This is a genomic window from Candidatus Nitrotoga sp. 1052 (genome assembly GCF_927312905.1).
Classification (GTDB): Bacteria; Pseudomonadota; Gammaproteobacteria; order Burkholderiales; family Gallionellaceae; genus Nitrotoga.
Window position 1 is genome coordinate 1 of sequence record NZ_CAKMHQ010000051.1, and the last position, 57,671, is coordinate 57,671.

Annotated in this window: 50 protein-coding genes, 3 tRNA genes and 1 pseudogene (1 of these 54 running past the window's edge); 44 read left to right on the forward strand and 10 right to left on the reverse strand. The window is 49.9% G+C overall.

Annotated features, from left to right (window positions below; translation table 11 throughout):
• Positions 1–851: 851 nt before the first annotated feature.
• From rmuC to cysM, 17 genes are all read left to right on the forward strand, one after another.
• Entirely contained in the window at positions 852–2,489 is a 1,638-nt protein-coding gene (gene rmuC, locus MJ768_RS10470; protein ID WP_239291600.1) for a DNA recombination protein RmuC, read from the forward strand.
• A gap of 2 nt (positions 2,490–2,491) precedes the next feature.
• Positions 2,492–4,015: a class I SAM-dependent DNA methyltransferase gene (locus MJ768_RS10475; protein WP_239291602.1), complete on the forward strand. Its 1,524-nt coding sequence runs from the start codon at positions 2,492–2,494 to the stop codon at positions 4,013–4,015.
• On the forward strand, positions 4,012–4,749 hold the full coding sequence (locus tag MJ768_RS10480) for a restriction endonuclease subunit S (protein WP_256449853.1): 738 nt from the start codon (positions 4,012–4,014) through the stop codon (positions 4,747–4,749). Before MJ768_RS10475 ends, MJ768_RS10480 begins: the two co-directional genes overlap by 4 nt.
• Before the next feature lie 20 nt (positions 4,750–4,769).
• Complete coding sequence (locus MJ768_RS10485) at positions 4,770–6,470, forward strand: DUF3696 domain-containing protein (protein WP_239291606.1); 1,701 nt, start codon at positions 4,770–4,772, stop codon at positions 6,468–6,470.
• The gene (locus MJ768_RS10490) at positions 6,470–7,330 is read left to right on the forward strand and encodes a hypothetical protein (protein ID WP_239291616.1); all 861 of its coding nucleotides are present in this window, start codon (positions 6,470–6,472) and stop codon (positions 7,328–7,330) included. Before MJ768_RS10485 ends, MJ768_RS10490 begins: the two co-directional genes overlap by 1 nt.
• Before the next feature lie 119 nt (positions 7,331–7,449).
• A complete protein-coding gene (locus MJ768_RS10495) occupies positions 7,450–9,411 on the forward strand; it encodes a bifunctional 3-phosphoshikimate 1-carboxyvinyltransferase/cytidylate kinase (RefSeq protein WP_256449854.1) in 1,962 nt (653 codons plus the stop codon).
• 131 nt (positions 9,412–9,542) lie between these two features.
• Positions 9,543–11,273, forward strand: coding sequence for a 30S ribosomal protein S1 (gene rpsA / locus MJ768_RS10500; protein WP_239291620.1), 1,731 nt, complete (start codon positions 9,543–9,545; stop codon positions 11,271–11,273).
• 12 nt (positions 11,274–11,285) lie between these two features.
• Positions 11,286–11,573: an integration host factor subunit beta gene (locus MJ768_RS10505; protein ID WP_239291622.1), complete on the forward strand. Its 288-nt coding sequence runs from the start codon at positions 11,286–11,288 to the stop codon at positions 11,571–11,573.
• Positions 11,574–11,724: 151 nt separating this feature from the next.
• A complete protein-coding gene (locus MJ768_RS10510) occupies positions 11,725–12,012 on the forward strand; it encodes a LapA family protein (RefSeq protein WP_239291624.1) in 288 nt (95 codons plus the stop codon).
• A 235-nt stretch (positions 12,013–12,247) separates the two neighbouring features.
• A complete protein-coding gene (gene lapB / locus MJ768_RS10515) occupies positions 12,248–13,423 on the forward strand; it encodes a lipopolysaccharide assembly protein LapB (RefSeq protein WP_239291626.1) in 1,176 nt (391 codons plus the stop codon).
• Positions 13,420–14,130 carry an orotidine-5'-phosphate decarboxylase gene (gene pyrF / locus MJ768_RS10520; RefSeq protein ID WP_239291628.1) on the forward strand — a complete coding sequence of 237 codons (711 nt, stop codon included), beginning with the start codon at positions 13,420–13,422 and terminating at the stop codon, positions 14,128–14,130. The genes lapB and pyrF overlap by 4 nt, the downstream gene beginning before the upstream one ends.
• Positions 14,111–15,334 (forward strand): O-antigen ligase family protein, encoded by a 1,224-nt coding sequence (locus MJ768_RS10525; protein WP_239291630.1) that lies wholly within the window; start codon positions 14,111–14,113, stop codon positions 15,332–15,334. The genes pyrF and MJ768_RS10525 overlap by 20 nt, the downstream gene beginning before the upstream one ends.
• The gene (locus MJ768_RS10530) at positions 15,331–16,104 is read left to right on the forward strand and encodes a hypothetical protein (RefSeq protein ID WP_239291632.1); all 774 of its coding nucleotides are present in this window, start codon (positions 15,331–15,333) and stop codon (positions 16,102–16,104) included. The genes MJ768_RS10525 and MJ768_RS10530 overlap by 4 nt, the downstream gene beginning before the upstream one ends.
• A 115-nt stretch (positions 16,105–16,219) precedes the next feature.
• Positions 16,220–17,167 carry a glycosyltransferase gene (locus MJ768_RS10535; protein ID WP_239291634.1) on the forward strand — a complete coding sequence of 316 codons (948 nt, stop codon included), beginning with the start codon at positions 16,220–16,222 and terminating at the stop codon, positions 17,165–17,167.
• A complete protein-coding gene (locus tag MJ768_RS10540) occupies positions 17,164–18,180 on the forward strand; it encodes a glycosyltransferase family 10 domain-containing protein (RefSeq protein WP_239291644.1) in 1,017 nt (338 codons plus the stop codon). The genes MJ768_RS10535 and MJ768_RS10540 overlap by 4 nt, the downstream gene beginning before the upstream one ends.
• Before the next feature lie 170 nt (positions 18,181–18,350).
• Positions 18,351–18,665: a ComEA family DNA-binding protein gene (locus tag MJ768_RS10545; RefSeq protein WP_239291646.1), complete on the forward strand. Its 315-nt coding sequence runs from the start codon at positions 18,351–18,353 to the stop codon at positions 18,663–18,665.
• 134 nt (positions 18,666–18,799) lie between these two features.
• Positions 18,800–19,687: a cysteine synthase CysM gene (gene cysM / locus MJ768_RS10550; protein WP_239291648.1), complete on the forward strand. Its 888-nt coding sequence runs from the start codon at positions 18,800–18,802 to the stop codon at positions 19,685–19,687.
• 163 nt (positions 19,688–19,850) lie between these two features.
• Here cysM and abc-f read toward each other — a convergent pair whose 3' ends face one another.
• The gene (gene abc-f / locus MJ768_RS10555) at positions 19,851–21,704 is read right to left on the reverse strand and encodes a ribosomal protection-like ABC-F family protein (protein ID WP_239291658.1); all 1,854 of its coding nucleotides are present in this window, start codon (positions 21,702–21,704) and stop codon (positions 19,851–19,853) included.
• A gap of 446 nt (positions 21,705–22,150) precedes the next feature.
• On the opposite strand from abc-f, the gene MJ768_RS10560 reads away from it, so the two are divergent.
• The 3 genes from MJ768_RS10560 to MJ768_RS10570 are packed head-to-tail and all read left to right on the forward strand — an operon-like array spanning position 22,151 to position 25,195.
• Positions 22,151–23,281, forward strand: a complete 1,131-nt coding sequence (locus tag MJ768_RS10560) for an efflux RND transporter periplasmic adaptor subunit (protein ID WP_239291660.1) — start codon at positions 22,151–22,153, stop codon at positions 23,279–23,281.
• A 5-nt stretch (positions 23,282–23,286) separates the two neighbouring features.
• Positions 23,287–24,489 carry an ABC transporter permease gene (locus tag MJ768_RS10565; RefSeq protein ID WP_239291662.1) on the forward strand — a complete coding sequence of 401 codons (1,203 nt, stop codon included), beginning with the start codon at positions 23,287–23,289 and terminating at the stop codon, positions 24,487–24,489.
• The gene (locus MJ768_RS10570; protein WP_239291664.1) at positions 24,482–25,195 is read left to right on the forward strand and encodes an ABC transporter ATP-binding protein; all 714 of its coding nucleotides are present in this window, start codon (positions 24,482–24,484) and stop codon (positions 25,193–25,195) included. The genes MJ768_RS10565 and MJ768_RS10570 overlap by 8 nt, the downstream gene beginning before the upstream one ends.
• A gap of 291 nt (positions 25,196–25,486) precedes the next feature.
• Here the strand turns inward: MJ768_RS10570 and MJ768_RS10575 are convergent, their stop codons facing one another.
• The 3 genes from MJ768_RS10575 to MJ768_RS10585 form a co-directional block, all read right to left on the reverse strand.
• A complete protein-coding gene (locus MJ768_RS10575) occupies positions 25,487–25,690 on the reverse strand; it encodes an ATP-binding cassette domain-containing protein (protein ID WP_239291674.1) in 204 nt (67 codons plus the stop codon).
• 372 nt (positions 25,691–26,062) lie between these two features.
• Complete coding sequence (locus tag MJ768_RS10580) at positions 26,063–26,359, reverse strand: type II toxin-antitoxin system RelE/ParE family toxin (RefSeq protein WP_239291754.1); 297 nt, start codon at positions 26,357–26,359, stop codon at positions 26,063–26,065.
• Complete coding sequence (locus tag MJ768_RS10585; RefSeq protein ID WP_239291676.1) at positions 26,359–26,634, reverse strand: type II toxin-antitoxin system ParD family antitoxin; 276 nt, start codon at positions 26,632–26,634, stop codon at positions 26,359–26,361. The genes MJ768_RS10580 and MJ768_RS10585 overlap by 1 nt, the downstream gene beginning before the upstream one ends.
• A gap of 482 nt (positions 26,635–27,116) precedes the next feature.
• Here MJ768_RS10585 and egtB point away from each other — a divergent pair, with 482 nt between their 5' ends.
• The 4 genes from egtB to MJ768_RS10605 all read left to right on the forward strand — a co-directional run bounded on the left by egtB (position 27,117) and on the right by MJ768_RS10605 (position 30,819).
• On the forward strand, positions 27,117–28,397 hold the full coding sequence (egtB, locus tag MJ768_RS10590; protein ID WP_239291678.1) for an ergothioneine biosynthesis protein EgtB: 1,281 nt from the start codon (positions 27,117–27,119) through the stop codon (positions 28,395–28,397).
• Positions 28,397–29,362, forward strand: coding sequence for an L-histidine N(alpha)-methyltransferase (gene egtD / locus MJ768_RS10595; RefSeq protein ID WP_239291680.1), 966 nt, complete (start codon positions 28,397–28,399; stop codon positions 29,360–29,362). Before egtB ends, egtD begins: the two co-directional genes overlap by 1 nt.
• Positions 29,363–29,401: 39 nt before the next feature.
• Entirely contained in the window at positions 29,402–29,659 is a 258-nt protein-coding gene (locus MJ768_RS10600) for a hypothetical protein (protein ID WP_239291682.1), read from the forward strand.
• 263 nt (positions 29,660–29,922) lie between these two features.
• On the forward strand, positions 29,923–30,819 hold the full coding sequence (locus MJ768_RS10605; RefSeq protein WP_239291684.1) for a recombination-associated protein RdgC: 897 nt from the start codon (positions 29,923–29,925) through the stop codon (positions 30,817–30,819).
• A gap of 249 nt (positions 30,820–31,068) precedes the next feature.
• Here MJ768_RS10605 and MJ768_RS10610 read toward each other — a convergent pair whose 3' ends face one another.
• A complete protein-coding gene (locus tag MJ768_RS10610) occupies positions 31,069–31,533 on the reverse strand; it encodes a hypothetical protein (RefSeq protein WP_239291686.1) in 465 nt (154 codons plus the stop codon).
• Positions 31,534–31,617: 84 nt separating this feature from the next.
• Positions 31,618–31,833 (reverse strand): hypothetical protein, encoded by a 216-nt coding sequence (locus tag MJ768_RS10615; protein WP_239291688.1) that lies wholly within the window; start codon positions 31,831–31,833, stop codon positions 31,618–31,620.
• Between the two features lie 20 nt (positions 31,834–31,853).
• Here MJ768_RS10615 and MJ768_RS10620 point away from each other — a divergent pair, with 20 nt between their 5' ends.
• Entirely contained in the window at positions 31,854–33,431 is a 1,578-nt protein-coding gene (locus tag MJ768_RS10620; protein ID WP_239291690.1) for an HDOD domain-containing protein, read from the forward strand.
• On the opposite strand, the gene MJ768_RS10625 is transcribed toward MJ768_RS10620, so the two are convergent.
• Positions 33,418–33,702, reverse strand: coding sequence for a hypothetical protein (locus tag MJ768_RS10625; RefSeq protein WP_239291692.1), 285 nt, complete (start codon positions 33,700–33,702; stop codon positions 33,418–33,420). The two genes, MJ768_RS10620 and MJ768_RS10625, sit on opposite strands and share 14 nt — an antisense overlap.
• A gap of 375 nt (positions 33,703–34,077) precedes the next feature.
• Between MJ768_RS10625 and MJ768_RS10630 the strand changes: the two genes are divergently transcribed.
• Positions 34,078–34,581, forward strand: coding sequence for a DUF4188 domain-containing protein (locus MJ768_RS10630; RefSeq protein ID WP_239291694.1), 504 nt, complete (start codon positions 34,078–34,080; stop codon positions 34,579–34,581).
• A 16-nt stretch (positions 34,582–34,597) separates the two neighbouring features.
• Here MJ768_RS10630 and MJ768_RS10635 read toward each other — a convergent pair whose 3' ends face one another.
• The gene (locus MJ768_RS10635) at positions 34,598–35,023 is read right to left on the reverse strand and encodes a transposase (RefSeq protein ID WP_256449855.1); all 426 of its coding nucleotides are present in this window, start codon (positions 35,021–35,023) and stop codon (positions 34,598–34,600) included.
• A 558-nt stretch (positions 35,024–35,581) separates the two neighbouring features.
• Here MJ768_RS10635 and sdhC point away from each other — a divergent pair.
• The 18 genes from sdhC (at position 35,582) to MJ768_RS10725 (ending at position 56,356) form a co-directional block, all read left to right on the forward strand.
• Positions 35,582–35,956 carry a succinate dehydrogenase, cytochrome b556 subunit gene (sdhC, locus tag MJ768_RS10640; RefSeq protein ID WP_239291698.1) on the forward strand — a complete coding sequence of 125 codons (375 nt, stop codon included), beginning with the start codon at positions 35,582–35,584 and terminating at the stop codon, positions 35,954–35,956.
• Positions 35,950–36,321 (forward strand): succinate dehydrogenase, hydrophobic membrane anchor protein, encoded by a 372-nt coding sequence (gene sdhD, locus MJ768_RS10645; protein WP_239291707.1) that lies wholly within the window; start codon positions 35,950–35,952, stop codon positions 36,319–36,321. The genes sdhC and sdhD overlap by 7 nt, the downstream gene beginning before the upstream one ends.
• Entirely contained in the window at positions 36,321–38,084 is a 1,764-nt protein-coding gene (gene sdhA / locus MJ768_RS10650) for a succinate dehydrogenase flavoprotein subunit (protein ID WP_239291709.1), read from the forward strand. Before sdhD ends, sdhA begins: the two co-directional genes overlap by 1 nt.
• A gap of 15 nt (positions 38,085–38,099) precedes the next feature.
• Positions 38,100–39,497 carry a DUF262 domain-containing protein gene (locus MJ768_RS10655; RefSeq protein ID WP_239291711.1) on the forward strand — a complete coding sequence of 466 codons (1,398 nt, stop codon included), beginning with the start codon at positions 38,100–38,102 and terminating at the stop codon, positions 39,495–39,497.
• Between the two features lie 344 nt (positions 39,498–39,841).
• Entirely contained in the window at positions 39,842–40,537 is a 696-nt protein-coding gene (locus MJ768_RS10660) for a succinate dehydrogenase iron-sulfur subunit (protein ID WP_239291713.1), read from the forward strand.
• Positions 40,534–40,770: an FAD assembly factor SdhE gene (locus tag MJ768_RS10665; protein WP_239291715.1), complete on the forward strand. Its 237-nt coding sequence runs from the start codon at positions 40,534–40,536 to the stop codon at positions 40,768–40,770. Before MJ768_RS10660 ends, MJ768_RS10665 begins: the two co-directional genes overlap by 4 nt.
• A 52-nt stretch (positions 40,771–40,822) precedes the next feature.
• On the forward strand, positions 40,823–42,109 hold the full coding sequence (gene gltA / locus MJ768_RS10670) for a citrate synthase (protein ID WP_239291717.1): 1,287 nt from the start codon (positions 40,823–40,825) through the stop codon (positions 42,107–42,109).
• Between the two features lie 171 nt (positions 42,110–42,280).
• Positions 42,281–45,157, forward strand: a complete 2,877-nt coding sequence (locus tag MJ768_RS10675; protein WP_239291719.1) for a 2-oxoglutarate dehydrogenase E1 component — start codon at positions 42,281–42,283, stop codon at positions 45,155–45,157.
• The gene (gene odhB / locus MJ768_RS10680) at positions 45,147–46,307 is read left to right on the forward strand and encodes a 2-oxoglutarate dehydrogenase complex dihydrolipoyllysine-residue succinyltransferase (protein WP_239291721.1); all 1,161 of its coding nucleotides are present in this window, start codon (positions 45,147–45,149) and stop codon (positions 46,305–46,307) included. The genes MJ768_RS10675 and odhB overlap by 11 nt, the downstream gene beginning before the upstream one ends.
• A gap of 72 nt (positions 46,308–46,379) precedes the next feature.
• The gene (gene lpdA, locus MJ768_RS10685; protein ID WP_239291723.1) at positions 46,380–47,801 is read left to right on the forward strand and encodes a dihydrolipoyl dehydrogenase; all 1,422 of its coding nucleotides are present in this window, start codon (positions 46,380–46,382) and stop codon (positions 47,799–47,801) included.
• 358 nt (positions 47,802–48,159) lie between these two features.
• Positions 48,160–48,244: transfer RNA gene (locus tag MJ768_RS10690), tRNA-Leu, on the forward strand.
• Positions 48,245–48,281: 37 nt separating this feature from the next.
• The gene (tig, locus tag MJ768_RS10695) at positions 48,282–49,592 is read left to right on the forward strand and encodes a trigger factor (RefSeq protein ID WP_239291733.1); all 1,311 of its coding nucleotides are present in this window, start codon (positions 48,282–48,284) and stop codon (positions 49,590–49,592) included.
• A complete protein-coding gene (clpP, locus tag MJ768_RS10700; protein WP_256449856.1) occupies positions 49,592–50,218 on the forward strand; it encodes an ATP-dependent Clp endopeptidase proteolytic subunit ClpP in 627 nt (208 codons plus the stop codon). Before tig ends, clpP begins: the two co-directional genes overlap by 1 nt.
• A 63-nt stretch (positions 50,219–50,281) precedes the next feature.
• Positions 50,282–51,538, forward strand: a complete 1,257-nt coding sequence (gene clpX, locus MJ768_RS10705) for an ATP-dependent Clp protease ATP-binding subunit ClpX (protein ID WP_239291735.1) — start codon at positions 50,282–50,284, stop codon at positions 51,536–51,538.
• 116 nt (positions 51,539–51,654) lie between these two features.
• Positions 51,655–54,066 (forward strand): endopeptidase La, encoded by a 2,412-nt coding sequence (lon, locus tag MJ768_RS10710; protein ID WP_239291737.1) that lies wholly within the window; start codon positions 51,655–51,657, stop codon positions 54,064–54,066.
• 167 nt (positions 54,067–54,233) lie between these two features.
• Positions 54,234–54,309 (forward strand) — tRNA-Val (locus MJ768_RS10715).
• A 14-nt stretch (positions 54,310–54,323) separates the two neighbouring features.
• Positions 54,324–54,400 (forward strand) — tRNA-Asp (locus MJ768_RS10720).
• Positions 54,401–54,466: 66 nt separating this feature from the next.
• Positions 54,467–56,356, forward strand: coding sequence for a SurA N-terminal domain-containing protein (locus MJ768_RS10725; protein ID WP_239291746.1), 1,890 nt, complete (start codon positions 54,467–54,469; stop codon positions 56,354–56,356).
• A gap of 50 nt (positions 56,357–56,406) precedes the next feature.
• Here MJ768_RS10725 and fabI read toward each other — a convergent pair whose 3' ends face one another.
• Both fabI and MJ768_RS10735 read right to left on the reverse strand, forming a co-directional pair.
• Complete coding sequence (gene fabI, locus MJ768_RS10730; RefSeq protein WP_239291747.1) at positions 56,407–57,195, reverse strand: enoyl-ACP reductase FabI; 789 nt, start codon at positions 57,193–57,195, stop codon at positions 56,407–56,409.
• Between the two features lie 341 nt (positions 57,196–57,536).
• A pseudogene (locus MJ768_RS10735) lies at positions 57,537–57,671 on the reverse strand (transposase); its annotated part runs 254 nt beyond the window's last position; the annotation flags it as partial.

Below are 57,671 nucleotides of genomic sequence, written 5' to 3' on the forward strand. Positions count from 1 at the left end.
TTTTACACTTGCAATTTGTTATTTTTAATGGGGGGAAGTCCGACAGGCTGCTAGATAGGCTGTCGAACCTCGAGTTTTGTGGCTGCGTAGCGTATTGATTTTTATATTTTTGCTCATTTTGTAAATATTTCTATGCCTTGAATCGCCATTTTGTTTCTGCAGCAATAACCATTTTTTTGACACTGAATGTCTAAAGTTGAGCTATTTTTATTAAACTCAGCTTATGCCTTTAGATTGTGTAAAACATCCTTCAAATGAGGGATAAATTGAGATTATTTGATTTTTAGATCGGAAAGAGGATAGGTCGTCACAATTGTGCTCAAGATAGGCAACGGCGATCATGTGCAGCTTGATTTATTGCGGCTAGTTGAAGAGCTACGTATCAAATGTGGCAAGTGGCACTTCAAAATCTTTGATGAAGTTCCGTCCAAGGTGGTTATTATAGTTCACTGATTGAGTTGGTGGGGTGATGAATGCTGATTCAAAATATGAGTTGTATGCTCGTTCTGCTAGTTACGCGGAGTTACCTTTCTCAGGTCAGAAAATATCTCCCCGCCCGTAAAGTTGGCTTGGGCCTTGGATAGCCAGTAGCGGAAGAAATTGGGGTTGTTCTGGGGTAAAATTGATAGCAGGGTGAATACAAATAGTCATTTTTACGAATTTATTTTAGATAAATAGAGTGTTATCAAAATGGTTGCTTGGTTATTCGCCATTTTATGAAAAATGCAGGTTAGTCGGGTGTGCAATATTCCGTTGATGCATCGAGCGTAATCCCGAATGGCCATGATTGAAAAACTTCGCCCATAGGGTCATGGTATTTAATACTTGTAAGAATAAGGAAATCAGTATTCATGGATCTACCAAGTTATGGTTTAGTTTCATTGTCCATTGGATTATTAGTCGGCGCAGGTGTTGTTTGGTTGATTCTGCGTGCCCGCATTTCTGCTACCGAATTGCGAGCTAAAAGCGAAAGCCAGGTTGAAATTACCAGGCTCAATGAGCGTCTGATTGCCTCACAGGAAGATGCAAAGCGTCTTGCCACTCAGCTTGCTGATCTGCAAAAGCAAGCAATGCTCTGGCGCGATCAGCTTGATGCAGCGGGAGATGAACGTGCGCAATTGGCCGAACGTGCGGATCGTGTTCCTAAACTTGTGGCTAATCTTGAAGCGGCAAATCAAGAGATAAGCACGCTTAAGCAATCCATCGCGGATATTCGTGAAAAGGTGGGCATGGTTAACTCGACCATTGAGTCACAGGCTGAGCATATTGTGCAACTTCAGCAGGAACGCGTCACTCTGATAGAGCGAAGCGATTTACTGACTCGAGATATTAATCTTTTGAATATGCAGGTATCCGAGCTCACTATGAGCCTGGATGCTGAGCGTAAGCAGTCACAAGAAAAATTGCAATTGTTGATTGACGCTCGCGAGCAGCTTTCAAATCAGTTCAAGTCCCTGGCCGGTGAAATTCTGGAAGACAAAAGTAAGCGATTTACTGAACAGAATCAAACGAACATCGGCGCGCTGCTTGGGCCATTGAAGACTCAAATTCATGAATTCAAAGCCAAGGTTGAAGATATTCATCTTAAGGATACTGAGCAACAAGCAACCCTAAAGGCCGAGCTAAATCAGTTGAAAGATTTAAACCGGCAGATTACCGAGGAGGCTCATGGTCTGGCAACAGCACTTAAAGGCCAATCCAAGATGCAGGGGAACTGGGGGGAAATGGTATTGGAAAATATCCTGGATCGTTCAGGATTGAGATCCGGTAAGGAATATCGTCGCGAAGTCAGCTTCAATACCGAGACGGGCAGGAGCCGCCCAGACGTAATTATTTATCTTCCGCAAGTGAAACATCTAGTCATCGATTCCAAGGTATCCCTCAATGCCTATACCCGGTATGTTAATGCAGAAGGAGAAATTGAGCGGCAATTGGCGCTGAAAGAGCACGTTGCAGCAATATCCAGCCGAATTAAGGAGCTGTCAGATCGCAACTATTTCGAGCTGCCCGGCCTAAACTCCCCTGAGATGGTCTTCATGTTCATTCCCATTGAATCCGCTTTTGTGGAAGCGCTGCGCGCAGACGAAACGTTATTCCAAAAAGCTATTGAACAGAATGTGCTGGTTGCGACGCCGACTACTTTGCTTACCAGCCTTAATATCGTGCGCCAACTCTGGAGATTTGAAGAACAAAACGCTCATACCGCGGAACTCGCGGATCGTGCCGCCAAGGTATACAAAAAACTTAATACTTTCCTGTGCTCTATGGAAGGAGTCGGCAAGCAGCTCGACAAGGCCAAGGATTCATTTAATATGGCAATGAGTCAACTCTATTCCGGGAAAGATAATCTGATTAAGCAAGCAAACGATTTCAAAAAACTTGGCGTCGCAGTGCAAGGAACTTTCCCTGAGAATCTGCTGGCCAAGGCTGAACTCGAATTAGAGCACCTGCCTGAATTACCCGCACACGAAAATGTACCATTGGAATAAGCATGATTGATAACCAAGTCAAAAGTGACATAGACCGACTTTGGCTGGATTTTTCTACGGGAGGGATTTCCAACTCGCTCGTAATAATCGAACAGATATCCTTACTGATGTTCGCCCGCCTGCTGGATATGGAAGAAGCACAGCATGAGAAAAATGCCTTGTGCCCCGGCGAATCCCCACATCATCTTTTTCGGGTTGACCAGCAAACACTGCGCTGGAAAAACTGGAGCCGGATGAGCGATGGTGAGGCCATGCTTAAGTTCGTGCGCGACGAGGTTCTTCCCCATCTGCGCATTCTTGGCGGCAAAAAATTCACATTTGGTGAGTACATGAAAAACGTCTCGCTCCAAATCTCAAAGGCCAGTCTGCTGGTCTCGGTGGTGGAGCAGATCGAAAAGTTGCCGCTGGACAATAGCGACACCCAGGGCGACTTATATGAGTATTTGCTGAGCAAGCTCACCACGGCAGGCATACATGGCCAGTTTCGCACGCCGCACCACATCATCAAGCTCATGGTGGAGCTTATAGACCCCAAGCCGTCTGAAACAATTGGTGATCCAGCTTGCGGCACGGCTGGTTTTTTGGTGGCAGTAATGGAATACCTGCGCAAGTCTTACCCTGCACGGGAGTCCATCGAAACACTGGAAAGTGGCAGCAAAAGCCACTCTGGTGATCAGCTTGAACTTAATCAGGAGCACATTCAGCATGGCATGTTCCACGGTTTTGATTTCGATGCCACTATGCTGCGCTTGGCTGCCATGAATCTGATGCTGCATGGGGTGGAAAATCCGGACCTTCACTACATGGATACGCTTTCAAAAGAATTCCCGGAAAAATTCCCGGCCATTGCCGATGGCGACAAAGGTGGACTGGATATCATCCTCTCCAACCCGCCGTTTAAGGGCACGCTGGCGGAGGATGTGCATCCTTCGTTACTCAAAATTGTCCAAACTAGAAAATCCGAGTTGCTTTTCGTTGTCCTTATTCTGCGCATGCTCAAGAGTGGTGGCCGTTCCGCTACCATTGTGCCCGATGGGGTTCTGTTTGGCTCAAGTAAAGCCCATTTGGCCGTGCGTGAGTATTTGCTTGATCATAACCAGCTGGAGGGGGTGATCTCACTGCCATCCGGTGTATTCAGATCTTTTGCAGGACTTTCTACCGCTATTTTGGTGTTCACCAAGGGGGGGCGCTCGCAGGATGTATTTTTTTACGACGCGCAAGCCGATGGACTCTCGCAGCAAGAAATGGGTCAAGAAAATGCCGACAATGATCTGTCCGACGTGTTGATCCAATATCGTCGCTGGCGTAATGGCGAGAGTGACTTTACTGATCGAACTGCAAAAGCTTTCAAGGTGTCCGCCGCAGACATTCGAGCCCATAATTTCGAGCTTTCAATAAACCGCTACAGGGAAACCATGCATCAGGAAGTGAAGTGCGAGGAACCCAAGGTGATTCTGGCGCGCATGCGAACGCTTGAGGCCGAGATTCAACGAGACATGGCCGAGTTGGAGGCTATGCTTCGATGAGGTTCGTTAGGCTGGGAGATGTGGCACGAATCGTTTGTGGAGGGTCGCTTGACCGATCAATCTCTTCCTGTTGGAATGGTACGATTCCTTGGGTTACTGCGAAGGACATTCTCGGCGCACGCATCAATGATTCATTGGAAAGGATTACAGAATTTGGCCTGAAAGAGTCAGCATCCAATTTAGTGCCAGTCGGAAGCATACTAGTGCCAGCGAGCATGACTCTCGAAAATGTTGTCATTAATGACGTGCCGGTTGCCATCAATAAAGACTTAAAGGCAATTATCGTCGAATCCCCTGATATTGACAGGAATTACATTCAGCAGTTCTTGCTCTCAAAGGCAAGTAATCTAGAGTTGAGCGGCAAAGAAGGGATGAATAATGGGGGGCATGCAACTGAAATTCTGGCTGATATTGATATCCCGCTTCTACCCCTTGAAGAGCAACGGCGTATCGCCATAATCCTCGACAAAGCTGATGCTATCTGTAAAAAACGTCGTGTCACACTAAACCTGGCAGACAATTTTTTGCATTCGATTTTTTTGGATATGTTTGGCGATTCGGCGACGAATCCGAATGAATGGCCAACTCCCCCAATTGCTGTTCAGAAACGCTATACGCAAATTCATAACAAGATGATTTCAATTAAAGAAAAGCTTGCAACCGAGCTGGTTCAATCAAATTTTCTTTTCAACAGTCTTGCCGCATCTGTCTTTACCTCGTCTGAGGCAGCCTGAGCAATGAGGATAAATAAAATATGAGTGCACCGACCGCTATTAGTCAGACGGGCCTGACCAAAATTTATATTGAGAATTTTAAAGGGATCGGTTCCGAAGTTCGGATTGACCTAAAACCGATTACTCTGCTTTTTGGTGCAAACAGCGTTGGCAAAAGCACCATCATGCAAGCGCTGCAGTATGTGCGTGAAGTACTGGAGCGCAACAACGCCAACCCCGACCGCACTCTACAGGGTGGAAATTTTGTTGATCTGGGAGGGTTTCGCAATCTCGTTCATCTGCGTGACACAACCCGCCATATTGCCATTCAGATCGAGTTGTCTTTAGGTGGCAAAGGGCTGCCCGATTTGGTGCCGGAAGCCTTTGACGATTGGCAAACAGATGATTCCAAGGTGTGGGCTTTTTACAACCTGTTGCATGAAACACGGAATCGCGTTGAGTCGGTAAGCGTGAAGTTGGTGATTGCCTGGAGTCATCTGCGCGATAAAGCTGTGGTGGTCGGCTATCAAGTGGGTGCCAATGGCGAATGGCTGGCCGAAATAAATGCTACAGATGATGGTCGGGACGTCAGCATCAGTATTAACGAGATCAACCCCATTTTTATGCGCCCGTTCACGCAGGAAGATCTGAGCAATAATCTTGAATATTATTTGCGATCGAATGCGAATTCGACCGCATCCAGCGACTCTGTAGCCCCCAAAATTGAAACTCACTATACGATATGGCCGCACATTATCGAGACGGTAACGGATGCGGGCATGGAAAAGACCGGCGAGGGGTTGCGCGAGTGGCTTTCCGGTTTTGATAGCGCGTTGCCTCGATTGGGCGAACTGCTGCATATCCCGGCGCCAGATGTAATCGGGGCGGAGAATGTTTATATCGCCCGAGAGTTCACCGCCTTTATTTCATCTCTGATTGTCGGCCCCGGTTTGCTGGTGCGCGATGAATTGCGCAAAATGCGCTATGTCGGGCCCATTCGCCATGTGCCCGCTCGCGATTTCGATGCCAGCCTGACCAAGGACGAAGCAGGCTGGGCAGACGGTTTGGCTGGGTGGGAAGCTTTGCTGACTGGACAGCAAAGCCTGATCGATGATGTCAGTCGCTGGATGGCGGACGAAGACAAGCTCAATACCGGTTATGCAATTGAGCGCCGCTGGGTGCGCGAAGTGCGCTCGGAGTGGCTGGATCTGATTGGCTCTGAAGAATTGAATCCGCAGCGTAAGTGGATGCTGAATAAAGCAATCGAAGCCTTGCTGACCAAGCCTCGCATCGGTTTGATCGATACTAAATCGGGTCTGGAAATGCAGTCACGAGATGTCGGAATCGGCATCTCGCAAGTGCTGCCAGTGGTGGTGGCTGCGCTGGAGCCTTCTGCAAGCCTGGTGACTATCGAGCAGCCGGAGCTTCATATTCACCCTTCGGTGCAGGTGGGTCTGGGTGACTTGCTAATTTACAGTGTACTCCGCCACGATATGAGCTTTTTGATTGAAACGCACAGCGAGCATCTGATTCTGCGCTTGCTGCGCCGGATTCGCGAAACATCGGAAGGTAATTTACCGCCGGGCTTTCCGTCTGTTTCTCCAGAAATGATCGGGGTTTATTATGTGGGTCGCGGAGAGAGTGGGGTTCAGATTAAATCCTTGCCGGTTGATGAAGCAGGTGAATTCACGGAAAGCTGGCCTAAAGGATTTTTTGATGAACGAGCCGGAGAGCTGTTCTGATGATCAAAGAATTTGCATTAGATCCGGATGCCATTACTTCGTCTTATCGCGAGTTCTGCTACTTCACAGAGAAGTTCGGCGTGAGCCAGGGGCGAGTTATTTCCGCATTTCCAAAGAAGTGGAGAAAGCTGGTTTGTGATTCAGCTTTGCGCGAGCATAAGGGTAAAGTCGAGTTTTCTAAAATTGTGGAACGTCTGAATAAATTTGGTAGTGATATCGTTTTTGATACGGGTCGACCGAGTGGCGAAGGTTCTCAGACTTGGATTGATCGGGCATTAGTGGAGCATGCACGCAAACCCTTTGCTGCGATTATCTCAGCTACTGCTGTAGATCACCCGGATGTGCTGCTGAAAGATGAAGTTGATGAAGAAAACCCGCGCTTCAAAGCCGCTCGACAGTGTGCTATTCCTCGAACAGCTCAAGCCCTGATAGGCTGTGCTGAGTTTTTGATTCGGCACGCTAAAATAATTAAGCTGGTTGATCCGCATTTTGACCCTACCAAGCCTCGCTACCAGCGACCGCTAGAGCAGATATGTTCGCTATTGTCCGGCAGAAAAGCCATTGTGGAAATACATCGCAGCGATGAGATCGCGAACGACGAACTGATTCGCCGCTTCCAGCAGAGCGTTTCCATGTTGCCTTCAGGAGTGAGGATGCAATTGCATATTTACGAGAAAGCACAAATGCACAACCGCTTTATCATTACCGAGAGTGGCGGACTGATTTACGGGGTGGGCCTTAGTGACAATGAGGACGGTGGTGGTGCGCCGGATGAAGAGGTCACCTTGATGGAAACAGCCGTTAAAAATACTCGCTGGAATGACTACAGCAAAACTTCGCCTGTAGCTATATGGCCATGATAAAAATATTTATGCAGGTAAGTTCAGTTGGAAAAAAAAGAACATGCGCAGCCTATTGATTAACACTACTAACACCATCCAATGGTTTACTTTGCAATGACTGCATTATTTACTTTGAAATGACATATCAAAAATTTATTGATCTTCCTCCCATGCTGAGCGCCCAAGGTACTGTGCGTCTTCCCGGTTCCAAAAGTATTTCCAACCGCATGCTGTTGCTCGCTGCATTGTCTTATGGGGTAACTGAAATCCGTGATCTTTTGCATTCGGACGATACAGAGCACATGCTGAAAGGATTGCGCACTTTGGGCGTATCAGTTGAGGCATTGGGAGACCACGCTTATCGTGTGCAAGGGTGTGCTGGTGATTTTCCGGTTAAGGATGCCCAGCTGTTTCTCGGCAATGCGGGTACAGCTTTTCGGCCTTTGACAGCTGCACTGGCATTAGCGGGAGGGCATTATCAATTGTCTGGCGTGCCGCGTATGCACGAGCGCCCAATCGCTGATTTGGTAGATGCATTGCGTGGGTTGGGTGCGGATATTCGTTATATGGGTACGGAAGGTTTTCCGCCGCTCGAAATACATCCTGCTACGCTATCTAGCGGCAGCCGCATCTCGGTGCGCGGTGATGTTTCCAGTCAGTTTCTCAGCGCGTTACTGATGGCGCTGCCTTTGATGCGTTGGGCAACCACGGTGGAGGTGAAAGGCGAGCTGATTTCCAAGCCCTATGTCGAAATCACATTGGCGATGATGGCGCGTTTTGGTGTGCAGGTTGTACGAGACGGCTGGAGTTCGTTTACGGTTTCTGCCGGTAGCCGCTATGTCGCGCCGGGTTTGATTCATGTCGAGGGAGATGCCTCATCCGCTTCGTATTTTTTAGCTGCGGGTGCCATCGGTGACGGCCCAGTGCGAGTTGAGGGTGTAGGTCACGATAGTATTCAGGGCGATGTGCGCTTTGCCGAAGCATTACAGCTGATGGGTGCGCGCATCGCAATGGGGCCGAACTGGATGGAAGCGCGTGCACCGGAAAACGGCAGAATGAAAGGCATAGACTTGGATTGCAATCATATCCCCGATGCGGCGATGACGCTGGCGGTGTGTGCATTGTTTGCCGACGGTGTAACCACGCTGCGGAATATCGCCAGCTGGCGTGTTAAGGAAACCGATCGCATCGCTGCGATGGCCGCTGAATTGCGTAAACTTGGCGCAACGGTGGAAGAGGGCGCGGATTTCATTCGCATCATGCCTCCTCAATCCTCGATCTTGGCTCCTCAATGCTCGATCGATACCTACGATGACCATCGCATGGCAATGTGTTTCTCGCTTGCCGCATTTAGTCAGACGGGCGTGCGTATCAACGATCCTCAATGCGTCGCCAAGACCTTTCCGGATTACTTTGAATGTTTTGCCAGAGTGGTTAAGGCTGTACCAGTCATTGCCATTGATGGCCCTTCTGCTTCCGGTAAAGGTACCGTGGCGCAACTGGTTGCAGCACAGCTTGGATTTCATTATCTTGATAGCGGTGCCTTGTATCGCCTATTGGCGCTAGCTGCACAACAGAATGGAGTAGCGTTGGATGCGGAAGATCAATTGGCTGATCTGGCGGCGCGCATGGATATTCGCTTCGAGGGAATGGATTCCTGGCTGGATGGCGTGCAGGTGAATGATGAGTTGCGTTCTGAGCAATCAGCAGTTGCGGCATCCAGAGTGGCGACATTGCCAGCGGTGCGTACCGCATTATTGGGCAAGCAACATGCTTTCCGTCGGGCACCGGGGTTGGTTGCAGATGGTCGTGATATGGCGTCAGTGGTGTTTCCTGATGCGGCTTTGAAAATATTTCTGACTGCCAGTGCAGAGGTCCGCGCTGAACGGCGTTATAAACAGTTGATGGAAAAAGGAATGAGTGCTAGTATTCCAGACCTTTTAGAAAATATTCGCGTGCGCGATGAGAGAGATAGTCAGCGTAGCGTGGCTCCATTGCAACAGATGCCCGGAGCCAGTTTGCTCGACACTACCAACTTGACTATCGAGCAGGCAGTGCAGGAAGTGGTAGCACGTTACCATTCCATGTCCATGCATTGAGCTCCGCGCATGAGTTCGATATGAAAATGAAAGTTGTATTGATGTACGTTTGATAGCCCCGCAACGAACCTATCGTTCGGGTTTTTTAACCAGCCCCGCCAAAAGCGGGTTTGTCTTGGATATCTTTATAAATGAATGCTAACGCTGCTGTAGTTGAAAACGATCTGGAAAGTTTTGCCTCCCTGTTTGAAGAAAGTCTGACGCGCAAGGAAATGCGCGCGGGCGAGTTGGTCACTGCGCATGTTGTGCGCATCGATCATAATGTGGTGGTGGTGAATGCCGGTCTGAAGTCCGAAAGCTTTATCCCCGTCGAGGAATTCTTCAACGCCGCAGGCGAGATTGAAGTAAAGGCTGGCGATTTCGTCACTGTGGCGATTGAATCGCTGGAAAATGGTTACGGTGAAACCAAGCTCTCGCGCGAAAAGGCCAAGCGCCTCGCCGCATGGATCGAGTTGGAAGAGGCGATGAAAGAAGGCAGAATCGTTGAGGGTTATGTCAGTGGTAAAGTTAAAGGTGGCTTGACCGCTATGGTTAATGGCATACGCGCATTCTTGCCCGGTTCGCTGGTTGATATCCGACCAGTCAAGGACACCGCTCCTTACGAAAACAAGACCATGGAACTCAAGATTATCAAGCTGGATCGTAAACGTAACAATGTGGTTGTTTCGCGCCGTGCGGTGCTCGAAGCAAGTCATGGAGCAGACCGTCAGGCCATGATGGAAAACCTGAAGGAAGGCGCAATCGTAAAAGGTATTGTAAAGAACATTACCGACTATGGCGCATTTGTGGACCTGGGCGGTATTGATGGCCTGCTTCATATTACCGACTTGGCCTGGCGTCGTGTCAAACATCCATCTGAAGTGCTGGCGGTTGGCGATGAAGTGGAAGCCAAGATACTTAAGTTCGACCAAGAGAAAAACCGTGTTTCTCTCGGTATCAAGCAGATGGGCGATGATCCTTGGACCGGTTTGGAACGCCGTTATCCACAAGGTACCCGACTGTTTGGCAAGGTGACCAACCTGACTGACTATGGCGCGTTCGTTGAAATCGAACAGGGCATTGAAGGTTTGGTGCACGTGTCCGAAATGGATTGGACTAACAAGAACGTGCATCCTTCCAAGGTGGTGCAACTGGGTGATGAAGTTGAGGTCATCATTCTGGAAATTGATGAGCAGCGCCGACGTATCTCTCTTGGTATGAAACAATGCAAATCCAACCCATGGGACGATTTTGCCTTGAATCATAAAAAAGGCGATAAGGTAAAAGGCCAGATCAAGTCGATTACAGATTTTGGCATTTTCATCGGCTTGGAAGGTGGAATTGATGGTTTGGTACATTTGTCTGACCTTTCCTGGTCTGTGCCTGGCGAAGAAGCTGTGCGCAACTACAAAAAAGGTGATGAACTTGAGGCCGTGGTGCTGGCAATTGATGTAGAACGTGAGCGCATTTCGTTAGGCGTCAAACAAATGGATGGCGACCTCTTTAATGGTTATATCGCAACACATGACAAGGGCAGTGTAGTAAACGGTGTGGTTAAGACAATTGATGCCAAAGGCGCAACTATTACCCTGGATGGTGATGTTGAGGGTTTCCTCAAGGCTTCTGAGGTGTCTGCTGACCGTGTCGAGGATATACGTAATCATTTGAAGGAAGGCGATGCAGTGAAGGCTGTGATTATTAACGTAGATCGCAAGAACCGCGGCATTAATTTGTCGATCAAGGCGTTGGACAAGGCTGATGAAGCGGTAGTAATGCAGAAGTCTGCTCCACCTGCTGTAGACAGCACATCTACGGCCGGAACGACCAATTTGGGTGCCTTGCTCAAGGCTAAGATGGATACCAGCAAGATTGACGCACAATAAGGAGTGATAAGAATGACCCGTTCTGATCTTATCGCTAAGTTGGCGGAGCGTTTCCCGCAATTATTGGCCAAGGATGCCGATCTGGCAGTTAAAGTGATCCTTGATGCCATGGCGGGAACCTTGGCGCGGGGAGGACGTATTGAAATCCGCGGCTTCGGCAGCTTTGCGCTGAACTATCGTCCACCGCGGATAGGGCGCAATCCAAAATCTGGTGATAAGGTGCAGGTTCCGGCCAAGTATGTGCCGCATTTCAAGGCAGGGAAAGAGTTACGTGAACGGGTCGATTACACATCTTCCTGATGCCTGTCCTGAGCTTTTTGGAGAACTCAGGATAGTTTAGTCGTAAGTATTATTTCGCAGTACAAAAATTGGCGGCCTGTCGCAAGATAGTGCCGTCAATTTTTTGCTCATTCGTGCTATTGTCGCAACGAAAAATTATTGCAGGTGGATTATGCGCTATATGATTTGGTTGTTGCGTGCAGTATTGTTTTTAGTTCTTCTTGGTTTTGCCATGAAGAATGACCAACCTGTTGTGCTGCACTATTTTTTTGGCTATGAATGGCAAACATCACTGATACTCATTCTGTTGCTGTTTTTTGCCGTGGGCGTGAGTGTAGGTGTGCTCGCCGTGCTGGGCAATATTTTTCGGCAGCGCAGGGAAATTGCCATTCTAAAACGCGAGTTGCGTCTGAAAAACAAACTTGCCAATGTTGACGATATTAACCCAGATATTTCATGAATTGATGTGTGGCAAGATAATTTCACATTGACTTCAGGCGATGGGGGATTGCGCAGTTTTCATTGATGATTTTTTGCTTACTATGCAGGACCTAGGTTTTTTTCCGGGCGAGGCATGCAATGCCCTTCCCTTCTAAATTTTCCTGACAAATAAAGTTCTGTGTAATTATCAATCGACTTATGAAATACTCAAGCTGATTAATTGTATATAACCTTTTTAATCTGATCTGTCGTTTATGGAATTTGAGCTGTGGATGTTGCTGGTTTTTCCGCTATTTTTCGGGATGGGCTGGCTGGCAGCGCGCATCGATATCAAGCAAATGTTGTTTGAATCTAGTGCCCTGCCGCGCTCCTATTTTCAGGGGCTGAACTTCTTGCTCAATGAGCAACAGGATAAAGCTATCGAGGCATTTATTGAGGTAGTCAAGGTTGATCCACAGACGATTGAACTGCACTTTGCGCTAGGTAGTTTGTTTCGCCGCCGCGGCGAGGTAGACCGCGCCATTCGCATGCACCTGAATTTGATTGAACGCGTCGACCTGGAAGAAGACAAGAAACAACAGGCGTTATTTGAGCTGGCACAAGATTACCTTAATGCCGGAATATTAAATCGTGCCGAAGAGTTATTTCTTAAATTACAAGCTACATCCTATGCCAATGCCGCGCTAAATTTTCTACTCGAGTTGTACCAAAAGGAAAAGGATTGGTTCAAGGCGATCGACGTGACACAGCGTTTGACTGTGTTAAGCGGTCAACCGCATGGCAAGGAAGCTGCATTTTTCTATTGCGAACTGGCTGCCATAGATTTAACACAGCAGAAAATCGATGCCGCGCGCATCCATCTGGAGCAGGCTCTGGAAGCCAATCCACAGTCGGTGCGCGCCACCATTATGCTGGGCGACATGGAAAATACGGCGCAGCATTTTGCAGCCGCCATTGAAATCTGGCAGCGCATCGAACAACAGAACCAGCAGTATCTGCCCTTGGTGGCTGAACGTCTGTTACAGGCTTACCGTCAGACTGGGCGTGTAGATGCAGGCATTGGCAAGCTGCAGGGCTATCTGATCAAATATCCCTCGTTGGATTTGATGAATGTGCTGTTTGATGCCATCCTGCAACGTGATGGTGCTGAAGCGGCGTATAGGCTGGTGCGTGATGAACTGCAGCGCAACCCTACGCTGCTTGGTCTAGATAAGCTGCTTGAGGCGCGGTTGCTGGGAGTATCAATCGAACACCGTTCTGATGTGGAGATGGTGAAGAATTTGGTGCATCAACGTACGCGTACGCTGGCAATGTACCGTTGCGCCAATTGCGGTTTTAAGGCGCGACAGTTTTACTGGCATTGTCCGGCATGTCATGGTTGGGAAACCTATTCGCCACGCAGAAGCGAAGAAAACGGACTAAAGATATGAGCGACCCTAGAATAATTGTCGCGCTTGATTACTCAGATGCACAGCCTGCACTGGAATTGGTGGCACGGCTGGAGCCTGCGTTGTGTCGCCTCAAGGTGGGTATTGAATTGTTCACCGCAGCAAGGTCTCGATTGATCGAACAGATAATGCAGCGTGGTTTTGAAATATTCCTTGATCTGAAATTTCATGACATTCCCAATACTACGGCACAGGCATGTAAAGTTGCCGCTGAATTAGGAGTGTGGATGGTCAACGTGCATGCACTTGGGGGGCGCAAGATGATGGAAGCGGCGCGCGAGGCAATGAGCCTGTATGCCCAATCGCCTAAGCTGATTGCCGTGACGTTACTTACCAGTATGGCACAGGAAGATTTGGCCGATCTGGGAATTGCAGCTGCTCCCGCCGATATGGTGCTGCGTTTGGCTAGGCTTGCACGCGATAGCGGGCTGGACGGAGTCGTATGTTCTGCATGGGAGGCTGCTTTGCTGCGCCAGCACTGTGGAAGCGAATTTTGTTTGGTTACGCCTGGTATTCGTCCAGCCGATGCTGTTGCCGATGATCAATCGCGCATCATGACGCCGTGTGCCGCGCTGGATCAAGGTGCTGACTATCTGGTAATTGGCCGTCCCATCACCCGAGCTGCCGATCCGTTGCAAGCATTACAGGACATTGTTAAACAGATAAAATTTGAATCCAAATATCCATGAAATTATGAATTCTGTATTCCGGCGAAATTTATTGCCCCAAACGATTCTATCTTTTCTGCCGCTGACGTTATTTTTTCCAGTTGGTATAATTTACACTGGTATCTTGTTGTTTCTGTTTTGCTTATTATATTCAGGAGATTACCGGACGAAATGGCTGACAGTCAAAGAGAGTCCACTTTTTTGGCCTATTTTAGGTTTGTCAGCAATAACATGCTGTGCCGCAATTTTAATGGAATGGCCTCAAGATTCCTTTTGGTCTGGTTTTGTCCACTATCAAATTTATATTATCTTGTTGTTTTTCATTAGTGTTGGGTCAGGAGATTGGCAAAGACGAGCAGTCACGGTTTTTTTTGTTGGCGCGCACTATGCCGCAACGTTGTATTACCTTAACCTATTGCAGATACTTCCAAATATAGAAATCTTCGCGAATTATCTGGTTTATCGCGGAAACAAGTCTATTTTGCTTGGTATCTTGCTGGCAATCGCTGCTGGTTGGATGCTTTACGAAATGGCATCACTCGCTGATCGCCGATGGCTTTGGTTGAGGGTGCCAGCATTTTTATATGTTGTAATCGCTTTGCTGTTTCTCGCCAAATCGCGCACTGCCAGTTTGATATTTGTATTGTTGTGTCTATTGTTTTTTTTGAAATATCTTACAAAGTCTTGGCGTAGTGTGCTCTGGATGCTTAGTTTTGTATTGATGATTGCGGTTGCTTGGCTATCTGCATCGGATTTGCGTCTGCGCATTATTGGCACAATAAATGATATTAATGCCTTTTCTCAAGGTCAACAAATAAGTGATGATGGAATTCGATTGGAAATGTATAGCGTCACCTCAAAAATTATTGCTGAAAAGCCATGGATGGGGCACGGGATAGCGACTTTTTCATCCCAGTATAAAAAATATTCAGAAGGTTTACCTAGTGAAGGAACGCGTACCCCGCATAATGATTACCTGTTTTATGCTGCCGAAATTGGGTTGATCGGACTTGCTGCCTTGTTGTGGATATGGCTGACCCAATTGACTATTGCATGGAAAATTGGTGGTGCCCAAGGCATGTGGCTGGGTATGCTGGGGGTGGCAATCATGGTTGGTGGTATGTTTAACGCTATCTTGCGAGATGCTGTATTCGGCATGCCATTCATGATTTTGCTTGCCATTCCGCTGGCTGGTGTGACGCGTAATCACGTCCGAGCAGTATGACGCAAGAAACTGAAAAATCAGTAACCAGGCCCTATGTCGGTACTGACGAGCGCGTCATTTTGTGTATGAAATGGGGCGTTAAGTACGGCCCGGAATACGTCAACAGGCTATATGCGATGGTGACACGGCATCTGCGTGGGCCGTTTCGTTTCGTCTGTTTAACTGATCGAAGCGAAGGTGTGCGTGCCGAAGTGCAGTGCTTGCCCATTCCTGATTTGGCTTTGCCAGAAGGTATTCCTGAGCGCGGCTGGAAAAAGCTTACTACCTTCGAGGCCGACCTACACGGATTACAAGGAATCGCGCTGTTTCTCGACCTTGATGTAGTGATCGTCGATGACATAGACTGTTTTTTCGAGCAACCAGGCGAGTTTCTGATCATCCACGATTGGAAGCGACGTTGGCGCATCACCGGCAATTCTTCAGTTTACCGCTTTCGCCTCGGCGCGCATGCTGATTTACTGGCCGAATTCCGGGCTAAACAGGCTGATGTCCGACGTAACTTCCGGCATGAGCAGGCATTTCTCTCTGACTGGTTGCATCGCCAGGGTAAGATGAGCTACTGGCCCGACGCTTGGTGCCGAAGCTTCAAATATCATTGTATCCCGCGTTGGCCTAGCAATTACTGGCGTGCTCCAATGATCCCAGAGGGCGCGCGCATCCTGATTTTTCATGGCGAAGTAAACCCACCTGATGCGCTGGCCGGACGGCGTAACCGAAGGCTGCGTTACGTGCAGGCCGCGCCCTGGGTATCTGAGCACTGGACCGAATGAAATTCCCATAAGACGTGTATGCTTTTTCCTTGAGCTGAACTTTCATCCGAATTCATGTCTACTCCATTTTTGTCCAACCTTTTTCAAATCCACGCCGTGACCGAATGGCATTGACATGAGTAACCCGACTGCGACACAGCCCACTATCGTGCGTACCGAAGTAATCGTTTCAACTTACAACAATCCGATGGCACTGAACTATGTGCTACTAGCACTGGCGGGCCAGCGCGACGCCGACTTCAGCGTGTGCGTGGCAGACGATGGATCCGATAAAGTGACGCATACGCTACTTGAGAACTGGAGCCACCGCCTCAGCCCGATTCCGCTGCGCCATATTTGGCAGCCAGATGATGGATTTCGTAAAAATACTATCTTGAATAAAGCAATCGACTCATCACAAGCGGATTACCTGATTTTCATCGATGGTGACTGCGTTGCTCGCCCCGACTTTATTGCCTGCCACATTGCGCGCCGCACCGAGGGTGTCTTCCTTTCTGGCGGAATGATCCGCCTGCCAGACAGGTCAACGTCGGCACTATCTGAGGAAGGTATTGGCAGTGGCGAGGTTTTTCGGCTGAACTGGATCGTCGCGCAGATAGGGCTGCGAAAGCTCAGCGTGCTGCTCAAGGTGGCAGTATTGCCGATGGTGTTAGCGCGCAAGCTTGAGTGGCTCACGCCGGTCAAGCGCACTTGGAACGGCGCTAACAGTTCGGCTTGGCGGCGCGACCTGATTGCAGTTAACGGTTTCGACGAGTCGTTAAGATACGGAGCCGAAGATGTGGAGATGGGTGTGCGCCTGAACAACCACGGTATTGTCGGGCAGCATATTCGCTACAGTACTTGTTTGCTGCATATTGAACATTTACGTGGTTATGCCGACGCTAATATTGTGCAGCGTAACAAGGCATATGTGCGTGAAGTGAGGAAGAGTGGTATCGACTGGACCGCTAATGGCATTGTCAAGCTCGCCGCGCGACCACCAGTGGCGGAGACTGAACACGACCGCTCATTTTCTTCTCAGCGACAAACCGTGCATGTCACTGCAGAAATTGACAACGCATGAAGCACGCATCAATCGTGGCTGGCAGGCATAAGCGGAACGAGATTTTCACGCCCGGCGCAGGCTCTAATGGAGGCGAGTTCCATTTGCCGTACCGCCAGTTGCGCGAACTGTTTCGGGAATCCGGGATCGAGCTTTCAACCGCCGATATGAACATTGGCCGCGAAGTAGTATTCGAGTTGCATATCAACGCGCGGCGCCGCTTGCCAAAATGTCCAGCCTACGCATATTTATACGAAGACCCGATTATTCGGCCACTCAACAGCGAACTGGCGCAGTTGCGTCGCTACCGTAAGGTTTTTACATCGAATGAAACACTAATCGATGGCAAACAAATCTTGCGCTTGGATTACCCTAACGATTTAAGTCTGCGGCCAGTGCCGAGTTTTGTCGAGCGTGATTTGTTTTGCGTGATGATTGCGTCAAACAAAGCGCTGCTACATCCTCATCCCCGTAGCTTGCATGGTAACCGCATTGAAATTATTCGCTTCTTCGAAGCGCAGGCTCCTGAACTGTTTGCGCTATATGGCAAGGGTTGGGACATCCCGGCGGTGCGCCCTGGCCTAACAGGACGTCTTATCAAGCGTGTGAATGAATGGCGTGCCAGCATTGCTCCCAGCCGACCATTTCCGAGTTATCGCGGGACGGTTTATACAAAATCAGAAGTTTTGGACCGCGCCAAATTCTCAATCTGTTACGAGAATTCACGCGGCAGCCCAGGCTATTTGACCGAGAAAATCTTTGATTGCTTTACCAGCGGCTGCATACCGATTTATATCGGTAGCACTCACAGAACAGCGCTCGTTCCAGAGGGTTGCTACATCGACGGCGATCGTTTTAATAGTCCTGCTGAGATGTTACATTTTTTGCAATCAATCGACGCCGTCAGCCACGCGCGCTATCAAGCTGAAATCCATCGCTTCCTGGCCGGACCAGACAGCGTGCGCTTTACCAACGCGCACTTTTGCCAATCGCTGGTGAACGCTGTAATGGCTGATTTCATGGTGGAAGGTTGACCCGCGCAGGCATAAAACGCTTGTCCGTAAATATTACGACAAGGCGCTCTAAGTAGGGTGGAAAATCAGGTGGATTATGTGAGTTTTGTTAAGTCAGTCAACGTTGTTATGGTGCTATGCGTTTTTGATGAAAGGGCGGCTTCGTCGTTCATTTTTGCAAGAGGGCTATAATGAAAAAATTGCTACTGGCGTTTATTACATTTGTTATTTCAACCAGCATTGCGATGGCTGCTGTGAACTTAAATACGGCCACAAAGGATGATTTAGATAAAGTTAAGGGTATAGGCCCGGTGAAGGCTCAATCGATCATTGATTACCGCAAGAAAAATGGTCCATTCAAGAGCGTGGATGAATTGGAAAATGTTAAAGGTTTTGGTAGCAAGTCGGTAAAAAAAGTACGTTCAGAATTGACTGTGAACGGTGTTACCAACGCCAAGCCAGCTGCAGTTAAAGCAACCGACAAAAAAAATGAAGTTAAGAAATAGTTTGTAGCTGAGATTCTCTTTACGGCTGCACCGTTGTATAAACAACAACCCCGTCTGGCGTGAGCTTGACGGGGTTTTTATTTGTGCTTGTATGTAATGGTAAAATAATGCATTAAATTTTAGGAACATCATAGATGTACCACACAATTGAACATTTCGTTGGCAACACACCTCTGGTCAGGCTAAAACGTATTCCCGGTGCGACGAGCAATGTGCTGTTGGCCAAGCTGGAAGGCAACAATCCTGCGGGCTCGGTGAAAGATCGTCCGGCGCTCTCAATGATCATGCAGGCCGAAAAACGCGGTGACATTAAACCGGGTGACACGTTAATAGAAGCTACCAGTGGCAATACTGGCATTGCGCTTGCGATGGTAGCGGCCATGCGAGGCTACAAGATGATACTGGTTATGCCTGAAAACCAGAGCATCGAGCGTCGCCAGAGCATGCGTGCATATGGCGCGGAATTGGTGCTGACATCCAAAGAGGGCAGCATGGAATTGGCGCGCGATATGGCGGAGAAACTGCGCGACGAAGGGCGCGGGGTCATCCTCGACCAATTCGCTAACGCGGACAATCCTCTGGCACATTATCAAGGCACCGCACCGGAAATTTGGCGAGATACGCAGGGCGGCATCACTCATTTCATTAGCAGCATGGGCACCACCGGCACAATCATGGGTTGCTCGCGCTTCTTCAAGGAAAAAAATCCCCACATTCAAATCATTGGCGCACAACCGGAAGAAGGCGCGCAAATCCCCGGCATTCGCAAATGGCCTGAAGCTTACCTCCCGAAAATTTATGATACCAAACGTGTAGATAAGCTGGTGAACATTGGTCAGCAAGAGGCGGAAGAAATGACTCGTCGCCTGGCGAGTGAAGAAGGCATTTTCTGCGGCATCTCATCCGGCGGCGCGCTGGCAGTGGCGCTACGCGTAGCGCAGACGGTGCAGAACGCAACCATCGTGTTCATTGTGTGTGATCGGGGAGATCGCTATTTGAGTACAGGTGTGTTTCCGGCGTGATGTGCTTGCTTCTGTAATTAAGGCCACGCTGAACAAGTCCTTCCGTTCGGGCTGAGCCTGTCGAATCCATTGGCAACTTATTGATTTGCAAGGAGTGCGTTTCGACAAGCTCAACGCGAACGGACTTGTTCAGCGTGGCCTTAAGGATCCTGGATCCTCGGAGCTAGATTCCTTCTTCCATAGCCATTTCAAGTTCCAGCCAGCTTTCCTCCAATTCGGCCACTTTATTTTCAAAGGTTGTATGCAGAGCGTTCAGCTTGATGATTGCATCACGGTCAGGATTAACATAGATAGCTGGATCGGCCAACTGGCGGTTGACTTCGGCCAGTTCCGCCTGAGCTTTTGAGAGCGCGGCTTCGAGTTTGGATTGTTTCGATAGAAGCACCTTCTTATTTGGCTTGGATACGGTTGGCCGGCGCGGTTTTTCTGGTTGAGCTTGAGTCGTTTCGCGCGGGCGGCGTGTTTCGATCCAATTTTTGTAGTCTTCCAAATCGCCATCAAACAGTTTGGCATTGCCGTCCGCAACCAGCCATAACTCATCTGCTACGGCTCGGATCAGGCTGCGATCATGGGACACCAATACCACTGCGCCGGTGTATTCCTCGAGCGCCAGCGTGAGGGCGTCGCGCATGTCCAGATCAAGGTGGTTGGTGGGTTCGTCGAGCAACAATAAATGTGGCTTTTGCCAAGCAAGCAGGGCCAGCGCCAAACGGCTTTTTTCGCCACCGGAAAAGCTGGCCACCGGGCGATCTTCGCTGTCTCCAGCCAGACCGAAACGACCGAGAAAAGTGCGCAGTGCCAGTGTCGTTACTTTGGGCGCCAGCTTTTCCATGTGTTGCAAAGGCGTAGCCGCGCTGTCCAGGTTTTCCAGCTGATGTTGGGCGAAGTAACCGATGCGGATATCGGGCGTAATTTCCAGCTTGCCTGAGGTGGGCTTAAGCTCGCCCACCAACAGTTTGATCAGGGTGGATTTCCCGGCGCCGTTCGGACCCAGCAGGGCAATGCGCGCGCCCGCTCGCAGCACCAAGTCGACGTTATGAAATAGGGCCTTGTCACCATAGCTAAAGCCCATTTTATCGGCACGCAGTAATAAGTCGGGACTACGCTCCGGCGCTTCGATCTCCAGCTCGAAATGGCCGTCTGTAATATGGGCCGGGGCGATGCGCGTGAGCCGCTCCAGCGCTTTAACTCGGCTCTGTGCTTGCTTGGCCTTGGTTGCCTTGGCACTGAAGCGGCGGACAAAATCTTCCAAGTGTGCGATTTTTTCCTGCTGCTGGTGAAAAGCTTGATTTTGCTGCGCTATGCGCTCGGCGCGGGCACGCTCGAAATCGTCGTAGTTCCCGCTGTAACAATCAATCACCTGGTTGTTAACATGGGCAATGCGGTTGACGCAGGCATTGAGAAATTCGCGATCATGCGAAACCAGAATAAGGCTGCCGGGGTAGCGAGCAAGGTATTGTTCAAGCCAGAGGATCGCCTCCAAGTCGAGGTGATTGGTGGGTTCATCCAGCAACAGTAAATCGGCTCTATGCATTAGCGCACGGGCTAGATTCAAACGCATGCGCCAACCTCCGGAAAAGCTGCTGACCGGGCGCTCCAAGGTATCGTTGGCAAAACCTAATCCATTCAGCAGTTGAGCGGCACGGGCTTTGGCCACGTAGCCATTAATTGCTTCGTAGCGGTGCTGGGCCTCGAACCAGGCTGGATCATGCTGCTCTCGCGCCAGATTTTTTTCCAGCTCACGCAACTCCACGTCGCCGTCGAGAACGAACTCCAGAGCGGGCTGATCCGAGTTGGCGATTTCCTGCTCGACAAAAGCGATTGTCTTGCCGGATTGCAGAGAGATCTCGCCGCTGTCCGGCAAAACTTCGCCGCGAATCAGGCGAAATAGCGTGGATTTGCCGCAGCCATTTTTGCCTACCAACCCGATACGTTGGCTGGCGTAAGCCTGGAAATTTACTTGCTGCAATAACGTCGTGCCGCCTTGCAGGTACGTCAGATTTTGAATGTTTAGCATGGTGTAATGATACCAGACGTGCCACGTCTAAAATATTAGAGCGAAAGCTGGGTTAGTCTGTTCGATTGCGGCTATTCGTTGCTGGCAGCAATGTGTCATTGGCCTGCGCCGAATTGTAAATTTAACCGGGCACTAATGACAAAATCTGGTTAAATATATAGAACTGCCTATAGATGCTTGCGAACGTAACTTTAATTCCCATCGCTTCCACCATCCAAAATAATGTCACTCTTGTGGTGGCATTTTATTTGGTGTTACCATTTGTTGAAATCGTCCCTGACCACCTCCAGAGCACCGGACGGTGCACCTCTCCTCGTGTATCATGTTGGCCACCACGCATACTCCGGAGTGACACCATAAAACGCCACCTGTTCCTCGTCGCCGTCGCCTGCCTAATCTTGGGTGCCTTGGCATGGGGGCTGGTACAGAAAATGCGAGGGCCGGCCTTGGTTGGTTATGAAGTGGCAGCGCGGCCGCTGGTGCAGACGGTCGTGGCGACCGGCCGGGTGATGGCCGTTTCGCGGGCGCAGGTCGGCAGTCCGGTGACTGGCGTGGTGGTCACGCGGCGCGTGCGTGAGGGTGACGTGGTGCAGCCTGGCGACGTCTTGGCGGTGCTGCGTGCCGATGATCTCGAGGCGACCGTTCGCGAAGCGGAGGCCGCCCTAGCCCAGTTGCAACAGTCGACGCGTCCGCAAGCTCAAGCCGCACTGCGCGAGGCGGAGGCAAGGTTGGCTCAGGCCAGCCGCCAAGCCCAGCGTCGTCGATACCTGTTCGAGCGGAAGGCAATCTCCCGCGAAGAGATGGAGCAGGTGATACAGGCCGAAACCATCGCCCGCACCGCCGCCGAGCAAGCGCGGCTTGTCGTCCGTTCGCTAGTGGCCGGCAATTCCAACGAGGCCGCGGCGCGCGCCCGAGTGGCCAGCGCCAAGGCTCAGTTGGCCAAGACAACGATCCGCGCTGAAGTCGCCGGGACCGTGCTCACCCGCAATGCCGAGCCGGGCGACTTGGTGCAGCCCGGCCGCGTTCTGTTCGAAATCGCCCGCAACGACGACACCGAAGTGCTGGTGCCGCTGGATGAAAAAAACCTCGAAGTGCTCGCGATCGGCCAGGCGGCCATGTGCATCGCCGACGCCTACCCTGCGCGGTCATTCCCGGCAAAGGTCAGCTTCATTGCGCCCAGCGTGGATCCGCAGCGCGGCACGGTGGACATTCGCCTCACCGTAACGCCGGTGCCCGACTTTCTGCGCCAGGACATGACCATCTCAGTGAACGTGGAAACGGGCCGCCGGGACAGTGCCATCGTAGTGCCTAACGATGCGCTGGCTGCCATGCAGGGCAACCGTGCGGAGCTGTGGCTGGTCTCCGATGGCCGCGCCACGCGGCGCCAGGTGCAGTTGGGCCTGCGTGGCCTGATCCATACCGAAGTCACGGCCGGTTTGCGGGTCGGCGACTGGATCTTGGCAGATGCGCAGGCCGCGGTGGCACAAGGCGATCGGGTACGCGTGGTGTCCAGCGGCCTATCCGTCGGTGCCGCGAACATTGCCACGCGCAAGGAATTGCCAGTCAAGCTGGACTGATGCCGATGTGGATCGAGTGGACCATCGCCACCAAGTTCCTGCATGAAGGCAAGGTGCAGAGTACGCTGATCCTAGTTGGCATCGCCGTGGGCGTCGCGGTAATCGTCTTCCTCACTGCGCTGATCACCGGGCTGCAGAGCAACATCATCAACCGCACCCTGGGTACCCAAGCCCACATCAAGGTTCAACCTACAGAAGAGCGTAACCGCATCCTGCCGCCCGCCACAGGAATTGTGCAGCTGGTGCTGGAGGACAAACGCGCCCAGCGCCTGCGCTCGATCAACAACTGGCAGCAGGTGCGCGACGTGCTCGACACGCTGCCGCGGGTCACGGCCGTGTCACCGGTGATCTCGGGGCCAGCGTTCGCGCGCCGCAGCGAGGCACTGCAGTCGGTGGTCCTGGTCGGCATCGACGCGCCGCGCTACCAGCGCATCATCCCGATCCAGAACGACATCGTCGCCGGGGTGTTTCGCATCGGTGCCGGCGACGCCGTAATCGGCAAGCAGCTGGCCGCCGACCTCGGCCTGCGCGTGGGCGACAAGCTACGACTGGACGGCGGCCAGCAACGGGAGAGCGTGGTGAACGTGGCCGGGATCTTCGAGCTGGGGGTGCGCGAACTGGACGCGCGCTACGTGTACCTGGAAATGAAGCAAGCGCAGTCGCTGCTCAACCTGCCCGGTGCCGCGACGATCATTGACGTGACGGTGGATGACATTTTCGACGCGCAGGCAGTGGCCGCGCGCATCACCCGCCTCACAGGACTGAAGGCAGAAAGCTGGATGGAAACCAACGCCCAGCTGATGAACGCCTTGCGCTCACAAAGCCTTTCCACGCAGATGATCAGCGCGTTCGTAGCATTGAGCGTGGCACTTGGCATCGCCAGCGTGCTGTCGGTGAGTGTGATCCAGCGCACGCGCGAGATCGGCATCCTCCGCGCAATGGGCACCACACGGCAACAGATGCTGCGAGTGTTCCTGATCCAGGGTGCACTGTTCGGCCTGGCCGGTTCGCTACTGGGTGGCTTGGCAGGTTATGGTCTGGTGGGCGCGTTCAATACCTTCGGGCCAAAACTGTTCTACATCCCGGTGAATCCGTGGCTGCTGGTAGCCGCTACTGGATTGGCAATGGTCACCGGCATCCTTTCGGCAGCCGTGCCTGCACGACGCGCCGCTTCCCTCGACCCGGTGGAGGCGATCCGCCATGTCTGAGCACGACGCCAGCCAAGAGGTAATGCGCCTGCAGGGCCTTCGAAAAAGCTACAACGTCGGCAAGCCTACCGAAGTGGAAGTGCTGCACGGGCTGGATCTGCGCTTGCAACGCCGCGACTTCGCCGCGCTCGTGGGCGCCTCGGGCTCGGGCAAGAGCACGCTGCTCAACGTGATCGGTCTGCTGGACAGGCCCACAGCGGGCGAGCTGTTTCTACTCGCCGAGCCCACCCAGAGCATGGATGACGCACGGCGCACGGAGTTGCGTGGCAGCGCGATCGGCTTCGTGTTCCAGTTTCACCATCTGATCCAGGCCTTCACCACGCTGGAGAACGTGCTTATGCCACTCATGGTGGCCACCGGCAAACCCACGCGCGAACAGATCGACCGCGCCCGCGGCCTGCTTGCCCAGGTGGGCCTGGAGGGGCTCGAGCAGCGCAAGCCCGACCAGCTTTCCGGTGGCCAGCAGCAGCGCGTGGCCGTGGCCCGCGCCCTTGTCACCCACCCGGCGCTGCTGCTGGCCGACGAACCCACCGGCAACCTCGATAGCAAATCCGCCACCGAAGTGTTCCAACTGTTCCGCAACTTCAACCGCGAGTTCGGCTGCGCCGTGCTGCTAGTCACCCACGACTCGCGCATGTCCGAGCAATGCGACCGCACAATCATGCTCGTGGACGGCAACATCGAAAGCGATGAGGCACTTGGCTAATGCGAACAGCAGGCAAGATTGATACGATCCTCGACATGCGGGGCTGAACTCCGCACCTTTTCGCAGGAGTTCGCAGCGGTTCTAAAACTAAGTTTGGCGCAGGGTTCCGCCCCCCACCAATACTTAAACCCCAACTGCTCTCAGCTGGGGTTTTTTCTTGCCTGTTTGCGCTAATGCCCGCATATTTATGGGCGTTCATTTTGATCCGGCCAGGAGTCGTGGCGTTAACAAATCAAGGAGGATGGGTGAGTACAGAAGACTAGGTACGTAAGCTGCTTTCGATGTTGGGCGCTATTTGTACTGCCGTGATCGAATATGCGATATTTCGCCGCTGTCCGGCAAAATTTCGCCGCGAAACAGGCGAAATAGCGTGGATTTGCCGCAGCCATTTTTACCTACCAACCCGATACGTTGGCTGGCGTACGTCTGAAAATTTACCTGCTGCAATAGCGTCGTGCCGCCTTGCAGGTACGTCAGATTTTGAATGTTTAGCATGGTGTAATGATAACAGACGTGCCACACCTTAAATATTAGAGCGGAAGCTGGGTTAGTCTGTTCGATTGCGACTATTCGTCACTGGCAGTAATGTGCCAGGAGCGGACGGACGAAATGTCATGGGAGAGTGACCGCTTATCGGCCTTATGTAGCGCTCCACATAAGGTCGAGAAGCAGTCATTCCTTTGGATATTGGTGAGTATCTCAATTGCTCAAGGTAGCCAAAAGCGGCACTTGATAATGGCAACAACAGTACCGAATCCTTACTATTGATAACAACGATTATCGTTAGTGGCTTTCAGCAATTTTTATTGCCCCATCAATTATGTCCCTTGCCATCAGTAAATTTGGCCAATGTGAAGAACCGATCCCTTAAGCAAAATAATCTGTATCAATATCTCGGGCATGGTGCAACATTCGAATAACCAGTAGGCCATTTTTATCTAGCATGTAGAAAATGATATATGACGTGCGTGTAGGAAAGCTGCGCAGCCCGTCTGCCAATTCCGGACGCGCCTTACCCATCTCTGGCTGAGTAGCCAACAGTGAAACTGTTGATTGAATGGAGTCCAAAGATTCATCTGCTGCAACCAGATTTTCTTCCGCTATGGTCAACCATAGCTCCAGCAGATCGGCTTCTGCTGAATTGGTAAAGCGGATGTGAAGCATCAAGCAGCAGCCTTGCGAGTTTTCAGTAACTGGCGACCTTGTTTCTTCAGGTTGGCAAAATCAATTTCCTTTGCCAAATCGTTTTTTGCATCGTTCAAACCCTTGGCAATATCTTGGCGCAGGCTATCGAGCTTCGCTGTTTTGACCTGTTCATAGGCTTCGAATAGCCGCAACGCCTCACGAATGACTTCGCTGGCCGAACCATACACGCCAGACTCAACGCGCTGACGAACACGTGCCTCTAATTCAGGTGGTAAAGATACGTTTATAGACATGACAATTCTCCTATATAAATATTGACAGTAGTATGGCAGTTTATGCCATAAATTGCCATACTCAATGAGTTGTCAGGCAGACTGATTCTCAACAGAGATTTTCAACAAGTTAAGCCCTTCATCACATTTAGCAGGATATTTTTATCGGGCAAAAACCAGATATTCCCAACCTGATTTGTCTATGAGTTACAGCAGCGTATTTCCTAAAAAATCGTTTGATGATATCTGCTTGCCCTACATGGAGTTTTGCTCGAATGGTTAGCGAAATTAAATAATGTATATCCCGCTTTAAGCTGTGCATCATGAACTCTCAAGTCCAGCGAGGCCAGTGCAATGTGCGCGAGGGAAAGAGTCGCAAGCTATTATGATTTCCCAGTTTCTGATAAGGTGAACTATGGCATAGCTTGGTTCTATTTTGCCCCGGCTTTTGGCCTTGCTGAACAGATACAGTGATAATCAAATTAATTTTAATAGAACTTAAAATGAATATTAATTCCCCCGGAAATAATTTCGATAAGCTTGATCCACACTTGTTGGGTGAGCGACTAAGGTCGGTGCGAGCGCGTACGGAGGCTCTCTGCGCGCCTTTGGAAAAAGAGGATTACTGTATTCAAGGCATGCTTGATGTCAGCCCGCCAAAATGGCATTTGGCTCATACCACATGGTTTTTTGAAACCTTTGTTTTATTGCCTTTCGCGCAAAATTATCTGGTTTTTAATCAAGCATACGGGTATCTGTTTAACTCCTATTATGAAACGGTTGGTACTTTCTTTCCCAGGTCTCAACGTGGGCTCCTGTCTCGTCCAACTGTAGCAGAGGTTTATAACTATCGCTGCCACGTAAACGCCGCGCTTGATCAAATATTGGAGAATTTCATCGGGCAGAATTGGCAAGAGATTGCTGAACGAATTCGTTTGGGCATTGAGCATGAGATTCAGCATCAAGAGCTTTTACTTATGGATGTGAAATACAATTTCTTCATTAACCCTCTAAAGCCGGCTTATCATAGTCAGCCTCCAATTCGATGCTCAGAGCCACCACCATTGGCCTGGATGGAATATGGTGGCGGTATTGTCGAGATTGGGCATGATGACCAAGGTTTTTCTTTTGACAACGAAAGGCCTCGCCATAAAACTTTTCTCAGAGACTTTCGCTTGGGCACAAGGCTAATCACCAATGCAGAATATTTATCTTTCATCGCCGATAAAAGTTATCAACGACCCGAACTTTGGCTCTCCGATGGCTGGCGCACTGTCAACGAGCAGGGATGGCAAGCCCCACTATATTGGATAAAAGAAGAGGATAACTGGTTGTTAACGGGACTGGCGGGCCAGCACCTTATCGACCTGAATGAACCAGTAGCTCACCTGAGCTACTACGAAGCCGATGCTTTCGCACGATGGTCTGGTAAGCGGCTGCCGACCGAGTGCGAATGGGAATACGCTGCCGCCAAGTTGCCGATAGAAGGAAATTTCCTTGATTCCGGGCGCTTCCATCCAGATGGAGCTCGATGTTCTGGTCTGACCCAGCTTTATGGTGATCTTTGGGAGTGGACTCAAAGCCCCTATAAACCCTATCCGGGCTTTCGTTCTCTTCCTGGCGCATTGGGTGAATACAACGGCAAATTCATGTGTAACCAGATGGTGCTGCGTGGTGGGTCATGCGCAACAGCAGAAGATCATATCAGGGCAAGCTATCGAAATTTCTTTCCACCAGGGAGTCGTTGGGTATTCTCAGGTTTACGTTTAGCGGAGGATTTGTAATGCAAACGGAATACTCCAAAGTTCCGGTAGACATTGTCGATAGTGAAGGTTTTCGGTTAGATGTTTGCGCCGGTCTGCGACAGCGGCAGCGTTCAATTCCACCAAAATATTTTTATGATGCGCAAGGATCAGCCTTGTTCGAGCAGATATGTGAAACTGCTGAATATTATCTGACGCGTACTGAAACGGCCATTCTGGATGAGCACAGTGCTGAGATGATGGGCCTCATCGGCCAACCTTGCGCCCTTGTCGAATTTGGTTGTGGCAGCGCAGTGAAGACGCCATTGCTTTTGCGTCATTTGGATTCTTCAGCAGTCTGTGTACTCATAGATATTTGCAAACCGCAGTTAGAGCAAACTGAAGCGCGCTTGGCCGCGCAGTTCCCCAACATCAAAATATTAGCCGTGTGTGCGGATTACACTCAGCTTCAAGTCCTTCCTTTGCCAATATCAAGTGATTTGCGCCCAGTAATTTTCTTTCCCGGTTCTACTATCGGCAATTACACACCTGAAGAAGCGCAACATCTCTTGCGCAAAGCAGCCAAATTAATCGGGCCCGATGGCTCGATGCTGATAGGTGTAGATTGCAAAAAAGATCCGGCGGTTCTCAATGCTGCCTATAACGATAAGGCAGGTTTGACCAAGGCTTTTAACCTCAATTTACTTGCACGAATGGAGCGCGAACTTGGGGCCGAGATCGAACCGGATGGATTTACTCATTATGCATATTACAACCCTGTGCCAGGGCGCGTTGAAATGCACTTGGTTAGCCGATTTGATCAAGTTATCCGTATATCAGGTGAGGAATTTTGGGTAGGGGAGGGGGAGTCTATTCATACAGAAAATTCCTATAAATATCGGCCTGATGAATTTCAGGATCTGGCGAGAAACGCAGGCTGGAATACGGAAATGTTTTGGACAGATGCTAATAAATTTTTCAGTATCCACCTGCTTCGAGCTTCATGAATAATTACTGGCAGACTTCGGCTGGGATTAGGGAGAAAAATGCGTAAATTAAGTGAATATGTCGAGATGGCTGCAACGGAATATTTGCAGGAGACGGGAAAAGCTGAATTGGATGCACACTGGATTGCCGAATTTTTTCAGGATAATGGAGTACAGGATGATTATCCCCGGCAGGATTTGATAGCTTTTTTCGCATTGGTGCAAAAGGCATTGACAATAAAATCCGAGAGAGCCAGCAAACAAACGCGTTTGCAATTGGATAAAGCGACCCGTCTAGAAAAGCATAAGCAAAAGTAATGTCAAAAATTGCACATACCATCCAAAAGCCCAGTTTTATTGATAATTCATAAAATCATCATGGCGTTTAAATCTGGGTGGTATTTGTTTAGGGCGCCTCTAAAAATTCAAGTTTCTAAACAAGACAAGGCACGAGTAAAAAATTTGAGCGCGGCATATAGTTGATATGTAAGCGATAATTTTTTTTGAGTAACGCCGTATTGTGACGAAAATTGGATTTTTAGAGGTGCCCTTTAGTATAATTGAAGATTTGAGTGCTAAATATGTGGTTCAAGAACCTTCAGATATATCGCGTCACCAACTGGAATGTCTCACCTGCTGAGCTTGAAGCAGCGCTTTCAAAGCATACGCTACATAATTGCCTCAGCATGGAGATGCAAAGTCGTGGCTGGGTTTCTCCCAAAGCCGAAGATGAGCCTTTTGTGCATATTCTGGGGCAGCAAATGCTGATCGCTCTGGGTGTGGAAAAAAAATTGCTCCCCGTTTCCGTTATCAATCAATTTGCAAAATTGCGTGCTGCTGAAATAGAAGAGCAGCAAGGATACAAGCCGGGCCGGAAGCAAATGAAGGAAATAAAGGAGTTCGTCACCGACGAGCTTCTGCCACGCGCATTCGCACTCCGTCGCAAGACCTGTGCATGGATTGATCCTGTCAACGGCTGGTTTGTCATCGATACTTCCAATGCAGCAAAGGCCGATGAGTTGATCGAGTTGTTACATAAATCAATTGAGGGATGTTCACTTGCACTGGTTAAAACCCGGAAATCACCCGCTTCAGTCATGACTGAATGGCTTGCTGGAGACGATGTACCCGCTTCATTTACCATCGACCGCGACTGTGAGCTGTGCGGCACGGGCGATGAAAAAGCGACGGTGCGTTATGTACGCCACGCTCTCGATTCAGCGGAAATAATCAGGCATGTTAAAGATGGCAAGAAAGCGACAAGGCTAGCCATGACATGGAGAGACAAAATCTCATTTACTTTGAATGAAAACCTGCAACTTAAACGCATTGTCCCACTTGATTTTATCAAAGAACAAATTGATGCCAGCGAAGCAGACGATGTATTCGACACCGATTTTGCAATTATGACTGGTGAGCTACCGCATTTGTTGGCTGATCTCATGGATACACTTGGCGGGGAGGAACGCATCGGATAGTTTTCGGACAAAATTTGAACATATTAAAACTGTCTGGATAAGTTGTTCTGAAGTCATTCGCAACACACCAGTCTGGCATAAAAGTGGGCACCTGATTATTCAGGTTGCCCTTGTTTTATTTGCTGCATCGTAACTGCTAAAGCCGTATAGCTGACCTTGGTGGTAGTGGCCTTATCCACCACCTTAACATATGTGGTGTGCAGTCAAAATAAATTACTCAATTGAAGACTGGATAAATCAATGTTCAGTTTAATTTGCCACTTTCAGCTGCCAAGTTGAGTGGCAGGCGACACACTTTGTTAATGTATTAGACAGCATCTTTAAAATTTCTGGTGCTGGCGCCTTACTTTCGGCAGCTTGGGCTATTGCGTCCATGTCGCGGTGAACACTCATGCCTAGCGATTTCAATTCCATTGGCAGTTTTGTCATCAGTGCCGGGCTTGCATCAGCAGCAACCACCATACCTGCAGCACTTGAAGCCTTGATGACGCGCTGCATGTCGCCTTGATTCACGCCCTCTAGAATTCCTTGCGTTGCAGATAGCAGGCCACGCATTTCGGATAAGATCAAGTCACGCTCGCTAACTTGTAGTACGACAGCAGTTCTACCATCGGTTCCGGCGGTAGTATTTCCACGAATGAAGAACCACGCGAATACGGCAATAGTAAGAACCCAGAGTAACAAGGCGATTGAGGCAAGTTTATTGGATTTCATTTTTAGCTTCTTACGTGGTTTATGAAGGGATGCAAGATAGAGGAAACTTGCACTCCTGTCTGTACTAAAGGTCACATATCCGCGTTATGTTTTGCCCAAGTGTGCCTGAAGCCCTGCCAGCGAGAAATTCTCGATCCCGGTCTGCTTTAATGCCTTATGCCATGCTCTGGCATTCACCTGAATGACGGGCTTGCCGTTGCAGGCACTGCAGGCGTAAAGATTGGTGTGATTTGGCCGATACATGAAAATGAAAGTGGTCGTGTCTTTTCCTTTGTTGATTGGTCCTTTGTTGATTGGCACCGCAAGGCGCGCGGTAGACGATGGATTTTTCAGATGTACGTTTTACCGGGAATGTAGCTATGTCTGTCGATACTAAACCACCACCTTGTTGTGGCGAAATACGTGACGTGCGCGATGCGCTTGTGCAAAAGCTCAGTAGCGATGTCGGATTGTTTGCGCTTGGTTCCGCTGTGTCGCGCGTTGTGCAACTCTCGGCGTCCGATGACGAAGCGGCCCATAATCTCGCGTATTACGTGTTGTCGGATGTGGCGCTGACTCAAAAGATTTTGTGCTTGTCGAATTCGGTGACCTATCGCCGGGTGGTCAATACGCCCGTAACGACCATCTCCCGCGCGATTTTTATGCTCGGTTTTGATACCGTAAAAACTAGCGCGTTGGCCATGCTGCTGGTTGATAGTTTGTCTAACCATAAGCATGCGCAGAGCATCCGTGCAGAGCTTGCCGACGCCTTGCGTGCCAGCCTGGTCGGCCGCGAGCTGGCGCGCCACAGCCACTACCAGGGCGCGGAAGAAGCGTCGATTGCGGCCTTGTTCAAAAACCTGGGCCGTTTGCTGGTGACGTCGCACGAACACGCCTGTCTAAGGCAAATTGAAGTGCTCGTCGCTGCAGGCGAACACAGCCCGGCCCAAGCCTCAGCCCAAGTGCTCGGCTGCAGCTATGAAGCACTGGCCGAAGCGGTGCTGACTGAATGGAATATCCCGGCCACCATCATCCACGCGCTAGGTGCTGTGCCTGCCGGTAGGCAGCGGGCGGCGGCCAATCGTCAGGAATGGATGCGCCAAGTTGCCTCATTTAGTGTCGAGGCATCCAAATTGATCGCACGCCCCGACGCCGAAGTGGAGGCGGATAGACAAAAACTGCTGGCGCGTTTTGGCGCAGCTTTAAATCTCGACACTGAAAAAATGCGTGAGTTATTTGCCTCGGTTGCCGAGGAAATGCGAGTGCTGTCCGATAGCCTTAAACTTGGCGGGGCGGACATCAAGGCTGCCGACGCTGGTAGCGGCATGCCGGACGTGTTGTTGATGATGACCATGGGCGCGGACGCCAAGGCTGAAGGTTTTCATCCCAGCGGCAAGCCGGTCAATGCGCGAGATTTATTGTTGGCCGGCGTGCAGGATGTAATACAGATGCGGGCGTTGGGCCGCAGCAAAGTCAATGAACTGATCTTGCTGGTGCTGGAAACGCTATACCGCAGCATGGGATTTCGATTTGCGACCATGTGTTTAAAGGATACCAAGTCAGGCCAGTTCCGCGCCCGCGTTGCGCTTGGAGAAGGCCATGCCTCGCGCCAGGCGCGCTTTGTATTCCAGATGACGCCGGAGCGGGATCTGTTCCAGCTTTCCATGGAGAATAACACCGACCTGATGATATCGGACGCAAGCAGCGAGAAAATACGCGATCTCTTGCCTGCATGGCACCGCGCCCTGTTGCCCGACGCGCGCAGTTTTATCGTGCTGCCGCTGGTGGTGCAAAAAGTGCAGATCGGCCTGTTTTACGCAGACCGTGTTTTGCCAGCGTCCGAGGGCCTGCCGCCCGACGAGACCGCGCTGATCAAGGCATTGAAGAGCCAAATATTGGCTGCCCTCAGCGGCACCTGAAGAGCGCTCGGTTCTTATCGTAGGTGGTAGCCTGATAACCGAATGGTGGTTTGGAACCGTTGATACAGCCTTGGCGCGCGTTCTCCTTCATGACGCGTGAAACGTGTTTGGAATTTTCTTTGGATTGATGCTTGTCAAACAGATTGATGATGCGCAGCATCCCGCGCGGCTGGATTATTGCTGCGTGTCGCAGTATTTCAAGGCAATGCCGCAGCACTCCGCACTGCACTCTGGTCTCTATGCGGAATACAGCTGGCTTGGTGAGTGTCATTCAGTTCCGCGCTCTTCTCTCGTTTGCATAATCACGTGGTTCCAGATGCAATGGTTATGCCATCGAGCGCCCAGAGCACGTGCTGCGCAGTGTCCACTATCTTTGCTTCGTCGGTCCGAATGTTTATTGTTCTGGCAGCAGTGTAATTTTGCTGTTAGATTGAGCGTTGATGTATTTATAGCCCCCCGCGTTACTTGAACGGGAAAAATAAAGATGATGCACAACGAGAATAAAATGGTGCATTTATCACTAAATTCGGGTGTGATATAGGTTTTTTTCCTTCAATTAAAACAATGGAACGAGCGCCAGTTTATGCACCTTACAGGTGCCTTTGTCGGCATTTTTTAGGGTGTCTACTTTACGTTAGGGCTACACATGATTCGCACTGATCGATTAACTGCACATCTTGAGGGAGAGTTTGTCGTGTTCCTGATTGGAATGCGTGTCAACCGCCCGTGGAAAATCCATAAGTGGCTTCCCGTTGTACTGGCGATGCCGCGCATGATTAAGGAGCTATTGTCAAAACCGGACTCCGGCCTCCTTGGATATGAAATGTGGTTCGGGCGTACAACCATCATGGTTCAGTATTGGCGCTCGACCGAGCAGCTTTTGACCTATGCAAAAAATCGAGATGCAGAGCACCTTCCCTCGTGGAAGGCTTTTAACAAAGCTATCGGCACCAATGGCGATGTTGGAATTTGGCATGAAACGTATGTGGTTCCACCTGACAGCTTTGAAAATGTCTATGTGAACATGCCAGCCTTCGGCCTTGGTAAGGCGGGTACTCTTTTGCCCGCATCGGGTAATCGAGAAACCGCAACAGACCGCCTTCGTGCAGGCACTACTAGCCCTCTTAAGAAAAACCTCCCAACCAACTGATTTTAAAAAAGCGGAATTAAGCGGGCTGTTCATTGACGATGAGTTTCATCCCCATTTTTTCAGCACGCTGGGCCAGTTGTCGCAACACTCTTTCGCGATAGCGTTCTTCGTAGTAGTCCTGCCCCTGATCGGTATATTTTTCACCTTTGGTAAGCATGGTGTAGATCAGGCGTGCCAATTTGTGCGCGGCGGCGATTACGGCTTTAGGTTTGTCCATGCGCCCGCACATCCTGTGGAAATACGCGTCCAGCGCCGATTGGCTGCTGCGCAATGCTGCTGCGGCCAATCTCAAAGCTTGAGCCGCACGGTTGGCAACGCGCTTGATCTTGCCGCTCATCACTTTGCCCCTGGTAATCTTGGTGCCCGGACACAGCCCCAGCCAACTCGCGAAGTGTCCTGCCGTGGGGAAGCGCGACATGTCAGTTCTCGTCTCCGAGGTCACCGCGAGCGCTACCCCTACCCTCGTCAATTGTCTGCCTGAAAGCAGAACGTCAAGACAGCAAGATGATCTCTTGCCAGTGCCCAGATTTATCTCCTCGGACGCACCAATAAATCCAAGACATTACAGCAATGTAGACCTTTTCATTTTAACGGCTAGCCCAATCGTAACTACTTCCCCCGGATCGTTGCCAACTAATTTCAAGCTGGACAGGCAATCCACGTATTCGGTCAGGTGTTCGCTGGATAGATGTGCATATTTCCCCACCATCTCGACGCACTCCTAACCGCCTAGCCTCACCGAAAAATTCGGATGTATGGCTGCAATCTTTTCCTTCTCAAAGTTATCAATTGAATGCTTGGCAGAAGTGGACGACTATGTACGATATTTGGAGGGGGGAATTCGGAACGATCAACGGGGCAATCCATCGCCGACAATAGCGCACTTACCCGCTCCTTATTTCAGGTATCCATTTGTCGTTTATATTTCTGATTTATAATTAATTACTCATCAGGTGTAAAATAGCAAACGTTGGTTTATTACTCCACTTCGTGTGCGCCAATGAATAAAAATCGTCCTGTACATCTTGACTTGCGCTTGATCAAACTGCCCTTGCCGGGTTTTGTTTCTATTCTGCATCGTGTTAGCGGATTGTTGCTATTTTTGGCCTTGCCGCTGTTTCTGAGGATGCTGCAGTACAGCCTGTTTTCTATCGAAACTTATACTCAATTGGTCGCGGTACTGCGACATCCCTTAAGTAAATTAATTCTAATCAGCCTGTTGTGGGCTTTTTTACACCACCTTTGCGCCGGAATACGCTATCTCGCGATTGACATGCATATCGGCGTAGGGCTGGCGCAGGCACGTGCCAGCAGCAAGTGGGTGTTGTTTGTGAGCTTGGGTTTGACCTTGCTTATTGGAGCGTGGCTATGGTAGATCGCATCGTAACCGGCGCGCATTATGGATTGCGGGATTGGCTGGTGCAGCGTGTTACCGCTGTTCTGATGGTGGCTTATACGCTGTTTATTGCGGGCTATGTGGTGCTGCATTCCCGTTTTGAAAGCAATGCCTGGATCGGTCTCGATTACAACACTTGGACGGGGTTGTTTTCGAACTTGGTGATGCGCTCGTTCTCGTTGCTGTTTCTGTTTGCTGTTTTCTACCACGCATGGATTGGCGTGCGTGATATTGTCATGGATTATGTCAAGTCGGCAAGAACACGCCTTGTTATATATGTATTGGTGATAATGGCGCTGCTGCTGTATTCGATTTGGGCAGTACAAATTTTGTGGGGAATGTGATGGCAGTGGCGAAACGCACATTTGACGTTGTAATCGTGGGGGCGGGTGGCGCGGGGATGCGCGCGGCTTTGGCATTGTCTGAGGCGGGCTTGAAGGTGGCGGTATTATCCAAGGTTTTTCCCACACGCTCGCACACGGTAGCGGCACAAGGTGGTATTGCGGCATCATTGGGCAACATCAGCGAGGACAATTGGCATTGGCACATGTACGACACGGTGAAAGGTTCGGATTATCTGGGCGATCAAGATGCCATTGAATTCATGTGTCGCGCCGCGCCGGAAGTGGTGTACGAACTGGAACACTTCGGCATGCCATTCGATCGTTTGGAAAATGGAAAAATTTATCAGCGCTCATTCGGCGGCCACATGCAAGACTATGGCAAGACCCCGGTGCAGCGCGCCTGTGCCGCTGCTGATCGAACTGGCCATGCCTTGTTGCATACGTTGTATCAAAAAAATATGCAGACCAATACCATTTTTTTCGTGGAGTGGATGGCTCTGGATTTGATTCGCGACGAAGATGGCGATGTGCTTGGCGTGGTGGCGATGGAAATTGAAACCAGTGAAGTGATGATTTTGCAGGCACGCGCCACGCTGTTTGCTACCGGGGGTGCGGCGCGCATTTTTCAGGCTAGCACCAATGCTTACATTAATACCGGCGATGGCTTGGGCATGGCAGCTCGTGCCGGTATTCCGCTGGAAGATATGGAATTTTTCCAGTTTCATCCTACTGGCGTGTACGGCGCGGGCGTGCTGATTTCCGAAGGTGTACGCGGCGAGGGCGGCTATCTTATCAACAAGGACGGTGAGCGCTTTATGTTGCGCTATGCGCCAAACGCCCAAGACCTCGCCAGCCGCGACGTGGTGTCACGCGCCATCGCTACTGAGATCAAGGAAGGGCGCGGTTGCGGTAAACATGGCGATCATGTTTTATTGAAGGTTGATCACATCGGCGATGATGTCATCCGCCAGCGCCTGCCCGGTATCCGCGAGATTTCCCTAAAGTTCGCGCATGTTGATCCGGCCCTGAACCCCATTCCGGTGGTGCCCACTGCGCATTATATGATGGGTGGCATTCCCACCAATTATCATGGTCAAGTGGTCGCCCCTTACAAAACAGGGCCGGAAGAAGTGGTGCAGGGGTTTTATGCGGTGGGCGAATGCGCTTGCGTGTCGGTGCATGGCGCTAACCGGCTGGGCTGTAATTCATTGCTGGATTTGCTGGTTTTCGGGCGTGAGGTGGCGAGGCAGATTATCGAGGACTTGCAGCGTAACCCGCATCCAAAACCATTGCCGCACGATGCCGCTGATCGTCCGCTGGCGCGTCTTGCAAGGCTTAGATCACAAAAAAATGGTGAGAGTGTGGCCGAAGTGGGGGCAGAGATGCGGCGCGTGATGCAAAACCATTGCGGTGTATTCCGGTTCCCTGAACTGTTGACTGAAGGCGTGGAAATGATCCGTAAAGTGGCCGAGCGCGTTAAAAATACCATGATTAATGATCAGAGCAAGGTGTTTAATACTGCATGTGTGGAGGCATTGGAACTCGACAATCTCATCGAAGTAGCGCAAGCCACCATGGTTTCAGCTGCAGCGAGGCAAGAAAGTCGTGGCGGTCACGCGCGCGATGACTTTCCGCAACGCGACGATGACCATTGGCTGAAGCATTCACTATATTTCAGTGAAGGGCAAAAACTGGATTACAAGCCGGTTCGGCTGAAGCCGTTGACTGTGGAATCATTTCCGCTTAAGGCGCGGGTGTACTGATCAGGAGATAGAAGCGTGTCGGCAGCCAATTTTAAGACGGAAAATAATACTTATCGCAAGTTGATCAGTAACGGCTTGAGTTACCGTATACCTCATTTTCAGCCGGACTACAGCTGGACGGAAAATGAATGGGGAGATTTGTGGGCAGACATCATGGAGGTGATTCAGGCTGATGGCGAACCGGCGCACTATATGGGCTACCTTGTGTTGCAATCGAAAGATAACAGGACATTCGACGTGATTGAAGGTCAGCAGCGCTTGACGACCCTCATGCTGATTATCTTAGCGGCGCTCAAGAATTTAACGCAATTGATCGCAGAGAAAAACAATCCGGAAAATAATCAGCAACGAATGGATCAAATTCGTCAAACCTATATTGCTTATCTTGATCCTGTAACGTTGGTGCCGCGAACCAAGCTCACGCTCAATCGTAATAATGATGTCTATTTTCAAAATTATTTGATCCCGCTGGACCATTTATTTCAGAGTGGTTGTAAGGAATCTGAGCGCAGACTGTGCAAAGCACTTGAATGGTTTGCGACCAAAATGAGTGAATATACAAAAATTGCTGGCGGGGATGAGGGAGTAACGTTGGCAAGTCTTGTGGAATCAATCAGTGACAGGCTATTTTTTACTGTTATTAGTGTTACTGATGAGCTCAATGCCTATAAAGTATTTGAAACGCTCAATGCGCGCGGCATACGTCTATCCTCAACAGATTTGCTGAAAAACCATCTTTTTTCTGTCCTGTATGGCGATAAGGATCATCTGCATGAAATGAAAGCGCTGGAGGACCGCTGGGAAGCAATGGTTATCTGCTTGGGTAGCGAGAACTTCCCCGATTTTTTGCTGGTCTACTGGATTAGCCGCCATGCCTTTGTCAGGCAGTCCGAACTTTTCAAAACCATACGCTCCAGAGTGACGAGCCGTGAAGAAGTCTTCGAGCTGCTGCGGGGTATGGAAGAGGATATGAATACCTATCTGGCGCTTACCCAGGTGGAATCATCACAATGTCCTGTTGATCTCAAGGAGCATTTCCGGGACTTGCATTTGCTCAGAGTGCGCCAGCCTTTTCCATTGCTTTTAGCCGCTCATCGAATGTTCTCCGCTAGTGATTTTGAGCGTGTGTTACGCAGTTGTATAACGATTTCATTTCGTTATATCGTAATTGGCAGCCAGCCGACGAACAAACAAGAGAGTATTTATTATTCGGTGGCACAAAAAATTTCTAGCGGCGATATCTGCACTGCGGCAGCTGTATTGGAGGCTATGCAATTTGTTTATCCTAGTAATGATGAATTCCGTAGCGCTTTTTCTGCTAAAAAAATTAGCTCTACTGCTTCTCGCTGTGTAAGTTGGAAAAACAGGTATCAGGAAATGATTACGATTTTGAAAGTGCTGGCTTTAACGTAAAGCATGCTCTGCCATTAAATCAAACAAATAATCGGTGGATAACCTTGTCGGGTTGGAGAGAACACTGGAGCTCGACCCATCTCATCGAAGTGGCGTAGGCCGCCATGGTTTCCGCCATTGCGCGAAAAGTGAGCTGGGCAGTCATACACAAGACGACTATCTGCAACGCGGCCAGTGACTGAAGCATTCAATATAATTCAGAAAAAATGAAGCGTGCCGGCGTTGCTATGGGCGAATTCAAAAATAGGCGGTGAACTTGTAATTATCTTGAGGCGGATGGTTAGTCAAGATGCGGGAATGGTGTAAGGCAGATGGTTCGAAGCGATTAGCAGAGGAATGAAACCATGAAGTTCAAAATTTACCGGTATAACCCCGAAACCGACGAGCAGCCATATATGCGCAATTATGAGCTGGACATAGAAGCGGGCGATATGATGTTGCTGGATGCGCTGCTTCTTATCAGGGAGCAAGATGACAGCCTGAGCTTGCGCAAATCTTGTCGCGAAGGAGTGTGCGGCTCGGATGCCATGAATATTAATGGGCGCAATGGCTTGGCTTGCATCACGCAGCTGTCCAGTTTGAAACAACCAATTGAATTGCGCCCGCTGCCCGGCCTGCCAGTGATACGTGATCTGATCGTGGACATGACGCAGTTTTTCAAGCAGTACCATTCGATCAAGCCTTATTTGATAAATAACGATCCGCCTCCGGAAACCGAGCGTTTACAGTCGCCAGCGCAGCGCGCCGAGTTGGATGGTTTGTATGAATGCATCTTGTGCGCCTGTTGCACTACTGCTTGCCCGTCATTTTGGTGGAATCCGGATAAGTTTGTAGGTCCTGCCGGATTACTGCAAGCCTATCGTTTTATCGTCGATAGCCGCGATCAGGCAACGAGCGAGCGGCTGGATAATCTGGAAGATCCATACCGGCTGTTTCGATGCCACACTATTATGAATTGTGTGGATGTATGTCCCAAAGGTTTGAATCCCACGGCTGCCATAGGAAAAATTAAAGCTCTGATGGTGAAGCGTACGGTATGAAAGAGCTGGAACGAGTGCGCTGGCGCTGTCGACGCGGTCTGTTGGAACTTGACATCGTGCTGGGCCGATTCATCGAGCAGCATTATGCAAGTTTGAATAAGGCGCAGCAGGCTGAATTTGATAGGTTGCTGGATATGCCCGACCCGACACTCTGGGATATGATTACTAACACGCGGCCTTCGCCGCTGCAAAGTGAACGGTGTGCGGTGCTAGAATTGCTTCAGGCAGTTTGAACTTTAGCAGCGTGATCTGCTGCGACATCAAGATGTAAAAACAGGAGGCGTAATGAAAGAAAAACGCGTTGCAACACTGATGCTGGATGATGGCCGTAGTATTGAGTTGCCGATACTGTCCGGCACTCTGGGTCCTGATGTGATCGACATCCGCGGATTGGGCAAGCTCGGCATGTTTACTTACGATCCTGCTTTCGTTTCCACCGCCAGTTGTTCTTCCAGTATCACTTTTATTGATGGCGATGCCGGGTTGCTGTATTACCGCGGTTATCCCATCGAACAACTGGCGGAAAAGTCGGACTTTCTAGAGGTGTGCTACTTGCTCCTGCATGGTGAGTTACCGAATGCGATACAGAAAAGCGAGTTCAAGGGAAGGGTTACGCAGCACACCATGGTGCATGATCAGCTTGCACGTTTTTTTAACGGCTTCCGCCGCGACGCCCATCCGATGGCGGTAATGGTTGGGGTGGTGGGCGCGCTGTCGGCTTTCTATCATGATTCGCTCGACATTAATAACCCGGAACATCGCGAAATATCGGCGTTACGCCTGCTGTCCAAGGTGCCGACCATCGCCGCAATGACCTACAAGTACTACACCGGTTTTCCGTTCATGTTCCCGAAGAATGAATTCAGCTACGTGGAAAACTTCATGTACATGATGTTCGCAACACCGGCAGAAGATTATGTGCCGAACCAGAAGCTGGTGCGTGCACTGGAGCGTATTTTGATTCTGCACGCTGATCACGAACAGAACGCCTCGACTTCGACCGTAAGGCTGGCCGGTTCCAGTGGGGCAAATCCATTTGCTTGCGTGTCCTCAGGCATTGCAGCACTTTGGGGGCCAGCGCACGGCGGTGCGAATGAGGCAGTGCTGAAGATGCTGGAAGAGATAGGTGATGTGTCGCGCGTGGCGGATTTCATGAAGGGTGTGAAGGACAAAAAATACCGTCTGATGGGCTTTGGTCACCGGGTATACAAAAACATGGATCCGCGCGCAAAGGTGATGCGCGCTACTTGTTACGAGGTGCTTAATGAGCTGAAGCTGGAGAATGACCCTCTATTCTTAATGGCGTTGGAACTGGAGCAGATTGCGCTGCGGGACGAATACTTCATAGAGCGCAAGCTTTATCCCAACGTGGACTTTTATTCCGGAATCGTGCTGCGCGCGTTGGGTATCCCTAGCAATATGTTCACAGTAATTTTTGCCGTGGCACGCACCATAGGTTGGGTGTCGCAGTGGAATGAAATGATTGCTGACAGCGAGCGTAAGATTGGTCGTCCACGTCAGTTATATCAGGGTGCGACGCAGCGGGATTTTATACCGCTTGCCCAGCGCTAAAGTCGGATCGCAAAAACGCACACATGGAAATATAGGCTGGAGGATGTTCATGCGCTTTGGCGTCATATCATATTGAATATATTTGACATCCAAGTGCGGAAGTTTGATGAAGCAATGAAGCGCAAAGACATGGCGACATAAACAGATGGGTAATAATACATGACGTCGGTAATGCAAACCATGCTAGGCAACTCTATGTTGTTTGGTGCCAATGCGCCGTACATTGAAGGTCTGTATGAGGCGTATTTGAGCGAGCCCGATTTGGTTTCGGATGAGTGGCGTGCCTACTTCGATGCCCTGCAAAACATGCCGAGCGCGGTGCTGCAAGACTTTCCGCATAGCCCGGTAGTGCGTGCTTTTGCTGCCTTGCCGTTAACTGGTGCACAAGGCGCAATGCAAGATGCTGATATGGCGCGCAAGCAGGTGGCAGTACTGCAACTTATCAATGCCCATCGTTTCCTCGGGGTGCGCCGCGCCAGCCTCGATCCGCTTAACCGGCATCTCAAGCCTGAAGTGCCCGAATTGGATCCAGCCTTTCACGGTCTCACTGAGGCGGACATGGATATCACATTCGAGACAGGCTCTCTGGTGGGGGCGCCACGCTTGATGCTGCGGGAAATTCTGCAGCTGGTGCGCCAGACCTATTGCAGCAGCATAGGTGCAGAGTATATGTACATCAATGATGTCGTGCAGAAGCGCTGGATCCAAAATCGTCTGGAGAGCGTGCGCGGCCAGCCAAATTACAGCGCTGATATGCAGCATCGTATCCTGGAGCGGCTGACTGCTGCCGAAACGTTGGAGCGCTATCTGCACACCAAATATGTCGGCCAGAAGCGTTTTTCGCTGGAGGGCAGCGAATCGCTTATTCCGATGCTCGAACATTTATTGCAACGTGCAGGCACGCAGGGAGTTCGCGAGACAGTTATCGGCATGGCGCATCGTGGGCGCTTGAATGTGGTAGTGAACACGCTAGGCAAGCTGCCGCGTGATCTATTCGCTGAGTTTGAAGGTAAGCACAGTGAACAGCTGACTTCCGGCGATGTGAAATATCACCAAGGTTTTTCCTCGGACATTCCTACGCCGGGCGGAGCGATGCACTTGGCTTTGGCGTTTAATCCCTCACACCTTGAAATCGTTAATCCGGTGGTAGAAGGCTCGGTGCGCGCACGCCAGCATCGTCGCGGCGACAAGGAAGGGCGAGAGGTAATGCCGGTAATACTGCATGGCGATGCGGCTTTCGCTGGACAAGGCGTGATCATGGAAACGTTCAGCTTGTCCCAAACGCGCGGCTATCAGACGGGCGGTACAGTGCATATCATTATTAACAACCAGATCGGTTTTACTACTTCGGACAAACGTGATGCCCGATCTTCTTTGCACTGTACCGATGTAGCGAAGATGATAGAAGCACCGATTTTTCATGTGAATGGGGATGATCCTGAAGCGGTATTGTTAATTGCCGAAATTGCACTGGATTACCGCATGACCTTCAAGAGGGACGTGGTGATTGATATGGTATGTTTCCGCAAGCTGGGTCATAACGAGCAGGATGAGCCGCTGGTTACGCAGCCGTTCATGTACCGTTATATTAACCAGCATCCGGGCACACGTGCGTTGTATGCTAAACGCCTGCTAGAACAAAACGTGGTGGCGGAAGGGGAGCCGGAGGCGATGATTGCGGCCTATCGTCGCGCGATGGATGAGGGCATCAATCCGATTCAACCAGTGCTAACTGATTTTAATAAGGAATACGCAGTAAACTGGTCTAAATTCAGGAGTGGTGTGCCTTGGGACGTAGCGGTGAGTACTGCCATTCCGCACGAACAGTTGCAAAAATTGGCCCAGCGGCTGACGGAAGTGCCGACGGATTTCAAGCTCCATTCGCGCGTGGAAAAAATTATCACCGACCGCCGCGCCATGGGTAATGGCGAACTGGCTTTGGATTGGGGCATGGCAGAAAACCTGGCCTATGCCAGCTTGGTAGCTGAGGATATTCCGGTTCGTTTGTCTGGGGAAGACAGCGCGCGCGGCACCTTTTTCCATCGTCATGCCGTGCTGCACGACCAAAACCGTGTGCAGTGGGACAAGGGCTATCACATTCCCTTGCAAAATATTGCGCCGAATCAGGCCGATTTCATTGTGATTGATTCCATTCTTTCGGAAGAGGCGGTGCTGGCATTTGAGTATGGTTATGCTAGCGCTGAACCCAATTCGCTGGTTATATGGGAGGCGCAGTTCGGCGATTTCGCTAATGGTGCGCAGGTGGTAATCGATCAATTCATTTCGTCGGGGGAGGCCAAGTGGGGACGCATGTGCGGGCTGGTGATGTTTTTGCCCCATGGCTACGAAGGGCAGGGGCCGGAACATTCGTCTGGGCGCATTGAGCGCTATTTACAACTGTGTGCAGATTACAATATTCAAGTGTGTATTCCTTCCACTCCAGCTCAGATGTTCCATTTGCTGCGCCGCCAGATGTTACGCCCGATACGCAAGCCCCTTATTGTGTTTACGCCCAAAAGCATGTTGCGCAGCAAGGAGGCATCTTCGCCGCTGAATGACTTGGCTCAGGGTACGTTTCAGCCAGTGATTGGAGAAGTGGATGCGCTGGAAGCTGCCAAGGTGCAGCGTATTATCGTGTGTAGCGGAAAAATTTATTATGAGCTTAAGGCCGCGCGACGCGAACGCGGCATTCAAAATACCTCGCCGAAGTCCTTGTCTCTGGAAAAGGTGGCGATTATACGGCTGGAACAACTTTATCCTTTTCCGCATGATGCTTTCGAGGCACAGATTGCTAATTATCCAAATGCGACGGAATTGCTGTGGTGTCAAGAAGAGCCGGGCAATCAGGGCGCGTGGCATCGCATTCAGCACTATCTGCTGCGCCATCTGCGTGACGGTATGAGGCTCGCTTATGCGTTGCGATCTTCCTCGGCATCGCCCGCAGCAGGATATTTGGCAGTGCATAATGAACAACAGAAGGCGGTGATAGACGCTGCATTTCGCTGCGATCTAGACATTAAATCAGGAGCAAGACATCATGCAAATTGAAGTGAAAGTGCCGCAGCTTTCCGAATCAGTTTCCGAAGCCACTCTTGTATCTTGGCACAAGCACCCTGGTGAAGCTGTGGTTGAAGGTGAGAATCTGGTCGACATTGAGACCGACAAGGTGGTTTTAGAGTTGCCCGCAATCAAATCCGGAGTGCTGACCAAAATTCTAAAGCAGAATGGTGACAAGGTGACCAGCAATGAGGTGATTGCCCTACTGGATACCGATGCCAAACCTGAAGCTAGCAGAGCTGCGCAACCAGATGTGACGGCCAAGGAGCAAGCTGCCGTGATGCCTGCGGCGCAGAAGATCGCGGCAGAAAATAAAATTGACACTGCTGCGATTAGCGGTAGCGGACGGGGCGGGCGTGTCATCAAGGAAGATGTGCTGATTGCGATGCAGGAAAAAGCGGCTGTGCCAGCCACCGCGGTTCCGCAACCCACAGCGGGGGGGCGTGTGGAACAGCGCGTGCCGATGACTCGCATTCGTCAGCGTATCGCCGAACGCTTGCTGCAATCGCAACAGAATGCTGCAATTCTTACTACCTTTAATGAAGTGAATATGCTGCCAGTAATTGAGTTGCGCAATCACTATAAGGATGCTTTTGAAAAGAAACATGGCGTAAAGCTCGGTTTCATGTCGTTTTTCATCAAGGCCACGTTGCTTGCGTTGCATAAATTCCCGGTGGTGAACGCGTCGGTGGATGGCACGGATATCATCTACCATGGCTATTACGACATCGGCGTGGCAATCGGCAGCGAGCGCGGCTTGGTGGTGCCTATTATTCGCGATGCTGACAAACTTTCGCTAGCCGACATCGAAAGACAAATCATTGACTTCGGTGCACGTGCCAAGGACGGCAAGATTACGCTGGAAGAATTGACTGGCGGTACCTTCTCCATTTCCAACGGCGGCGTGTTCGGATCCATGCTCTCTACCCCTATTATTAATCCGCCGCAGAGCGCCATCCTCGGTATCCACGCCACCAAAGATAGACCAGTGGCTGAAAATGGTCAAGTCGTCATTCGTCCGATGAACTACCTCGCGCTGTCATATGATCACCGCATCGTTGATGGGCGTGATGCCGTATTATTTCTCGCCGCTATTAAAGAGGCGTTGGAATATCCTGGACGAGTGCTGCTGGATTTGTAATTGCGCTTCTGCCGATCCCGGCCGGAATGAAATGTTTCTTACCGGTTCAGAGCTTAATAAAAGGATTTCATTATGTCGAAATCATTTGATGTTGTAGTTATCGGTGCCGGCCCTGGAGGTTATGTGGCGGCGATACGTTGTGCTCAATTAGGGCTGACTACAGTCTGCGTCGACGATTGGAAAGGCACACAAGGCAAGCCCAGTTTAGGTGGAACTTGTCTTAATGTGGGCTGTATTCCATCCAAAGCTTTGCTGGAGTCTTCGGAAAACTTCGAGCGTCTGACGCATGATTTTGCTGCGCACGGTATATGTGCCGAAAATGCGAGTGTGGATGTGCAGAAGATGGTGGCGCGCAAGAATAAGATCGTCTCCGATTTCACACTGGGCATTAGTCAGTTATTCAAGAAAAACAAAGTGGACTCGCTGCACGGCAGGGCTCAACTTCTCGGTCGGGATGGCGATGTCTGGCGTGTCGGAATTACGGATGGAGAGGAAGTGAGGGCGAAGCACATTATCGTTGCCACTGGTTCGACATCGCGCATTTTGCAGCAAGCTCCGCTGGATGGGATGCAGGTTGTGGACAATGTAGGCGCTTTGAGTTTTAGCGAGACGCCCAAGCGCCTCGCTATCATCGGCGCAGGGGTCATTGGACTGGAACTTGGAAGTGTGTGGCGCAGGTTGGGGGCTGAGGTGACGCTACTGGAAGCCTCGCCCGTGTTCCTTCCCGCCGCCGATGAGCAAGTGGCGAAAGAAGCGTTGCGCGCTTTTACCAAGCAGAAGCAGGCTATCCACTTGGGCGCACAGATTGATGGTGTCACTCAGTCTGCTGAGTCTGTAAAAATTAATTGGCGCGATATGCAGGGGGCCGCGCAGGAATTGGTCGCGGACAAGTTGATCGTTGCAGTAGGGCGTGTGCCAAATACTCAAGGTCTGAATGCAGAAGCGGTCGGGCTCAAGCTGGACGCTGCAGGGCGCATTGAAGTGGATGACCATTGCCGTACCAGCCTGCCACATGTGTATGCGGTGGGTGATGTGGTGCGCGGCCCGATGCTGGCGCACAAGGCGTCGGAGGAGGGCGTGATGGTGGCGGAATTGATCGCCGGGGAGATGGGGTGCTGCGACTTGAATTTGGTGCCGAATGTAATGTATACCGCCCCGGAAATCGCTTGGGTGGGTAAGACTGAACAGCAGCTGAAGGCAGCGGGTGTCGCTTACAAGGCTGGGCAGTTCCCCTTTCTTGCTAATGGACGTGCCCGTGCCTTGGGTGATACGACGGGATTTATTAAAATCATAGCCGATGCCAATACGGATCGTATTCTTGGTGTGCATATAATAGGCCCGATGGCATCTGAGCTCATTCAGCAGGCAGTGCTGGCGATGGCGTTCTCGGCCAGTAGTGAAGATTTGGCGCGTACAGTTCATGCACATCCGTCATTGGCCGAAGTGATGCATGAAGCGGCTCTGGCGGTGGATAAGCGCACGATCCACATATGATTCGATGTTTCGCGCTGATCGAATTTCAACGAGGACGACTACACGGTTGGACGTCTAGGCGGATCGGGCACTTCCGCTATTTCAATGCTTGCACAGCTTGATTATTATGAGGCGGCAGTGAGAGCAAAGATAGTGAGTATGAATGTTTGAAATTTTTAGATGGCGGCCGAATTGCACCCGGCGTACCTAGATTTGATTGCAGAACTCATCGCGTCTTGTAATTGCCTGAAGTATTTTAAAAGATGCTGCATGGCCCATCATATGGGCGCATCAACTTAAAAAATCGGCTGACATTTCCCATCTACGCCTACCGCCTTCCTACTTATGGTATGTTACAATAACTGTGTTATTGAACTGGGCGAAAGTGGCGGAATTGGTAGACGCACTGGATTTAGGTTCCAGCGCCGCAAGGCGTGAGAGTTCGAGTCTCTCCTTTCGCACCAACTGAAGAATTCACTTATTAACCTAAGGAAAGTTAGCATGTCGAGTATAGAAATCATGAGCGGGTTGGAGCGCCGCCTTAATGCATCCATCCCTCTGCAACTGGTGAGCAGTGAAATGGAAGCACGCCTGAAGAATCTGGCACGTACCGCTGAGGTGCCTGGCTTCAGGCCGGGCAAGGTGCCGTTCAAGATTTTGGAACAAAAACACGGTGCGCAAATTCAGCAGGAAGTGCTGCAAGATGCTTTGCGGCGTTCCTTTGCCAAAGAAGCGCAGGAGAACCAGTTGAAAGTGGTTGGTTATCCAACTTTTGAGGTCAAAACCACTGACCCGGATGCCTTGTGGATCGAATATAGTGCGACTTTTGAGGTTTACCCTGAAGTCATGTTGGGTGATATTAGCGCTGAAAGCATGGAGCAAGTGGTTTATAACTTGAGCGATGCCGATGTTGATACCACGATTGCTACTCTGCGTAAGCAACACGCGACATTCGAAGTAGTTGATCGTGCGGCGCAAAATGGAGACAGAGTGCATATTGATTTTAGTGGATTACTGGAAGGCAGAATATTTGAAGGTGGTGAGGCTAGGAATTTAGCTGTGTTGCTGGGTGCTGGGCGTTTATTACCGGATTTTGAAAATGCCATCATCGGCATGAAGGCTGGAGAAACAAAATCTTTCGACATGACTTTTCCTCCAGACTATCAGGCTGAGAAAGTGGCTGGTAAGCCAGCATCTTTTACGATTACCTTGCACAAGGTGGAAGAGCAGCATTTGCCAGAGATTGACGCTAAATTTGCCAAGTTACTTGGTATAGAAGATGGAGATGTGAATAAGCTAAAGACTGAAATCCGCGATAATTTAGAGCGAGAAATCAAGCGTCGCTTAATGTTGCGTAACAAAGACAGCGCAATGGCTACCTTGCTGAAAGTTACTCAACTGGAGATACCCAAGGCACTATTGGATGCTGAAGCGCAGAGCTTGATGCAACAAGCTATGCGCGATATGAAAAAGCGCAGAATAGAATTGCCGAAGGGTGAAGAATCGTTACCACTTGAACTGTTTACTGAACGCGCGCAAAAGCGTGTCAAGTTGAGTCTGATCTTGACGGAACTGGTCGAGAAATATGATTTGCACGCTAAACCTGAGCAGATTAAGGCGCTAGTTCAGGATTATGCACAAAGTTATGACAACCCAGAAGAAGTGGTGCAGTGGCACTATAACGATCCGACACGCTTGCAAGACGCAGAAAACTTGGTGCTCGAGGACAACGTGGTGGTTTGGGTGACGGATGCTGTCAAGGTGACAGAGAAGCTGATGGAATTCAACGAATTGATGGAGAATGCCGCGTGATGTATAGCGAAACACCTCAAAATAATGAGGACCCGCAGAACATCGGGATGATTCCGATGGTGATAGAAACCAGCGGGCGTGGAGAACGTGCATACGACATTTATTCACGTCTGCTCAAGGAACGCGTGATATTTTTGGTTGGCAACATCAATGATATGACCGCTAACTTGGTGGTAGCACAATTGTTGTTCCTTGAGTCTGAAAATCCAGATAAGGAGATTCATCTCTATATCAATTCTCCTGGCGGCTCTATTTCGGCAGGCATGGCGATTTATGACACTATGCAATTCATAAAGCCAGATGTTTCTACGTTGTGCATCGGTATGGCGGCATCTATGGGCGCTTTTTTGTTGCAAGCCGGTGCAAAGGGAAAGCGATTTGTTCTGCCTAATTCTTCTGTAATGATCCATCAGCCGTTGGGAGGATTTCAGGGGCAGGCAACGGATATAGAGATTCACGCCAGATATATTCTGAGCCTGCGTGAGCGCTTGTATGCCCTGATGGCGCAGCACACAGGTCGCGATGTCGAGGAAATTGCCCGTGATAGCGAGCGCGATAAATTCTTAAATGCGACTGAAGCAGTCAATTATGGCTTGGTAGATAAAGTGCTGGATAAGCGCGCTTAAACAACTGCATAGGCTTAATCGATAGATAATAAATGGTGGCGATAAACAAAACAGGGGATATGAATGGTGCTGGATAAAAGCAAGGGCGACAAATTATTGTACTGTTCGTTTTGCGGCAAGAGCCAGCATGAAGTTCGCAAACTGATAGCGGGGCCTTCTGTATTCGTATGCGACGAATGTGTCGAGCTTTGCAATGACATTATTCGTGAAGAAGTTAATAGTGTTGTGTCCGGCAAGACGGACAAGGCTGACCTGCTTGTACCGCATGAAATTCGTGCGCGCCTCGACGAATATGTAATCGGTCAGGAACATGCCAAGAAAATTTTGTCTGTGGCAGTGTATAACCATTATAAACGCCTGAAAAGCACAAACAAGGATGGGGTGGAGCTGGCCAAGAGCAATATTTTACTGCTCGGCCCGACTGGCTCTGGAAAAACCTTGTTGGCGCAAACCTTGGCGCGTCTGCTTGACGTACCGTTTGTGATGGCCGACGCTACTACGCTGACTGAAGCGGGGTATGTCGGGGAGGATGTCGAGAATATAATTTTGAAGCTATTGCAAGCGTGCGACTATGACGTGGAGCGCGCGCAGCGCGGTATCATTTATATCGACGAAATTGATAAGATTTCTCGCAAATCAGACAATCCTTCTATCACTCGTGACGTTTCTGGCGAAGGGGTGCAACAGGCGCTACTCAAGTTAATCGAGGGTACTAAGGCGTCTGTGCCGCCACAGGGTGGTCGCAAACATCCAAATACAGAATTCTTGCAGGTGGATACCACCAACATCCTTTTTATATGCGGTGGAGCGTTCGATGGCATGGAGAAGGTCATACTCAATCGCTCAGAGAAAGCCGGTATTGGTTTTGGCGCAAGCCTCGCCAAGCGCGGTGACAAGAAGAGTGTAGGCGCAGTGCTGCGTAATGTGGAGCCGGAAGACTTGATCAAGTTTGGTTTGATCCCCGAATTTGTGGGACGTCTGCCAGTGGTTGCTACACTGGAGGAACTGGATGAGGCGGCACTAATTCAAATTTTGACCGAACCAAAAAATGCCTTGACCAAACAATATCATAAATTGTTCGCGATGGAAGGCGTGGAAATGGAGTTCCACGAGGGTGTATTGCAGGCTATTGCCAAGAAAGCGCTGGAACGTAAGACGGGTGCGCGTGGCTTGCGCTCCATTCTGGAACATTCTTTACTCGACATTATGTATGATCTGCCTTCGATGGAGAATGTGAGCAAGGTGGTGCTGGATGTAAACAGCACAAATGGCGAAATTAAACCGATTGTGATATACGCGGATACATCCAGAGCAGCTTAGTTATTTATAGCGGCATCCTAAATTAAGTTGATGCGCGGTGATTTGTATCTTGACTTGAATTATTTCGCTGCGCCCCCATCTAATTATCAAGTTAATCCACAGAGGAGTTTCCTGCCATGACTGAGCATGATACTAATGTACTTGTTTCCAGTTTTTTTCCATTACTTCCTTTACGCGATGTAGTGGTGTTTCCACATATGGTAATTCCATTGTTTGTTGGACGCGCTAAATCAATCAAGGCGCTGGAGTCTGCTATGGAAGCGGGTAAGAGCATTGTGTTGGTGGCGCAAAAAACTGCCGCTAAAGATGAGCCTGCCGCGGAAGATTTGTATCGCGTTGGTAGCATTGCTAATATTTTGCAGATGCTCAAGTTGCCTGACGGTACCGTCAAGGTTCTTGTGGAAGGTACACAACGTGCAAAAATATTGCGAGTGCTGGATGAAAAAAGCCATTTCGATGCGGATATTGACCCAGTTCCTGTTGATGATAACTTGGGTAATGAGGCAGAAGCTATGCGTCGCGCCTTAATTAATCAATTTGATCAATATGTTAAACTAAATAAGAGGATTCCGCCAGAAACACTAACGTCTTTGGCCGGCATAGATGATTCCGGGCGACTAGCGGATACCATAGCAGCACATTTGCCACTTAAACTGGAGCAAAAGCAGGAGATATTGGAAATTTTTGATGTTCGAAAGCGCCTGGACCATTTGCTGGGCCTACTGGAAGCCGAGCTCGACATTCTGCAAGTAGAAAAACGCATTCGTGGACGCGTCAAACGGCAGATGGAAAAGAGTCAACGCGAGTATTACTTGAATGAACAAGTAAAAGCGATACAGAAGGAGTTGGGCGAAGGTGAAGATGGTGCAGATTTCGAGGAGTTGGCAAAGAAAATAAAGGCTGCGCACTTGCCTAAGGAAGCGCGTGCCAAGGCTGAAGCCGAAATGAAAAAATTGCGCTTAATGTCCCCCATGTCTGCCGAGGCGACTGTGGTGCGTAACTATATCGACGTGTTGGTGGGTTTGCCATGGAAAAAGAAAACAAAGATTAACAATGACTTGAAATCCGCTGAAGGAATTTTGGAAGCGGATCATTATGGATTGGAGAAGGTAAAGGAACGTATCGTGGAATATCTTGCGGTGCAGCAACGCGTCGACAAGATGAAAGCGCCTATCCTGTGTTTGGTCGGGCCGCCGGGTGTTGGTAAGACTTCGCTGGGTCAGTCTATTGCACGGGCTACGGGCCGTAAATTTATTCGCATGTCGCTAGGTGGGGTGCGCGATGAGTCAGAAATTCGTGGTCATCGCCGCACTTATATTGGCTCTATGCCTGGCAAAATTTTGCAGAACATGGCCAAGGTCGGCGTGAAAAACCCGTTGTTCCTACTCGATGAAGTAGACAAGATGGGTATGGATTTTCGTGGTGACCCGTCGTCGGCGCTGCTAGAGGTGCTCGATCCAGAACAGAACCATACTTTTGTTGATCATTATGTCGAGGTTGAATATGACTTGTCTGATGTAATGTTTGTTGCAACCGCAAATACCATGAATATCCCTGCCCCGCTTTTGGATCGCATGGAAATTATCCACGTATCAAGTTATACGGAAGATGAAAAAGTAAATATTGCGATGCATTATTTAATTCCAAAAGCACTTAAAAATAATGGGTTGAAGCTTGAAGAAATTGGTATCTCAGAAAGTGCAATTCGTGACATATTGCGTTATTACACCCGCGAAGCAGGGGTGCGGGGGTTGGATCGTGAGCTTTCCAAGATTTGCCGTAAAGTGGTAAAAGCATTGTTGCTCAAAGGGCGTGATAGCAAGGTAACGGTGAATGCTCGTAACCTTGACAAATATCTTGGAGTGCGGCGCTATAGCTATGGAATCGCAGAGAAACATAATCAGGTTGGACAAGTAACCGGATTGGCATGGACAGAAGTTGGCGGTGAGCTGCTAACCATTGAAACTGCGGTATTGCCGGGCAAAGGTAATATTACCCCCACTGGTAAGTTGGGCGAGGTTATGAAAGAGTCGATCCAGGCTGCGCTTAGTGTAGTGCGTAGCCGCGCCCGTAGCTTGGGTATCCCTGATGATTTTTATCAAAAAACTGATTTACATATCCACTTACCTGAAGGTGCTACACCCAAAGATGGGCCGAGCGCTGGTGTAGGCATTTGTACGTCGATAGTCTCGGCGTTGACTGGCATCCCGGTGCGTGCTGATGTGGCGATGACCGGGGAAATTACGTTGCGCGGCGAGGTGCTTCCGATTGGTGGATTAAAAGAGAAGTTGCTGGCGGCTCAGCGTGGTGGCATAAAAGTTGTCCTAATTCCGGAAGAAAATACTAAGGATCTTGTTGAGATTCCCGATAACGTAAAAAATAAACTTGATATTCATCCGGTTAAATGGATCGAGCAGGTGTTGGAAATGGCATTGGAGCGCAAGCCAGAACCGTTACCAGAGGCTGCTCCAGTAGTCAATCCCATCTTGGTGGCGGATGAAAATCGTGCTACTGTGATTAAGCATTGATGGAGTATGCACGGGTTTTTTAAAAATTATTGCTGCTGTATACATATTAAATTTCTTGACCACGGTGAAAACCCTTGATATAAAGCCATTGCAGGGTTTTTCTATCAACTGCAATAGTATTAAAACTGGTAAATCCCTGAAGAATGCTGTAAAATGATTTCTTTATTGGGTGCTTAGCTCAGCTGGTAGAGCGTCGCCCTTACAAGGCGAATGTCGGGGGTTCGAACCCCTCAGCACCCACCAGCTGCTTAGTTATTGGAGTGGTAGTTCAGTTGGTTAGAATACCGGCCTGTCACGCCGGGGGTCGCGGGTTCGAGTCCCGTCCACTCCGCCACATTAAGGCGAACGAAAGTTCGCCTTTTTTTCATTTATTTTAAATAAACTTTATCGGGCTGCTATTATGTTTGATTTCGTACATGGGAACAGACGGTTTGTACAAATCGTGTTGTTACTCATCATTCTTACGTTTGCATTTTGGGGTGTGGATTCTTACAACAAATCATCTCATAGCGAGGCTTTAGCTACGGTGAACGGCGAAAAAATAAACCAAGCAGAGTTCGATCAAGCTGTGCGCCAGCAGCAGGACAGAATGCGTAAAATGATGGGCAGTAATTATGATCAAGCTATGTTTGATAAGCCTGAAACAAAGCATGCGATTCTGGAAAGTTTAGTTAGCCAACGTTTGTTGATGTCGCAGGCGCGTTCCATTGGTTTAACTGTAAATGAGAAATATTTGGCTCAGAGTATCGCTGGCATTGAGGCGTTTCAGCAAGATGGGAAATTTGACAAGCAGCTTTACGAATCAGTATTACGCCGTGAGAAAATGACGCCGTTGACATTTGAGTCAAATGTAGCACGAGAGCTATATATGCGTCAGTTGATTGATGCGTATATGCGGAATGGTTACGCATCACGTACTACTGCGGATAATTTGATACGCCTGAATGAACAGCAGCGCGTTGTTGCTGTGGCAAAAATTTCTTTTGAACCATATCTCAAACAGGCGAAAGTGGATGAAGCTGCGGTGCAAAGTTATTATGATATGAATCTGAAGGAGTTTCAGACGGATGAGCAGGTACGGGTGGAGTATGTGACATTCTCAGCCGATGCATTGCAATCACAAGTCACAGTGGATGAGGCTGAAATTAAGAAATATTACGAGGAGCATCAGAATGAATTTGGCTCACCTGAACAGCGCCAGGCGGCGCATATCCTGATTGCGGTGGCCGCGCAGGCATCCGATGCAGATAAGCTGGCTGCCAAGACCAAGGCAGAGCAGGTATTGCTGCAGGTTAAGCAATCACCGGATAAATTCGCCGAGCTAGCTAAACAGCATTCGCAGGATCCTGGCTCCGCTGCTAGTGGAGGTGATCTTGGCCCGTTTGGCCCTGGGATGATGGTCAAGCCCTTTGAAGAGGCCGTATTCAAGCTTAAGATAGGCGAAATTAGCGGTTTGGTACAAACAGATTTTGGCTTTCATATTATCAAGCTGCTCGCGGTGAATCCTGCTAAAACGCTTCCGTTGGATGAGGCAAAGAGTGCTATTACGCAGAGGCTGAAACTGCAAAAAGCAAATGATAAGTTCGCTGAGTTGGCAGAGAAATTCAGTAATGTTGTGTATGAGCAGAGTGATACTCTAAAACCAGCTGCAGAACTGGTAAAAATGCCGCTACAGCAAAGCGGTTGGTTGAACAAAAAACAGGCTGGAGCATTGCCTTGGACGGACAAAGCATTGCAAGCTGTGTTTGCTGAAGATGTAACGAAGAAGAAGCGCAATAGCGCTGCCATCGAGATCGCACCCAATACCTTGTTCGCGGCACGGCTGCTGGAATATAAGCCAGTCAGCACACGCTCGTTGAAGGAAGTGAATGAGAGCATCCGTCAGAAACTACTGCGCAAGCAAGCGCTAGAGTTTGCGGTCAAACAGGGCCAACTGGTGTTGGCGCAGTTACAACGTGGTGAGAAGGTTAACGTGGAGTGGACAGTGCCGACTGCCATTACGCGCGAACAACATGCTGAGCTTGATAATAGTCTGGCTCGTCAAGTGTTCCAAGCAAACGTGGCTACTCTTCCGGCATATGTGGGCGTCGAAAATGCACAGAATGGCTATGAAATCGTTCGTGTGGATGCAATCAAACAAGTTACCGCCATCGACGATGCCAAGCATGCTCGTTATATGCAACAACTGCGCCAAATAACTGGTGATGAAATGTTCCAGGCATATCTTGCGGATGCCAAAAAACACGCTGACATCACCATGAAATCTTTTTCTGCAGGCGAAAATAAATAATCTGCTTCTTCAGCGCGCTAAGAGAGTTTTCAGCGGTAAGAATTGTATGGCTAGGGCTCGGTTGTTCCAAGTGCTGTGGTGTTAAAACCACCATCAACATAGGTGATTTCTCCGGTGATGCCGCTGGCTAAATCGCTACATAAGAACGCCGCAACATTGCCTACCTCTTCAGTGGTAACGTTACGCTTCAATGGAGCATTTTTTTCATTGTAGTTTAATAGTTTATTAAAGTCGGCAATACCTGCCGAAGCGAGTGTCTTGATTGGGCCTGCGGAAATGCCATTTACACGGATACCTTTGTAGCCGAGATTCATTGCTAAATAACGAACACTGGCTTCTAGGCTGGCCTTGGCAAGACCCATCACATTGTAGTGTGGCATGGTGCGTACCGCGCCGAGATAGCTTAATGTCAGCAGCGCGGCGGCGCGGCCTTCCATCATTGGTAATGCGGCTTTAGCCATCGCCGGAAAACTGTAAGAACTAATGTCATGCGCAGTCCGGAAAGCTTCGCGGGTAAATCCATCAAGAAATTCACCAGCAAGTGCCTCGCGTGGAGAAAAGGCGATTGCATGCACGAAGCCGTCGAATTTATCCCAATATTTGCTAAGACTAATAAATAGCTGGTCAATTTCTGCATCGCTCGTTACATCGCACGGGAATATTAATTCGCTGTCAAATTCTCGTGCTAGTTCGCACACTCGGTCGCGTATGCGCTCACCCTGATAGGTAAATGCCATTTCTGCGCCTTCACGCCTCATGGCTTGTGCGACACCATAAGCGATGGAACGATTACTGATCATGCCAGTAATCAAGATGCGTTTATTTGCCAGAAATCCCATGCTATTCCTTTAATTAAAGTGCTGCTTAATAAAACGTGCAATTATAACCGTACTATCATTTTCGCGCGAATGTCAGCCTTGTCCAATGTGGTATGAGCCTGAACGAGAGCTGTATTTCCAACGAGGAATGAGCCTGAAGCGAACAAACTGAGGTCGAATTGAAGAAGTGGGTTGATTATCGCAAGGATGGTGATCAACATGAATGAAACACGGCTTTGTACGATTGAGCAGATCGAGCAATTTCTCAGCGCCTGTACCCAGATTGAGTTCTCGAAGTCTGGAGACGACAGCGAGCACTATAAGCACATCAGCCGCGTGCTCAAGCGCTCAGATCGTGCAGAACGATATAGGCTGTCGCGGAGCCCCACATGGCAATGCGTATCTTGCGCAGCATCCGGTGTGCCGTAATCCACGACACCTCAATCTGCTGTGCAAGACGCAAGGCCGAGATGCCGCCCTTGTCGGAAGCCATCAGG

What these genes read in the sequence shown, in the direction of transcription:
- rmuC (WP_239291600.1), top strand. Translation starts at nt 852, where the DNA reads ATGGATCTACCAAGTTATGGTTTAGTTTCATTGTCCATTGGATTATTA.
- MJ768_RS10475 (WP_239291602.1), top strand. Translation starts at nt 2,492, where the DNA reads ATGATTGATAACCAAGTCAAAAGTGACATAGACCGACTTTGGCTGGAT.
- MJ768_RS10480 (WP_256449853.1), top strand. Translation starts at nt 4,012, where the DNA reads ATGAGGTTCGTTAGGCTGGGAGATGTGGCACGAATCGTTTGTGGAGGG.
- MJ768_RS10485 (WP_239291606.1), top strand. Translation starts at nt 4,770, where the DNA reads ATGAGTGCACCGACCGCTATTAGTCAGACGGGCCTGACCAAAATTTAT.
- MJ768_RS10490 (WP_239291616.1), top strand. Translation starts at nt 6,470, where the DNA reads ATGATCAAAGAATTTGCATTAGATCCGGATGCCATTACTTCGTCTTAT.
- MJ768_RS10495 (WP_256449854.1), top strand. Translation starts at nt 7,450, where the DNA reads ATGACATATCAAAAATTTATTGATCTTCCTCCCATGCTGAGCGCCCAA.
- rpsA (WP_239291620.1), top strand. Translation starts at nt 9,543, where the DNA reads ATGAATGCTAACGCTGCTGTAGTTGAAAACGATCTGGAAAGTTTTGCC.
- MJ768_RS10505 (WP_239291622.1), top strand. Translation starts at nt 11,286, where the DNA reads ATGACCCGTTCTGATCTTATCGCTAAGTTGGCGGAGCGTTTCCCGCAA.
- MJ768_RS10510 (WP_239291624.1), top strand. Translation starts at nt 11,725, where the DNA reads ATGCGCTATATGATTTGGTTGTTGCGTGCAGTATTGTTTTTAGTTCTT.
- lapB (WP_239291626.1), top strand. Translation starts at nt 12,248, where the DNA reads ATGGAATTTGAGCTGTGGATGTTGCTGGTTTTTCCGCTATTTTTCGGG.
- pyrF (WP_239291628.1), top strand. Translation starts at nt 13,420, where the DNA reads ATGAGCGACCCTAGAATAATTGTCGCGCTTGATTACTCAGATGCACAG.
- MJ768_RS10530 (WP_239291632.1), top strand. Translation starts at nt 15,331, where the DNA reads ATGACGCAAGAAACTGAAAAATCAGTAACCAGGCCCTATGTCGGTACT.
- MJ768_RS10535 (WP_239291634.1), top strand. Translation starts at nt 16,220, where the DNA reads ATGAGTAACCCGACTGCGACACAGCCCACTATCGTGCGTACCGAAGTA.
- MJ768_RS10540 (WP_239291644.1), top strand. Translation starts at nt 17,164, where the DNA reads ATGAAGCACGCATCAATCGTGGCTGGCAGGCATAAGCGGAACGAGATT.
- MJ768_RS10545 (WP_239291646.1), top strand. Translation starts at nt 18,351, where the DNA reads ATGAAAAAATTGCTACTGGCGTTTATTACATTTGTTATTTCAACCAGC.
- cysM (WP_239291648.1), top strand. Translation starts at nt 18,800, where the DNA reads ATGTACCACACAATTGAACATTTCGTTGGCAACACACCTCTGGTCAGG.
- abc-f (WP_239291658.1), bottom strand. Translation starts at nt 21,704, where the DNA reads ATGCTAAACATTCAAAATCTGACGTACCTGCAAGGCGGCACGACGTTA.
- MJ768_RS10565 (WP_239291662.1), top strand. Translation starts at nt 23,287, where the DNA reads ATGTGGATCGAGTGGACCATCGCCACCAAGTTCCTGCATGAAGGCAAG.
- MJ768_RS10570 (WP_239291664.1), top strand. Translation starts at nt 24,482, where the DNA reads ATGTCTGAGCACGACGCCAGCCAAGAGGTAATGCGCCTGCAGGGCCTT.
- MJ768_RS10575 (WP_239291674.1), bottom strand. Translation starts at nt 25,690, where the DNA reads ATGCTAAACATTCAAAATCTGACGTACCTGCAAGGCGGCACGACGCTA.
- MJ768_RS10580 (WP_239291754.1), bottom strand. Translation starts at nt 26,359, where the DNA reads ATGCTTCACATCCGCTTTACCAATTCAGCAGAAGCCGATCTGCTGGAG.
- MJ768_RS10585 (WP_239291676.1), bottom strand. Translation starts at nt 26,634, where the DNA reads ATGTCTATAAACGTATCTTTACCACCTGAATTAGAGGCACGTGTTCGT.
- egtB (WP_239291678.1), top strand. Translation starts at nt 27,117, where the DNA reads ATGAATATTAATTCCCCCGGAAATAATTTCGATAAGCTTGATCCACAC.
- egtD (WP_239291680.1), top strand. Translation starts at nt 28,397, where the DNA reads ATGCAAACGGAATACTCCAAAGTTCCGGTAGACATTGTCGATAGTGAA.
- MJ768_RS10600 (WP_239291682.1), top strand. Translation starts at nt 29,402, where the DNA reads ATGCGTAAATTAAGTGAATATGTCGAGATGGCTGCAACGGAATATTTG.
- MJ768_RS10605 (WP_239291684.1), top strand. Translation starts at nt 29,923, where the DNA reads ATGTGGTTCAAGAACCTTCAGATATATCGCGTCACCAACTGGAATGTC.
- MJ768_RS10610 (WP_239291686.1), bottom strand. Translation starts at nt 31,533, where the DNA reads ATGAAATCCAATAAACTTGCCTCAATCGCCTTGTTACTCTGGGTTCTT.
- MJ768_RS10620 (WP_239291690.1), top strand. Translation starts at nt 31,854, where the DNA reads ATGGATTTTTCAGATGTACGTTTTACCGGGAATGTAGCTATGTCTGTC.
- MJ768_RS10625 (WP_239291692.1), bottom strand. Translation starts at nt 33,702, where the DNA reads ATGACACTCACCAAGCCAGCTGTATTCCGCATAGAGACCAGAGTGCAG.
- MJ768_RS10630 (WP_239291694.1), top strand. Translation starts at nt 34,078, where the DNA reads ATGATTCGCACTGATCGATTAACTGCACATCTTGAGGGAGAGTTTGTC.
- sdhC (WP_239291698.1), top strand. Translation starts at nt 35,582, where the DNA reads ATGAATAAAAATCGTCCTGTACATCTTGACTTGCGCTTGATCAAACTG.
- sdhD (WP_239291707.1), top strand. Translation starts at nt 35,950, where the DNA reads ATGGTAGATCGCATCGTAACCGGCGCGCATTATGGATTGCGGGATTGG.
- sdhA (WP_239291709.1), top strand. Translation starts at nt 36,321, where the DNA reads ATGGCAGTGGCGAAACGCACATTTGACGTTGTAATCGTGGGGGCGGGT.
- MJ768_RS10660 (WP_239291713.1), top strand. Translation starts at nt 39,842, where the DNA reads ATGAAGTTCAAAATTTACCGGTATAACCCCGAAACCGACGAGCAGCCA.
- MJ768_RS10665 (WP_239291715.1), top strand. Translation starts at nt 40,534, where the DNA reads ATGAAAGAGCTGGAACGAGTGCGCTGGCGCTGTCGACGCGGTCTGTTG.
- gltA (WP_239291717.1), top strand. Translation starts at nt 40,823, where the DNA reads ATGAAAGAAAAACGCGTTGCAACACTGATGCTGGATGATGGCCGTAGT.
- MJ768_RS10675 (WP_239291719.1), top strand. Translation starts at nt 42,281, where the DNA reads ATGCAAACCATGCTAGGCAACTCTATGTTGTTTGGTGCCAATGCGCCG.
- odhB (WP_239291721.1), top strand. Translation starts at nt 45,147, where the DNA reads ATGCAAATTGAAGTGAAAGTGCCGCAGCTTTCCGAATCAGTTTCCGAA.
- lpdA (WP_239291723.1), top strand. Translation starts at nt 46,380, where the DNA reads ATGTCGAAATCATTTGATGTTGTAGTTATCGGTGCCGGCCCTGGAGGT.
- tig (WP_239291733.1), top strand. Translation starts at nt 48,282, where the DNA reads ATGTCGAGTATAGAAATCATGAGCGGGTTGGAGCGCCGCCTTAATGCA.
- clpP (WP_256449856.1), top strand. Translation starts at nt 49,592, where the DNA reads ATGTATAGCGAAACACCTCAAAATAATGAGGACCCGCAGAACATCGGG.
- clpX (WP_239291735.1), top strand. Translation starts at nt 50,282, where the DNA reads ATGGTGCTGGATAAAAGCAAGGGCGACAAATTATTGTACTGTTCGTTT.
- lon (WP_239291737.1), top strand. Translation starts at nt 51,655, where the DNA reads ATGACTGAGCATGATACTAATGTACTTGTTTCCAGTTTTTTTCCATTA.
- MJ768_RS10725 (WP_239291746.1), top strand. Translation starts at nt 54,467, where the DNA reads ATGTTTGATTTCGTACATGGGAACAGACGGTTTGTACAAATCGTGTTG.
- fabI (WP_239291747.1), bottom strand. Translation starts at nt 57,195, where the DNA reads ATGGGATTTCTGGCAAATAAACGCATCTTGATTACTGGCATGATCAGT.